Annotated in this window: 54 protein-coding genes and 1 tRNA gene (1 of these 55 cut by a window edge); 39 read left to right on the top strand and 16 right to left on the bottom strand. The window is 61.2% G+C overall.

Translation table 11 applies throughout. From position 1 onward, the window contains the following. Nucleotides 1–270, top strand: the end of a protein-coding gene (locus QP363_RS04110) for a sugar phosphate nucleotidyltransferase (RefSeq protein WP_070446197.1). 825 nt of this gene lie to the left of the window's left edge; 270 of the gene's 1095 nt are visible here — the last part of the coding sequence; the start codon falls outside the window, past its left edge; the stop codon is at nt 268–270. Nucleotides 271–803: 533 nt separating this feature from the next. Continuing rightward, nucleotides 804–1052, top strand: coding sequence for a WhiB family transcriptional regulator (locus QP363_RS04105; RefSeq protein ID WP_005528147.1), 249 nt, complete (start codon nt 804–806; stop codon nt 1050–1052). Nucleotides 1053–1135: 83 nt separating this feature from the next. Here QP363_RS04105 and QP363_RS04100 read toward each other — a convergent pair whose 3' ends face one another. Further along, nucleotides 1136–1606, bottom strand: coding sequence for a metallopeptidase family protein (locus tag QP363_RS04100; protein ID WP_070644146.1), 471 nt, complete (start codon nt 1604–1606; stop codon nt 1136–1138). A gap of 93 nt (nt 1607–1699) precedes the next feature. Here QP363_RS04100 and QP363_RS04095 point away from each other — a divergent pair, with 93 nt between their 5' ends. Beyond that, complete coding sequence (locus QP363_RS04095) at nt 1700–2143, top strand: DUF3499 domain-containing protein (protein ID WP_012714896.1); 444 nt, start codon at nt 1700–1702, stop codon at nt 2141–2143. 67 nt (nt 2144–2210) lie between these two features. Further along, on the top strand, nt 2211–3578 hold the full coding sequence (locus tag QP363_RS04090) for a phosphomannomutase/phosphoglucomutase (protein WP_070644141.1): 1368 nt from the start codon (nt 2211–2213) through the stop codon (nt 3576–3578). Nucleotides 3579–3717: 139 nt separating this feature from the next. On the opposite strand, the gene QP363_RS04085 is transcribed toward QP363_RS04090, so the two are convergent. Then, nucleotides 3718–5070, bottom strand: coding sequence for an FAD-dependent oxidoreductase (locus QP363_RS04085; RefSeq protein ID WP_070644138.1), 1353 nt, complete (start codon nt 5068–5070; stop codon nt 3718–3720). A 229-nt stretch (nt 5071–5299) separates the two neighbouring features. Between QP363_RS04085 and QP363_RS04080 the strand changes: the two genes are divergently transcribed. The 4 genes from QP363_RS04080 to QP363_RS04065 are packed head-to-tail and all read left to right on the top strand — an operon-like array spanning nt 5300 to nt 8913. Further along, nucleotides 5300–6970 (top strand): nitrite/sulfite reductase, encoded by a 1671-nt coding sequence (locus tag QP363_RS04080; RefSeq protein ID WP_070644137.1) that lies wholly within the window; start codon nt 5300–5302, stop codon nt 6968–6970. Then, on the top strand, nt 6967–7221 hold the full coding sequence (locus QP363_RS04075) for a hypothetical protein (protein ID WP_070644136.1): 255 nt from the start codon (nt 6967–6969) through the stop codon (nt 7219–7221). Before QP363_RS04080 ends, QP363_RS04075 begins: the two co-directional genes overlap by 4 nt. Before the next feature lie 11 nt (nt 7222–7232). Continuing rightward, on the top strand, nt 7233–7925 hold the full coding sequence (locus QP363_RS04070) for a sirohydrochlorin chelatase (protein ID WP_070711168.1): 693 nt from the start codon (nt 7233–7235) through the stop codon (nt 7923–7925). Then, nucleotides 7918–8913, top strand: coding sequence for a sulfite exporter TauE/SafE family protein (locus QP363_RS04065; RefSeq protein ID WP_070644132.1), 996 nt, complete (start codon nt 7918–7920; stop codon nt 8911–8913). Before QP363_RS04070 ends, QP363_RS04065 begins: the two co-directional genes overlap by 8 nt. 9 nt (nt 8914–8922) lie before the next feature. Here QP363_RS04065 and cobA read toward each other — a convergent pair whose 3' ends face one another. Beyond that, on the bottom strand, nt 8923–9651 hold the full coding sequence (cobA, locus tag QP363_RS04060) for a uroporphyrinogen-III C-methyltransferase (RefSeq protein WP_284762887.1): 729 nt from the start codon (nt 9649–9651) through the stop codon (nt 8923–8925). Between the two features lie 29 nt (nt 9652–9680). On the opposite strand from cobA, the gene QP363_RS04055 reads away from it, so the two are divergent. After that, on the top strand, nt 9681–10634 hold the full coding sequence (locus QP363_RS04055; protein WP_246822997.1) for an exopolyphosphatase: 954 nt from the start codon (nt 9681–9683) through the stop codon (nt 10632–10634). A gap of 9 nt (nt 10635–10643) precedes the next feature. Beyond that, entirely contained in the window at nt 10644–11873 is a 1230-nt protein-coding gene (gene manA, locus QP363_RS04050) for a mannose-6-phosphate isomerase, class I (RefSeq protein WP_070730647.1), read from the top strand. 92 nt (nt 11874–11965) lie between these two features. On the opposite strand, the gene QP363_RS04045 is transcribed toward manA, so the two are convergent. Further along, nucleotides 11966–12880, bottom strand: a complete 915-nt coding sequence (locus QP363_RS04045) for a DNA-directed RNA polymerase II (protein WP_070711164.1) — start codon at nt 12878–12880, stop codon at nt 11966–11968. A gap of 372 nt (nt 12881–13252) precedes the next feature. Between QP363_RS04045 and QP363_RS04040 the strand changes: the two genes are divergently transcribed. The 9 genes from QP363_RS04040 (at nt 13253) to QP363_RS04000 (ending at nt 23243) form a co-directional block, all read left to right on the top strand. Continuing rightward, nucleotides 13253–13606 carry a DUF4259 domain-containing protein gene (locus tag QP363_RS04040; protein WP_070446169.1) on the top strand — a complete coding sequence of 118 codons (354 nt, stop codon included), beginning with the start codon at nt 13253–13255 and terminating at the stop codon, nt 13604–13606. Nucleotides 13607–13650: 44 nt separating this feature from the next. Further along, the gene (locus tag QP363_RS04035) at nt 13651–14271 is read left to right on the top strand and encodes a dTMP kinase (protein WP_070730652.1); all 621 of its coding nucleotides are present in this window, start codon (nt 13651–13653) and stop codon (nt 14269–14271) included. Nucleotide 14272: 1 nt separating this feature from the next. Next, nucleotides 14273–14959 carry an MtrAB system response regulator MtrA gene (mtrA, locus tag QP363_RS04030; protein ID WP_070446165.1) on the top strand — a complete coding sequence of 229 codons (687 nt, stop codon included), beginning with the start codon at nt 14273–14275 and terminating at the stop codon, nt 14957–14959. Nucleotides 14960–15028: 69 nt separating this feature from the next. Next, nucleotides 15029–16702 carry an MtrAB system histidine kinase MtrB gene (gene mtrB / locus QP363_RS04025; RefSeq protein WP_284762979.1) on the top strand — a complete coding sequence of 558 codons (1674 nt, stop codon included), beginning with the start codon at nt 15029–15031 and terminating at the stop codon, nt 16700–16702. Beyond that, a complete protein-coding gene (lpqB, locus tag QP363_RS04020) occupies nt 16699–18408 on the top strand; it encodes an MtrAB system accessory lipoprotein LpqB (protein ID WP_070446161.1) in 1710 nt (569 codons plus the stop codon). The genes mtrB and lpqB overlap by 4 nt, the downstream gene beginning before the upstream one ends. Nucleotides 18409–18429: 21 nt before the next feature. Next, nucleotides 18430–19110: a ComF family protein gene (locus QP363_RS04015; protein WP_070446159.1), complete on the top strand. Its 681-nt coding sequence runs from the start codon at nt 18430–18432 to the stop codon at nt 19108–19110. Between the two features lie 170 nt (nt 19111–19280). Then, nucleotides 19281–19925 (top strand): ribosome-associated translation inhibitor RaiA, encoded by a 645-nt coding sequence (gene raiA / locus QP363_RS04010; protein ID WP_284762884.1) that lies wholly within the window; start codon nt 19281–19283, stop codon nt 19923–19925. Between the two features lie 272 nt (nt 19926–20197). Beyond that, entirely contained in the window at nt 20198–22750 is a 2553-nt protein-coding gene (secA, locus tag QP363_RS04005) for a preprotein translocase subunit SecA (RefSeq protein ID WP_070644121.1), read from the top strand. 133 nt (nt 22751–22883) lie between these two features. After that, complete coding sequence (locus QP363_RS04000; protein ID WP_070446156.1) at nt 22884–23243, top strand: hypothetical protein; 360 nt, start codon at nt 22884–22886, stop codon at nt 23241–23243. Between the two features lie 81 nt (nt 23244–23324). On the opposite strand, the gene QP363_RS03995 is transcribed toward QP363_RS04000, so the two are convergent. Beyond that, nucleotides 23325–23729, bottom strand: coding sequence for a hypothetical protein (locus QP363_RS03995; RefSeq protein WP_083276453.1), 405 nt, complete (start codon nt 23727–23729; stop codon nt 23325–23327). A 220-nt stretch (nt 23730–23949) separates the two neighbouring features. Between QP363_RS03995 and QP363_RS03990 the strand changes: the two genes are divergently transcribed. The 4 genes from QP363_RS03990 (at nt 23950) to QP363_RS03975 (ending at nt 25936) form a co-directional block, all read left to right on the top strand. Continuing rightward, nucleotides 23950–24360, top strand: coding sequence for an HAD-IA family hydrolase (locus tag QP363_RS03990; protein ID WP_010189184.1), 411 nt, complete (start codon nt 23950–23952; stop codon nt 24358–24360). Nucleotides 24361–24372: 12 nt separating this feature from the next. Beyond that, nucleotides 24373–24879 (top strand): hypothetical protein, encoded by a 507-nt coding sequence (locus QP363_RS03985; protein WP_201829629.1) that lies wholly within the window; start codon nt 24373–24375, stop codon nt 24877–24879. An 85-nt stretch (nt 24880–24964) separates the two neighbouring features. After that, a complete protein-coding gene (locus QP363_RS03980; RefSeq protein WP_070446152.1) occupies nt 24965–25276 on the top strand; it encodes a hypothetical protein in 312 nt (103 codons plus the stop codon). A gap of 54 nt (nt 25277–25330) precedes the next feature. Beyond that, nucleotides 25331–25936 (top strand): hypothetical protein, encoded by a 606-nt coding sequence (locus QP363_RS03975; protein ID WP_070644119.1) that lies wholly within the window; start codon nt 25331–25333, stop codon nt 25934–25936. A 60-nt stretch (nt 25937–25996) separates the two neighbouring features. On the opposite strand, the gene rsgA is transcribed toward QP363_RS03975, so the two are convergent. Both rsgA and aroA read right to left on the bottom strand, forming a co-directional pair. After that, complete coding sequence (rsgA, locus tag QP363_RS03970) at nt 25997–27019, bottom strand: ribosome small subunit-dependent GTPase A (protein ID WP_070711159.1); 1023 nt, start codon at nt 27017–27019, stop codon at nt 25997–25999. Next, nucleotides 27012–28316, bottom strand: coding sequence for a 3-phosphoshikimate 1-carboxyvinyltransferase (gene aroA, locus QP363_RS03965; RefSeq protein WP_284762882.1), 1305 nt, complete (start codon nt 28314–28316; stop codon nt 27012–27014). The genes rsgA and aroA overlap by 8 nt, the downstream gene beginning before the upstream one ends. On the opposite strand from aroA, the gene QP363_RS03960 reads away from it, so the two are divergent. Further along, nucleotides 28315–28977 carry an SOS response-associated peptidase gene (locus QP363_RS03960; RefSeq protein ID WP_284762881.1) on the top strand — a complete coding sequence of 221 codons (663 nt, stop codon included), beginning with the start codon at nt 28315–28317 and terminating at the stop codon, nt 28975–28977. The two genes, aroA and QP363_RS03960, sit on opposite strands and share 2 nt — an antisense overlap. Before the next feature lie 10 nt (nt 28978–28987). Here the strand turns inward: QP363_RS03960 and ybaK are convergent, their stop codons facing one another. Continuing rightward, nucleotides 28988–29491, bottom strand: coding sequence for a Cys-tRNA(Pro) deacylase (gene ybaK, locus QP363_RS03955; protein WP_070446140.1), 504 nt, complete (start codon nt 29489–29491; stop codon nt 28988–28990). Nucleotides 29492–29528: 37 nt separating this feature from the next. Between ybaK and QP363_RS03950 the strand changes: the two genes are divergently transcribed. Both QP363_RS03950 and rsrA read left to right on the top strand, forming a co-directional pair. Then, nucleotides 29529–30134, top strand: coding sequence for a sigma-70 family RNA polymerase sigma factor (locus QP363_RS03950; protein WP_070446138.1), 606 nt, complete (start codon nt 29529–29531; stop codon nt 30132–30134). Then, nucleotides 30134–30406 (top strand): mycothiol system anti-sigma-R factor, encoded by a 273-nt coding sequence (rsrA, locus tag QP363_RS03945; protein ID WP_070446136.1) that lies wholly within the window; start codon nt 30134–30136, stop codon nt 30404–30406. Before QP363_RS03950 ends, rsrA begins: the two co-directional genes overlap by 1 nt. 264 nt (nt 30407–30670) lie before the next feature. Here rsrA and QP363_RS03940 read toward each other — a convergent pair whose 3' ends face one another. Next, the gene (locus tag QP363_RS03940; protein ID WP_042529827.1) at nt 30671–30928 is read right to left on the bottom strand and encodes a WhiB family transcriptional regulator; all 258 of its coding nucleotides are present in this window, start codon (nt 30926–30928) and stop codon (nt 30671–30673) included. 573 nt (nt 30929–31501) lie between these two features. On the opposite strand from QP363_RS03940, the gene QP363_RS03935 reads away from it, so the two are divergent. Further along, nucleotides 31502–31960, top strand: a complete 459-nt coding sequence (locus QP363_RS03935; RefSeq protein WP_070644105.1) for a hypothetical protein — start codon at nt 31502–31504, stop codon at nt 31958–31960. Nucleotides 31961–31988: 28 nt separating this feature from the next. Here QP363_RS03935 and QP363_RS03930 read toward each other — a convergent pair whose 3' ends face one another. After that, complete coding sequence (locus QP363_RS03930; protein WP_284762876.1) at nt 31989–33275, bottom strand: hypothetical protein; 1287 nt, start codon at nt 33273–33275, stop codon at nt 31989–31991. Further along, the gene (locus QP363_RS03925; RefSeq protein ID WP_284762875.1) at nt 33272–34660 is read right to left on the bottom strand and encodes a DEAD/DEAH box helicase; all 1389 of its coding nucleotides are present in this window, start codon (nt 34658–34660) and stop codon (nt 33272–33274) included. The genes QP363_RS03930 and QP363_RS03925 overlap by 4 nt, the downstream gene beginning before the upstream one ends. A gap of 102 nt (nt 34661–34762) precedes the next feature. Here QP363_RS03925 and QP363_RS03920 point away from each other — a divergent pair, with 102 nt between their 5' ends. The 8 genes from QP363_RS03920 to QP363_RS03885 all read left to right on the top strand — a co-directional run bounded on the left by QP363_RS03920 (nt 34763) and on the right by QP363_RS03885 (nt 47058). Continuing rightward, a complete protein-coding gene (locus QP363_RS03920; RefSeq protein ID WP_012714903.1) occupies nt 34763–34984 on the top strand; it encodes a DUF3107 domain-containing protein in 222 nt (73 codons plus the stop codon). A 32-nt stretch (nt 34985–35016) separates the two neighbouring features. Beyond that, nucleotides 35017–35958 (top strand): DUF3152 domain-containing protein, encoded by a 942-nt coding sequence (locus tag QP363_RS03915; protein WP_284762874.1) that lies wholly within the window; start codon nt 35017–35019, stop codon nt 35956–35958. Between the two features lie 29 nt (nt 35959–35987). Beyond that, entirely contained in the window at nt 35988–36761 is a 774-nt protein-coding gene (locus tag QP363_RS03910) for a hypothetical protein (protein WP_070719625.1), read from the top strand. Between the two features lie 165 nt (nt 36762–36926). Beyond that, the gene (locus QP363_RS03905) at nt 36927–39941 is read left to right on the top strand and encodes an ATP-dependent DNA helicase (RefSeq protein ID WP_284762977.1); all 3015 of its coding nucleotides are present in this window, start codon (nt 36927–36929) and stop codon (nt 39939–39941) included. Further along, nucleotides 39934–43146, top strand: coding sequence for an ATP-dependent helicase (locus QP363_RS03900; RefSeq protein ID WP_070644089.1), 3213 nt, complete (start codon nt 39934–39936; stop codon nt 43144–43146). The genes QP363_RS03905 and QP363_RS03900 overlap by 8 nt, the downstream gene beginning before the upstream one ends. A gap of 42 nt (nt 43147–43188) precedes the next feature. Beyond that, nucleotides 43189–44301 (top strand): TrkA family potassium uptake protein, encoded by a 1113-nt coding sequence (locus QP363_RS03895; RefSeq protein ID WP_070446120.1) that lies wholly within the window; start codon nt 43189–43191, stop codon nt 44299–44301. Beyond that, the gene (locus QP363_RS03890) at nt 44301–45035 is read left to right on the top strand and encodes an NAD(+) diphosphatase (RefSeq protein ID WP_144655973.1); all 735 of its coding nucleotides are present in this window, start codon (nt 44301–44303) and stop codon (nt 45033–45035) included. Before QP363_RS03895 ends, QP363_RS03890 begins: the two co-directional genes overlap by 1 nt. Beyond that, nucleotides 45004–47058, top strand: a complete 2055-nt coding sequence (locus QP363_RS03885) for an ATP-dependent DNA helicase UvrD2 (protein ID WP_070446116.1) — start codon at nt 45004–45006, stop codon at nt 47056–47058. Before QP363_RS03890 ends, QP363_RS03885 begins: the two co-directional genes overlap by 32 nt. Nucleotides 47059–47064: 6 nt before the next feature. Here the strand turns inward: QP363_RS03885 and QP363_RS03880 are convergent, their stop codons facing one another. Next, complete coding sequence (locus tag QP363_RS03880; RefSeq protein WP_070446114.1) at nt 47065–47895, bottom strand: hypothetical protein; 831 nt, start codon at nt 47893–47895, stop codon at nt 47065–47067. Between the two features lie 72 nt (nt 47896–47967). Between QP363_RS03880 and QP363_RS03875 the strand changes: the two genes are divergently transcribed. Beyond that, nucleotides 47968–48465, top strand: a complete 498-nt coding sequence (locus QP363_RS03875; RefSeq protein WP_070711151.1) for a M48 family metallopeptidase — start codon at nt 47968–47970, stop codon at nt 48463–48465. On the opposite strand, the gene QP363_RS03870 is transcribed toward QP363_RS03875, so the two are convergent. Continuing rightward, nucleotides 48462–49889 (bottom strand): zinc-dependent metalloprotease, encoded by a 1428-nt coding sequence (locus QP363_RS03870; RefSeq protein ID WP_070711150.1) that lies wholly within the window; start codon nt 49887–49889, stop codon nt 48462–48464. The genes QP363_RS03875 and QP363_RS03870 overlap by 4 nt on opposite strands. 93 nt (nt 49890–49982) lie before the next feature. Between QP363_RS03870 and QP363_RS03865 the strand changes: the two genes are divergently transcribed. Next, a complete protein-coding gene (locus tag QP363_RS03865) occupies nt 49983–51059 on the top strand; it encodes a PDZ domain-containing protein (RefSeq protein WP_284762869.1) in 1077 nt (358 codons plus the stop codon). Nucleotides 51060–51063: 4 nt separating this feature from the next. Here QP363_RS03865 and QP363_RS03860 read toward each other — a convergent pair whose 3' ends face one another. Both QP363_RS03860 and QP363_RS03855 read right to left on the bottom strand, forming a co-directional pair. After that, entirely contained in the window at nt 51064–51744 is a 681-nt protein-coding gene (locus tag QP363_RS03860; RefSeq protein ID WP_284762867.1) for a beta-N-acetylglucosaminidase, read from the bottom strand. A 77-nt stretch (nt 51745–51821) separates the two neighbouring features. After that, nucleotides 51822–52412: a PPA1309 family protein gene (locus QP363_RS03855; protein WP_070446104.1), complete on the bottom strand. Its 591-nt coding sequence runs from the start codon at nt 52410–52412 to the stop codon at nt 51822–51824. 123 nt (nt 52413–52535) lie between these two features. Between QP363_RS03855 and QP363_RS03850 the strand changes: the two genes are divergently transcribed. Then, entirely contained in the window at nt 52536–55514 is a 2979-nt protein-coding gene (locus QP363_RS03850; RefSeq protein WP_070730664.1) for a UPF0182 family protein, read from the top strand. A 155-nt stretch (nt 55515–55669) separates the two neighbouring features. Beyond that, nucleotides 55670–55746, top strand: a tRNA-Met gene (locus QP363_RS03845). A gap of 202 nt (nt 55747–55948) precedes the next feature. Here QP363_RS03845 and QP363_RS03840 read toward each other — a convergent pair. Then, nucleotides 55949–57112: an IS1249 family transposase gene (locus QP363_RS03840; RefSeq protein ID WP_284762862.1), complete on the bottom strand. Its 1164-nt coding sequence runs from the start codon at nt 57110–57112 to the stop codon at nt 55949–55951. Between the last annotated feature and the right edge of the window lie 51 nt (nt 57113–57163).

The following is a 57163-nucleotide window of genomic DNA, read 5'->3' as shown; positions in this document are numbered from 1 at the left end:
ACGGCGGTGGGCCGCGGTTCCGTCATTGGGGCGGGTTCGCGTTTGGATGGCACGGTGGTCTTTGATGGCGTGACCATTGAGCCGGGTGCCATCATCAACAATTCCATCATTGCCTCGGGTGCGCACATTGGCGCCAACGCGCACATCGATGGCTGCGTTATCGGTGAAGGCGCCACTATTGGCGCGCGCTGCGAACTGCAGGGCGGCATGCGCGTCTTCCCTGGTGTGAGCATTCCGGACGCGGGCGTGCGTTTTAGTTCCGACGCCTAAGTGCTGCCGCGCAGTGGAATAAAGCGATAGGAAAGCGCGGAGAGCAGGGGGTGTCTCTCGGCGCTTTCCTTTTCTTGTGTTTAGTAACGGCGCCGAAGGCTAAGCGATACGCATGGCCGTGACTCGTGGTTTTCGTGGTGCGAATGGGATCCATGTGTTTTGCCGGACTGGGTGGCGACACGCCGAAGAAACCTTGGAATTGTTCACAGGATAGGGGGAGGGCACTACATGTAGTACCCCCGACGATTACCCCCCGACTAGGAGATCTGTGACTGATGTGAAAGTTGGGGACTCTGTACAGCGTTTTCGCTGGAGCTGCGCAAAAATCTTCCGCGACAGGTTGACGATATTTAGTGATTCGGTGTGAAATGACATCAGTGTAATAAACGGCACGGCGGGCGCGGCACCGAAAAATCTTTTCGGTGTAGGGTCGGTGCCACCGAATTAAGAGAGAAACGACCTCGGAGAAAGGAAGCAGCGTGGACAATACAACGAATAACGGCGCTATTCTCCGTGGCGGTGCTGCTGCAGAGATGTCGCTCGATGAACTCTTTGGTGCCGTCGAGCAGGAGTGGCAAGACCAGGCGCTGTGCGCCCAAACGGACCCGGAAGCATTCTTTCCTGAAAAGGGAGGATCTACCCGCGAGGCTAAGCGTATCTGCCAGGCCTGTGCGGTGCGTGATGAATGCCTCGAGTATGCCCTGGAGCATGATGAGCGCTTCGGAATCTGGGGTGGACTGTCAGACCGTGAGCGTCGCCGCCTCAAGCGTGAAATTGGTTAGAGCGTAGCGCAACCGCGAGCGAACAACCTTACTTCCCCTTTGTTGTTGGGCTTAGAGTTCAACAGTAAGGGGGAATAGTGGTTTTACCAGGTAAAGCGCGGATCAATATCTCCTGGATCGACATTGAGATAATGTGCCACCAGCGCGGTGAGCACTGTGGACAGTAGTTCTTCGCGCTCCTGGGCAGAATGCACACGCTCCTCCACGGGCATGCGGAAGATGACCAACCGTGCGCGTGTGGGCTGCCCATCGGAATCGACCCCTGCGGGGACAATGCGTCCGAGCGGAACCGGGCCATCGGCGATGATTTCATCCGGCATCACGGTCATATCCACGGATAGGCGCATTCGGGGCACGGTATCGACCGCGAGATCGAGCCCGGTGAGCTGTTCCGCGAAAGCATTGTGGATGGGTGCGTAGGCCTCCAGCACGGCCATGTCGAAGCGCTCAGCGCTGCTGCGATAGCGCGGTGTGTTGTGGGGGAGCAGGGGTCCGCGTGCACCGCGGCCATGGCGGTGGCGGGCCGGGCGAATATGCGGGCGGGGCGTGCTCATGCGGCTTAGTTTAAGCCGCCCGGAACAGGGCTTGCGGCGAGACGCGCCGCGCTGGACTATCTAAATCTCAAGTTAGGGTTTAGACTTGGGCCCGTGAATAGCTCTCGCCATTGCTCCCGCCCCGGCTGCGGCCGTCCCGCCGTGGCGACGTTGACCTATGCCTACGCGCAGCAAACCGCCGTCGTGGGCCCACTGTCTGAAGAAACCGATCCCCACGCCTGGGACCTGTGCGAAAAGCACAGCGCCCGCATCACCGCCCCGCAAGGTTGGGAGATGGTGCGCGTTGACCGCATCGAACTCGATGAGGATGATGACCTCACCGCGCTCGCCGAAGCGGTCCGCGAGGCCGGGCGCGTGACCACAGGCTTGGTGGATGATTCCACTGCTGGTTCCGGTGCCGATCCCATTGACTATTCCGCCACCTTCGACGGCGCCGATCCGCGTAACTCCAACCACCCTGTGTTCCGCACCCGCCGAGTGCACGATGCCCGCCAGCGCCGCCGCGCTCACCTGACTGTGGTGCCGGACGCAGAGTAGCCATTCGGGCGCTTTCTAGCCCGTCGGACGCAGATCACCGCGTCCGACGGGGGTATGCTTGTGGGCTATGCGAACTCGTGAACAGCTCAATGCAGTGATCAAGGCCTATGACGTCCGTGGTGTCGTGGGCGAGGACATCGATGAGAACCTCGTGCGTGATACTGGTGCGGCCTTTGCCGCGATTCTCCGTGGGGAAGGGGAGAGCACCGTGGCGGTGGGCCATGACATGCGTCCTTCCTCCCCGCAGCTGGCCGCTGCTTTCGCGGAGGGCGCTGCTGCGCAGGGCCTCGATGTTATCCATCTCGGTCTGACGTCTACCGATGAGCTGTACTTTGCCGCCGGCCACCTGAACTGCGCGGGCGCTATGTTTACCGCCTCCCACAACCCGGCGAAGTACAACGGCATCAAGCTGTGCCGCGCGGGTGCTGTTCCGGTGGGCCAGGAGACAGGTCTGGAGCAGATCAAGGACATGCTGATCGACGGCATCCCGGCCTTCGACGGCGAGCCGGGCACCGTCACTGAGCGTGAGGTTCTGCCGGACTACGCGGCATTCCTTCGCGGCTTGGTGCCGCTGGAGAACTCCCGCCCACTGGTCGTGGCTGTCGACGCAGCGAACGGCATGGGTGGACACACCGTCCCGGCGGTCTTTGAGGGGCTGCCTTTCGACGTGCGTGACCTCTACTTCGAGCTGGACGGCACCTTCCCCAACCACGAGGCGAACCCGCTAGATCCGAAGAACCTGGTGGACCTGCAGAAGTTCACCGTTGAGCAGAAGGCGGATATCGGCCTGGCTTTTGATGGCGATGCGGATCGCTGCTTCGTGGTGGATGAGAAGGGCCAGCCGGTGCCGCCGTCTGCTATTTGTGCACTGGTGGCGGAGCGCTACTTGGACAAGTTCCCAGGCTCCACGGTCATCCACAACCTGATTACGTCGAAGACGGTTCCGGAGCTCATCGCGGAGAAGGGCGGCAAGGCCGTGCGCACCCGCGTGGGCCACTCCTTCATTAAGGCCCAGATGGCCAAGGAGAAGGCGGTCTTTGGTGGTGAGCACTCCGCTCACTACTACTTCCAGGAATTCTGGAATGCGGACTCCGGCATGCTCGCGGCCATGCACGTGCTGGCAGCCCTGGGTGAGCAGGACAAGCCGCTGAGCGAGCTGATGGCCCAGTATTCGCGCTACGAAGCCTCGGGAGAGATTAACTCCACCGTGGAGGATCAGAAGGCAACGACCCAGCGCGTGCTGGATGAGCTGGCGGACAAGATTGAGTCCGTCGACGAGCTCGATGGCGTGACCGTACAGTTGAAGGGCACCGAGGCCTGGTTCAACGTCCGCGCCTCCAACACCGAGCCGCTGCTGCGCCTCAACGTTGAGGCTAAGACTGAAGACGAGGTGCAGGCCATCGTCGACGAGGTCCTCGGCATCATCCGCGCCTAGCGTGTGAAGGCACGTGCCTTCACACGAAGGCCTCGAGCCTTGAGACGAAAACTGCCCTATCTGACGATTTTCCCCGCGTTCATTGCGGCGGGAGCGATAACTTCGTCAGATAGGGCAGTTTTAATTGGGACGAGCCGGCTTAGTCGCGCGAGTGGTTGACCATCTCTTCCCACTCGACAAACTTCTTGCGCTCGCGGCCCTCGGCCTCACCCAGGGCGCGCTCGGCGGCGTCAAGCTTCTTCCAGCCCTCCCAGGTCAGGTGCTCCAGGCCCTTGGACTTGAAGAGCTCGACGATGTCCTCGTCACGGGAGTGGGAGAGGTTGCCTGCTTCGGCGTCGGCAAGCAGCATGCCGATGGTCTCCGTGGCATCGGACTTGGTGTTGCCGATGAGCCCCACCGGGCCGCGCTTGATCCAGCCGGTGGTGTAGAGGCCCGGGACGATATCGCCGTCGAGGTCAACCACGTGGCCGCCGTCGTTGTTGATGACGTTCTTCTGCTTATTGAAGGGAACGCCCTCGATGGCATCGGAGCGGTAGCCCACGGCCAGGTACACGGCCTGTACCGGCCACTCGGTGAACTTGCCGGTGCCGGAGACAGAACCATCGCCGTTGAGTGCGGTGCGCTCGGTCTTCACAGCGGTAACCTTGCCGTTTTCACCGATGAACTCCACCGGCTGCTCGAAGAGGTGGATCTGTAGGGTGTGCGGGGCATCCTTCGGCTCACGGATGGCGTAGCCTTCCAGAGTCTGGCACACCAGGTCGCAGGACTTGGCCTCTTCGCGGGCCTTGAGGGAGGCTTCGTCGTAGTCGATATCCTCCGGGTCCACCACCACGTTGATGGTCGGGGAGTGGTCGAGCTCCTTGAGCTCCAGCGGGGTGAACTTGGCCTGCGCCGGGCCGCGGCGGCCGAAGACGCGGACGGTGGTGGCCTGGTTCTTGGCCAGGGACTCATAGACGTTGTCGGGAATCTCGGTGGATTCCTTGAGCTCATCGCCGGTCTTGGCCAGGATGCGGGCGACGTCGAGGCCCACGTTGCCCACGCCGATCACGGCGACGTCGGTAGCGGAGAGATCCCAGGAGCGCTCGAAGCGTGGGTTGCCGTCGTAGAAGCCAACGAATTCGCCGGCGCCGTGGACGCCCTCGAGATCGGAGCCGGGGATCTGCATGCCCAAGTCGCCGACGGCGCCGGTGGCGAAGACGATGGCGTCGTAGTACTCCTCGAGTTCGGAGACGGTGACATCGCGGCCCACGTTGATGTTGGACAGAAGGCGGATCTGTTCGGTGTCGAGCACTCGGTGCAGGGAGTTAACGATTCCCTTAATGCGCGGGTGGTCCGGAGCCACGCCGTAGCGGATGAGCCCGAAGGGGGCGGGCATCTGCTCGATGAGATCGATCTGAACGTTGCCGCCGGTTTTCTTCACCAGGATGTCGGAGGCGTAGATGCCGGCTGGGCCGGCGCCGATGACGGCTACTTTCAGGGGCTGCTGGGTCATGATGGCCTTTCGGAATGTTGTAGTAACTAACGAAAGCTTAGGTCTAAACAAGCGTGGGTTTCATTGAACCGGCTTGTCTGCTGTAGGGCAACTGGGCCTAATTACATTCGGAGAACATTGTGGCATAAACCCAGCGTGCTTTGCATATTCGGGAGAAAATAAAAAAGACCGCTTTGTCTGTTATTGCTAGACCGGTAGGTTTTCACTAACCGACGAAAGGCAGCAAATTATGACCACCGCCACACAGCGAAAGCCACGTGCGAAGAAACCGGAAGGCCAGTGGAAGATTGACGGCACCGCGCCGCTGAACTCCGACGAGGAAATCAAGCAGGCCGACGACGCCCTAGCAGTGCGTCAGCGCGTTATCGATATCTACTCCAAGCAAGGATTTTCCTCGATTCCCGCAGAGGACCTTGCCCCACGTTTCAAGTGGTTGGGTCTATATACCCAGCGCAACCAGAACCTAGGCGGGGAGATGACATCCAAGCTCAGCAACGCCGAGCTACAGGACGAGTACTTCATGATGCGCGTGCGCTTCGACGGCGGCCGCGCGGATCCCGCCAAGCTGCGGGCGGTGGGAGAGATTTCGCGCGATTATGCGCGCTCCACCGCGGACTTTACGGACCGCCAGAACATCCAGCTGCATTGGATTCAGATTGAAGATGTCCCCGCCATCTGGGAGAAACTGCGCTCTGTGGGGCTGGATACCTTGTTGGGCTGCGGCGACGTGCCCCGCGTCATTCTTGGCTCACCGGTAGCGGGGGTGGCTGCCGACGAAATTATCGACGCCACCCCAGCCATCGAGGAGATTAAGAATGACTACCTCCTGCGCGATGAATTCCATAACCTTCCGCGTAAATTCAAGTCCGCCATCTCCGGCAACGTTCGTCAGGACGTGACCCACGAGATCCAGGACGTTGCCTTTGTGGGTACGCAGCATCCGGAGTACGGCCCGGGCTTCGATTGCTTCGTGGGCGGAGGACTGTCCACGAACCCGATGCTCTCGCAATCCCTCGGCGCGTGGATTCCGCTCGAGCGCGTGCCGGAGGTGTGGGCCGGTGTGGCGCGCATCTTCCGCGACTATGGCTTCCGTCGCAACCGCAACCGCGCGCGTCTGAAGTTCCTGGTGGCGCAGTGGGGCATTGAGAAGTTCCGCAAGGTACTGGAGGAGGAATACCTCGACGCGCCGCTTCTCGATGGCCTCCCGCTCCCCGTCGCCCCCGGCAACCGCGATCACGTGGGCGTGCACCGCCAGCAGGACGGCAAGTTCTACGTCGGCGTGAAACCCACCGTGGGGCATGCCACTGGCGAGCAGCTCATTGCCATCGCCGACGTGGCCGAGAAATTCGGCATCAGCCGCATTCGCACGACACCGATGAAGGAGCTGCTTTTCCTCGACGTGGAAGAAGAGGACATTCCCGCGCTGTCACGCGCCTTGGATGAGACGGGCCTATACTCCCAGCCCTCGGAGTTCCGCCGCGGCGTCATCTCCTGCACCGGTCTGGAGTTTTGTAAGCTCGCGCACGTGACCACCAAGGCCCGCGCCATCGAGCTCGTCGACATCTTGGAAGATGCCCTCGGTGACCTCGACGTCCCGCTGTCTGTTGCCCTCAACGGCTGCCCCAACGCCTGTGCGCGTTCGCAGGTAGCGGATATCGGGCTCAAGGGACAGATCGTGACGGATGCCGATGGCAACCGCGTTGAAGGTTTCCAGGTCCACCTTGGCGGCGCCCTCGGGCTATCTCCGGACTGGGGCAGAAAGCTGCGTGGGCACAAGGTGGTGGCGGATGAGGTTCCGGACTATGTCATTCGCTTGGTCAACAAGTACAAGGAACAGCGCGAAGACGGCGAACAGTTCCGCCACTGGGTCTTGCGCGCGGACGAGGAGGACCTGCAGTGAATTTTCGCCGTCAACCTAACCCCAACCGCAATCACCCAGCCTTTTGCCCTTATTGCGCTGGGACAAACCTTTTCCCAGATGAGGAAGATGATTTTGCCTGGAAGTGCGAAGAGTGCCTCCGCATCTTTTCTGTACGCTTCCACGGCCAAGACGATGCCCCCGTAGCGCCCGCGCCGGCGGTCTCCTCCGCGGAGGCGCTGCAGCGCTCTCTCGCTCGCCGCGGCCATTCCACCGCGAAAACTCAGAATTAAGGAAACCCACCATGACCGCCCCGACCGCTACCACGGCATTACTAACCTTGTCACACGGCTCACGCCACCCTGAGGCTGCAGCGAACGTTATGGCCCTGACCCACGCCGCTGGCGAATTGGCCGGTGTGCCGGCCACCGCCGCACACTTAGAATTCAATAACCCGCCACTTGATGAGGCGGCGCGCTGCCTAGCAGCGCAAGGAATACGCGAGGCGGTCGTTGTGCCATTGCTCTTTACCGAGGGCTACCACCAGCGCATCGACGTTCCTGAAGCTGTGGCCCAGGCTTCTGCGGCATCTGGAGTGCGCCTTCACCAAGCCCGTGGACTCGGTACCGGTGAGGACATGGCGCGTCTGCTGGCAGAGCGAGTTCCAGAGGGAACAGATACCGTTGTGCTCTATTCTGTCGGCTCCTCCGATGAGCGTGCCAACGCCGCCGTTGCTGGTCTAGCGCGTCGTGTCGGTGAGCTTGCCGGTTGCACAGCGAAGGTTGCCTATGCCACGCGCGGTGCGCGCCAGCCCGTTGACTCGGGCGGAGAACAGGAGGTCGTCGTGCCACTCTTTGTGAGCCCTGGCCTGCTTTTAGATCGCCTCGACGAGGATGCAGGGCGCAGCGATGGGGAGACTCGGCAGATTCTCCCTCCGCTGGGTGAGGCACTCGCCGGCATTGTTTCCCACCGTTATGCGGAGGTGGCCCATGCGTAGCCTCATTCTCATCGCGGTTGCGGGTGCCGCCGCGCAGCTTGTCGACGGTGGCATCGGCATGGGCTTCGGCGTCACCTCCACCACCATCCTGCTGCTAGCTGGCTTGGGGCCCGCGACAGCCTCCGCCGTGGTGCACGCCTCGGAGCTGGGTACCACCTTGGTCTCCGGAATTAGCCACTGGCGTTTTGGCAACGTGCATTGGCCTACGGTGCTCAAGCTCGGTGTGCCGGGAGGCCTGTCAGCCTTCATCGGAGCGACGGTTCTGTCTAACCTTTCTCTCGAAGCTGCCGCGCCCGTAACGTCTGCGATTCTCGTGGTCCTAGGCATCAACCTCGTCTGGCGCTTCTCGCGCCCACGGAGCCGCACATCGCAGGAAACTCGACAGCACTCCACTCCTCTTCTCGCGGGGCTCGGCGTGGTGGGAGGCTTTGTCGATGCTTCAGGCGGCGGTGGCTGGGGCCCGATTTCCACCTCGACGCTCATGACGGTCGGCCGGGAGCAGCCGCGGCGCATCGTCGGCACGGTCAACACCGCAGAATTCCTCGTTACTTTTGGTGCCACGGCGGGCTTCATCGTTGGCCTCTGGGAGGAGATTGTGGCTAACGCTGCCGCGGTTGTAGCGTTGCTTATCGGCGGGGTGATTACCGCACCGATTGCAGCCTGGCTCATCTCGCGCATCAACCCCACGCTCCTTGGGGGCTTCGTGGGCACGGCTATCGTGACGCTCAACATTCCTAGAGCACTAGGGTGGGCGCTGGCGCATCAGCAGATCCTTCTTTTGCAGGTCGCTGCGCTGGTCCTCGGAGTTGCTCTCACGGTCTGGGCGAATCAACGCCGGGCTCGTTCCGCGCAGGGCGCGGAGGGGGATAGCGCTTCGCAGCAGCGCACCGGCAGCCGCGTCATTGAAACAGCGGAGCCGACCGGCCGCGAGGGCGCCCATGCAGGAAGCTCCGCGGATTCGGAGGACGAGCGCGTCGGAGTTGAGTAGAACTTGGCGCTAGAGCCCGGCAACCTCACCGATGACGATGACCGCCGGAGGAGCCACCGAGTTCTCTTCCATCGTGGCCCCTAGCTCAGCCAACTCGCACTGGAATGCTCGCTCGCCATCGAGGGAGCCTTCCTGAATGATGCGCACGGGGGTGTGGGGCGACAGGGAGGCGTCGATCAGCGCAGCAGCGATAGCGGCCGCGTTTTTGACACCCATGATGACGGACAACGTAGCCCCAGATTGTGCCAGTGCTGCCCAATCCACCAAAGACTTGGGATGGCCTGGCGGCAGGTGCCCGGAGACCACCGTGAAGGCATGAACGACGCCACGGTGCGTCACCGGCGTTCCCGCCAGTGCGGGCACCGCGACCGCCGAGGTCACCCCGGGGATCACTTCCGCCGGGATGCCCGCTTCCGTAAGCACAGTGAGTTCTTCGAAACCACGTCCAAACACATAAGGATCCCCACCCTTGAGGCGGACCACGCGGCGCCCCTGGCGGGCGTTGTCAACCAGAATCTCGTTGATGCGCTCCTGGGCCACCTGGGCGCGGTAGGGGATCTTGGAGACGTCGATAAGCTCCTTGGTGCCTATATCGCACAGCTTATCCAGCTGGGCGGTAGGGCCGAGGTGATCTGCCACGATGACCTCGGCCTCCTGCAGCGCCCGCATGCCACGCACGGTGATGAGATCCCACGCGCCAGGGCCGCCGCCGACAAGGACTACCGGATGAATGCTCATGGCCACTAATCCTAGCTATGCTCGGGCCTATGACTTCCTATGACCCCGAAACCGTGGGCTTCTTTGACATTGCCCACGAAGGCGCCCAGGCGCGCGTGGTGGCTGCATCCGTGCCGGAGCTTGCTCGCGTGCTGGGCGGACTCCGCCCGCGCAGCGTCGTCATCCTTGCCGCCGACCAAGTTTCCCGCGCTGCCGCTCACGTTGCTGTGGGCCTAGCTGAGCCCGCTGAAGTCCCCATCATGGTCAGCGAGTCACTACCGCGCTTTACCGGTGCCCTCGATGTCGTGGTGGTGGCGGGGGATAGCCCGTGGGCGGAGCGCGCGCTGCATACTGCTGCGCGCCGGGGTGCTACGACAGTCCTTCTCAATGAGATCGACGACGCCCCCGAGGACACCATCGTCATTGCCAACCTACCCACCGCCGAAGGGATCTCCCCGGTGCGCGTGATTACAGCTGTGCACGCGGTGTACGCGGTGCTGAGCGAAGACCCAGTTCTCGTTTCCCGCCGTGTGGAGGACGTCGCCGATGCAGTGGACCGTGAGCTGGAAGCACTATCCCCGCAACGTGACTCCACGACGAACCCTGGGCGCGCGTTGCGTGAATTCGTAGAGGGCGGGCGAGTCATCCACAGCTGTGGGCCCGATCCTTATGCGCTGTCGGAGGAGCGTACGCGCGTGCACCTTGACGCGCTTGTTGCCCGTATGGCTGGTGCGCTGTGGGCAGCCCACGGGCTGGGAGGGACCGTTGTTGATGCGGAAGGCTTAGGGCCGATTCTGCAGACAGACCCGACTGATATTTTCTATGACCCGTTTGAAGCGGAAGAGCCTTTGGTACCCTTGAGAGTTGTTTTATGGGGACAGGAAGAGGCGAACCTTCCCCACTCTTTCGCAGCAGCGAGCGCCGACACCTCCTGTGGGGAATTGGCCCGCGCGCTGCAGCTGATTACGCGCAGTTATGCCGCGACCGCCTACGACGTGAAATAGAGGATTTCAATGAAGTTGCTCACCAGCGCTGCCCGCAATTATTCGTGGGGTTCGCGCACGCTTATCCCGACGCTGCTCGGCGAGCCGGAAGCCCACAGCCCGGTAGCAGAGCTGTGGTTCGGTGCGCATCCGGCTGACCCTTCAACGATTGGGGAGGAGAAGCTGGATGAGATCATCGCGGCCGACCCCGAAGGACAGCTGGGACAGCGGGTGGCTGACAAGTATGGTGCCGGCCTGCCCTTCTTGCTGAAGATTCTGGCAGCCGCCGAACCGCTATCGCTGCAGGCGCATCCTTCGAAACAGCAGGCCGAAGAAGGCTTTGCCCGCGAGAACGCGGCGGGAATCGATCTCGCGGCAGCTAATCGCAACTACAAGGATGACAACCACAAGCCGGAACTCATCGTGGCGCTCACCGAGTTTTACGCCATGGCGGGATTCCGCCCCCTTGCGCAGACCCGCAGCCTCTTCGCGGCTTTGGAATGCGAAGAACTAGCGCACTATGAAGGCATGCTTGATGCGGATCCAGCCGCCGAAGGCGATAGTCTCCGCGCGCTGTTTACCACCTGGATTACTATCCCTGGCCCCAAGCGCAAGGAACTGATCAATGCGGTGGTGGCTGCTGGTGAGCGACTGTGCAGCACCCAGGCAAGTGAGCCGTGGATGACCACCGTGATGGGTACCGTGGCCAAGCTCAATGAACAGTACCCAGGTGATATCGGCGTTCTGGGAGCGCTTCTGCTCAACCACATTGTCCTGCAGCCGGGGGAGGCGATTTACCTCGACGCCGGGCAGCTGCATGCCTATGTCTCCGGCTTAGGCGTAGAGATCATGGCCAACTCCGATAACGTGCTACGCGGCGGATTGACCCCGAAGTTCGTTGACGTTCCTGAACTGGTCAAGGTCCTCACCTACGAGGCGGCTGAAGACCCGCGAGTGGAGTTAGTGGATGCCTCCGAAACCGGAAACGTGAAGGGCGCGAAGGCATGGTCCTATCCGGTACCGATTGAGGAATTCCTGCTGGACCGTGTAGAGCTTTCCGGCGAGGAGAGCGTCGATGTCGACAGCGATGGCCCGATGATTCTGCTGTGTACCTCCGGCGCAGCTGCGTTGAGCAACGCGGAGGCAGAGAGCCTCAACTTAAGCGCGGGCCACGCTGCGTGGCTCCCTGCCAACGACCCTGTTGCTACCGTCCGCGCTGCCGGCGCCGAGGGTGCTGAGGTATTCATCGCCCGCGTCTAAGCCCATGGCGTGCGGCCAGCCTTAAAACTGCGCAGCTGCCCAGGCTTTGTGTGCGCCTGGGCAGCTGTGAGGGGATTTAAGTGTGAGAGAATTTAAGCCGACTCTGTGATCGCCGGTCCGGGAGTTGGCTCGGGGGAGCTTTCAGCTGGAGCAGTGGCGGTGGGGGTTGCTGCAGAAGGTTCCTCGGCGACGGGGGTATCATCCGTCGGTGCCGCTGGGGTGGGAGCCTCGTTGCTTCGATGAGTCTCGGCGTCACGCCCCGGAGCTTTCGCGCCATCGCCGACTAGTGGGGCGGTTCCTTCCCACGGTTTCTTGCCTGCTTCGCGGGGTTCTGCGGGGGTCTCAGCATCAGGTGCGGGAGCTTCGTGGGTGAACCCAGCTGGCCGCGGATTGAAGGACTCAGGGGAGTCAGAAGGTTCTTCAGGCTGTGGCTGCCCGGAGGACTGCGGGCCAGCGTGGTGGTCCTCCGTTGGGCTCTCTTGTGGAACGATCGTCGGTGACTCCGGTGTGGTCGGCGGCTGCGTCGGTTCTGAGCTCGGCTGAGGAGAGCCCGGTACTGGCGACCCAGGGGCCGTCGTAGCGGAACCTTCAGATGGCGGCGCAGTGGGCGCCGTGCTGAGCGGCGCCTGCGGGTACTGCGTGTTCGGCGTTACCTGCGGCTGCTGGTTCTGCAGCGAGGAGACATTATCAGGGCGGTAGACAGCCGTGGGCGCAGCCGGTTCCGTGCGGTTCACCACGGCATTCGGTGCCAAGTACGGATCCTCCGCGGGTGCGGCAACCTGAGTCTGGGACTGCTTGGAGCGCGTCGAGGTCGGGGAGGCCGTGGTGGTGTAGGAGTGCGTTGCCGAAGATGACGTGGCCGGAGCGCTTGAGGCAGCGGTGGCGGCGGAGGGCTTGGATACCACGGAATCCGGCGCGCTCATGCGCCAAACTGCGATGCCAACGGCGACGGCGCACAGGAGGCCTGCCACGACGAAAGCCACAATGCGGCGAGGGGTGCTCGTCATGCGGGGCGCTCTCCTTCCTACTCAAATTGCTGCGCAAAAGCCTGCTCAAATGTCACAAGACGGTAACAACGATAACACGAAACTGAGGATAGTAAATGGGCTGGGCAATAATCCCCACGCGCTTCTTATGCGAGCCGGTCTTCGGTGCGCTGTAGAAGGAGAGAGAAATGTGAAAGAGGAAGGAAAGGTAGATAGCTAGTGCCGTAATAAAACGGGCCCGCAGGAGCAAGCCTTGCATACGTGCGCCTAAAGAATGGTAGAACTTGGATTAGATAGCGGCTGCGCGGCGTGCCCCGCCTGCGAATCCGCACCGGCCCACCGTGGATATAAGAACACAGACCCCTAATTCACCAGAGCATAAAGGAGAAAACAATGAGCTCATGGGATGAAGACATCTTCGCTGACGAGGCCAACGTCGACTTCTTGGATGAACTGGCTGATCTAGAGGATGAAGAGATCGTTGCTGCGGTCGATGATGCCTGCGCGCTTGCGGCTTCAGGTGAGGCGCAGACTGAAGAGGAGCAGCGCAACGCCCTAGCGGCGGCCACGATTGCTGCCATCTGGGCAGGTGCTCCGTTCAGCGCCGGGGAGGTCGTTGAGGACTACCCCTTCATCCGGGATCTCGCCGGCTCCGGCAGCGAGAACCTGAACGAAAACGCCCTCGAGCTGATCGAAGGTGTGGAAGAGGACTATGACCTTGAGCCCTTCATTGAGGCTCTGTCGTAGAGCCAGCTTTCCTAGAAACAGCTCGAGCACCAGATACACCAAGCATGCTGATCAGTATTGAAGGAATTGACGGCGCGGGTAAGAACACCATCACCCAGCGCTTGCGGGAAGAACTAGCCTGCGATGTCGAAGTCTTAAGCTTCCCGCGCTACGAAGACTCCATCCATGCCCAGCTCGCGCAGGAGGCGCTCTACGGGCGTATGGGTGACCTCACCGATTCGATCTACGGGATGGCCACGCTCTTTGCACTGGATCGGCGCGGCGCCAAGGAACAGCTCCTCACCGCCGCTGCGTCCTCGGACTCTCTGCTCATTCTGGACCGTTATGTTGCCTCCAACGCCGCGTACTCTTCCGCGCGGGTGGGAGGGGAGCTCATTGTCGATTGGATTTATGAGCTCGAATTCGAGCGCTTCGGCCTGCCGGTGCCGCAACTGCAGATCTTTTTGGATACCGACGTAGCCATTGCCGGCCAGCGTGCCGTGGCCCGTGCAGCAGAGGATGAGGGACGCAACCGCGACCGCTATGAACGCGATGCCGCGCTGCAGTCACGCACGGCGGCTGCCTACCGTCGGTTGGCGGAGCAGCAGTGGGCAGGGCGGTGGATCGCCACCGCGGATGCCGATATGATTATCCAAGCTGTCAAGGAGCTTGTAGGAGAACAATAACGTGGCACCGAAAATCTTGGTCGTGGATGATGATCCGGCGATTGCCGAAATGCTTACCATCGTGCTCGAGGCGGAAGGGCTGGAACCTATTGCCGTCAACGATGGTAATGAGGCCATCCCGGCCTTCCGCGAGCATGACCCCGATCTGATCCTGTTGGATCTCATGCTTCCGGGCATGAACGGCGTTGATATCTGCCGTGCCATCCGTACCGAGTCCTCGGTGCCTATCGTGATGCTCACCGCAAAGACCGATACCGTCGATGTGGTCCTTGGCCTCGAATCGGGCGCGGATGACTACATCACCAAACCCTTCAAGCCGAAAGAGCTCATCGCCCGTATCCGTGCGCGCCTGCGCCGGATTGACGGGGGTACGAGCGAAATAATTGAGGTAGGGGACCTGCTTATCGACGTCCCCGAGCACACCGTCACCCGTAAGGGCGGCGAGGAGATCTCGCTGACCCCGCTAGAGTTCGACCTCCTGCTGGAGATGGCTCGAAAGCCCGGACAGGTGCACACCCGCGAGGCGTTGCTCGAATCCGTCTGGGGTTACCGCCACGCTTCCGATACTCGCTTGGTCAACGTGCATGTTCAGCGCCTGCGCGCAAAGATCGAGCACGACCCAGAAGATCCACACATCGTGCTCACGGTGCGCGGTGTGGGATACAAAACTGGAAAAATCGCCGAGTAAAGGACTACCGCTATTTTTGGTTGGTTAAGGCGAGCCCGGGATGGCGTCGTCGAGCGCTGGCGCACGTCCCTGCAGACACGTGTCTTGGGCATGATGCTGGTCGCCTCCACGGTGGTCATGATCATCCTGGCGTATGCACTGGTGTCGGTGTTGACACAACAGCTCGTGAGCCAGAAGGAAGACACCGCACTGCAGGAGCTCGACCGCGCCCGTGTGGCCGTGGAGCAGCAGATCGATGCCACCGGCACAGCAAATTCAACGCAGGTGCGCATCAACTCTGCGCGCGCCGCCTTGGGCCAAATGTCGGCGCAACAGCCCGATGCCCAAGCCGTGTATGAGCCGGTCATCGTCGTGGAAAACTCAGACGGCACGGCCACGACCTCGCCGGAGGGCTACCGTATTCCCGATGGGATGCGCGAGCTCGTCGGCCGCGGTCAGGTTGTCCAGCAATATGCCACGGTGGACCAGCAGTCGGGGGCGACCTATAACGCGTTGATGGTGGGCACACCCATCGAAAGTGATATCCCGAATACCCAGGTCTACCTCGTATTGTCCATGGAGTCCGAGGAGTCCACGATGGCGCTTATGCGTGGTCTGCTCTCGGCTGCCGGAGTGGTGGTCGTGGTCCTCCTCGTGGGTATTGCCTGGCTGGCTACCCAGCAGGTGATCGTCCCGATTCGCTCCGCATCCCGCATTGCACAACGATTTGCCGCCGGCCACCTGCGCGAGCGCATGGTGGTCAACTCGGATGATGAGATGGGCCGCCTTGCTTCCTCTTTCAATGACATGGCAGACAAGCTGTCAAAGCAGATTACCCAGCTGGAGGAATATGGCGACCTCCAGCGGCAGTTTACTTCCGATGTCTCTCACGAGTTGCGCACGCCGCTGACGACGGTGCGCATGGCGGCGGATGTCATCGCGGAAGACGCAGAAGAGTTCAACCCCTACACCAAACGTTCGGCGGAGTTGCTCATCAAGGAGCTGGACCGTTTCGAGGACTTGCTCGCGGACCTTTTGGAGATCTCTCGCCACGATGCAGGCGTGGCTGATTTGTCCACAGCCTCCCTTGACATTCGCTCCTGCCTGGACTCCGCACTGAGCCAGGTGGAACACCTCGCCGCCGAGTTGGGGGTGGAGGTTATCGTTCATGCCCCAGAGGAACCCGTGGCTGTGGAATGCGATTCGCGCCGCGTCGAGCGCATCTTGCGTAACCTGCTCGCGAACGCCATTGATCACTCTGAAGGCAACCCCGTCACCGTGGATATCGGCGCGACTGAGGATGCCGTTGGCATCGCCGTCACCGATTCTGGCGTGGGACTCAAGGAAGGTCAGGAGGAGCTGGTTTTCAACCGCTTCTGGCGCGCGGATTCCTCGCGCAAGCGCCACTCAGGCGGAACCGGCTTAGGCTTGGCCATCGCTCGCGAGGATGCCGTGCTCCATGGAGGCACTCTGGATGCCATCGGCTACTTCGGCACCGGCTCGCGCTTCCGTCTAATCCTGCCACGCACCCCGGGGGAAGCGGTGGAATCTGAGCCCATTGCCCTCGAGGTCCCGGGCGCTCCGAAGCCCGTCGAAGCGGAGGAACAGTCCGCGCTCGACGTGAGCACTGAACTAGGAGCCCCTGCAGTAAAGGCAGAGCCGGATAACGGGATAGTGTGGCCCTCGGAGCGCGAAGCGCGTGGCGCGGAAGCGCCGTTCAATCAAGACATCGTCCCCGATTTCGACGAGGAGGCCCAGCGATGATTCCGGCCCGCCGCTCACTCGCAGTGCTCAGCTGCGTCGCGCTTACTACCCTCGTCGGGTGCTCGACTTTGCCGCATAACACTGATCCCCAGGTGATCGGCACCTTTGAACCTCATGAGCGGGCAGACGATGCCGTCGTGGAGCCCCGCACCGATAGCGAACCGGACCTCTTAGTCCGTGACTTCTATTCGGCCGTGGCGATTCCCACTGGCAACTACGCTGCTGCCCGCACCTTCCTTGCCTCCGAAATCGCTAATTCCTGGGATCCCACGGATACCGTGCTCGTCGTGGATTCCATCGACCTTGTGACCTCAAACATGGAAGACGGTGCCCTCGAGTATTCGGTGCGCGGCAACATCATCGGCCGTCTGGCGAATGGTGGGGCCTATGTCCCGGATAACTCGCGTCTTGAGGCGACTGTCCGCCTGCGCCAGTTCAATGGGCAATGGCGCATTACCGACCTGCCTACTGGCGCGGTGATCGAGCGCACGGAACTGCGCAACCGCTACCGCCCGCAGTCGCTGTACTTCTTCGGTACAACCCAGCGCCTACTGGTGGCGGACCGTCGGTGGCTCTACTCGGGAAAGGACTCGATCGCTTCAGAGTTGGTCACCCTCCTGCTACAAGGGCCGTCTTCCGATATCGCTCCGGCGACCTCCACCTTGATCCCGAAGGATGCCACTTTCTTAGGCATCAACGATGGTGTGTATGAATTCAGTGGGATGTCAGCAATGAGCCAGGAGGAGCGCCTTAAATTTGCCTCCCAGTTGGTCTGGACTCTCAACAATGCGGAGATCACTAATTCAGTTCGCGCCACCATCGATGGCAGCCCCTTGGTTGACAACATGGAGGAGATGACCATCGATGATTTCGCCGAGTTTAACCCAGAGGTAGCTGCCCAATCCGTGCCCAAGCTCTACGCCGTCAACGACGGCTCCCTGCTGGAAGTCAAGGGCGAAGGTAGCACCGAGGTACAGGGCATGGCTGGCCAGATCCATGACATCCAGTCCGCCGATATCTCGGATGAGGGGATGGTGGCCGCGGTGCGTAAGCGTTCTGAGAAGGAATCGCAGCTGGCGATGGGCGAGCTCGGCCACGGACTCAAGGGCTCGGTCAAGGGCGAAACCCTAGCCCGCCCCACCTTTGAGGTGGGCGGCCAGGTGGCGTGGACCGTTGTTGACGGCAAACATGTAGTCCGTGTGACGCGTTCGCCGGCGACTGGCGAACTGAGCACCGCAGAGGTGGACACCTCTGCACTGGAGAACATGGAGGGAGAGATCTCGGTCATTCGACTGTCCCTCACGGGAGCCCGTATCGCCATGATCATCGACGGCAGCATTTACACCGGCGTGGTGGCCCGCGCGACCTCGGGCGAGCGGCGTATCGTCAACATCCACCAAGTTGGTCCTGAGCTGACCGGCTCGGCCTTGTCCGTGGAGTGGCAGACGGATGGTTCTTTGCTCGTGGGTACCTCGGCGTCGAATTCGCCCGTGTGGCGTATTGAGCAAGACGGTTCCTCTGCTACCACCTTACCTACCGGAAATATCACCGCGCCGGTGGTGGCGGTGGCTTCCTCACCGTCGACGCACTACGTCACCGATGCGCATGCTCTACTGCAGCTTCCCGCAGGCGGATCTGAACGCTCGTATTGGCGTGAAGTCGAAGGCCTGCAGGGAGTGCGATCCTCACCCATCATCGCGCGCTAGAGTCGCGCTAAAGTGGGGCGCATGCCGAAGAATCGGGGGATAGGGGAGGTCACGGCCGCTCTCGTGGAGCTTTTCTTGCCACGCCCCTGCGCTGGGTGCGGGGGAGAAACAGCTGCGGGCGGGGTGTTGTGCGCTTCCTGCCAGGAACACTTGCGGCAGGTTCCACGCCGGGTGGAACGGCCGCGGCCCCTGGGGTTTCCGGCATGGGCTCTTGGTCCCTATTCCGATACTCGCCGTGGTGTCATCATCGCCATGAAGGAACACGGGCACCACGCAGTGCGTGCTCACCTCGGGGCGGTGTTCGCTGCCGGCATCGATTACTTGCGCGCCCGCGGTGATATCCCGGAGACTGGGTTGCTCGTGCCGGCGCCGACGCGCGTGTCCTCGGCTCGTCGCCGCGGTGGCGATCCTGTTGCCGCGCTGTGCCAGGCAGCGGCTGCCAGGCTTCCAGGCTGGGCTGTGGTTAATGCCCTGAGCACGGCTGAAAGCAGTGCGGATCAATCAGAGCTCAGCGCCGTGGAGCGCGCCGATAACATGCGGACAGCCGTGCTGTTGCGTCCCGCCGCCCGCGAACTAGTGGGGAAGAACGTGATGCTTGTCGACGACGTCATCACCACCGGCGCAACTCTGCGTGCTAGCGCCGCGCGTGTATGGGCTATCGGGGGTGACGTCGCGGGCGCAATTGTGCTGGCAGATGCGTAGGGCGGGCCATCATCATGCATGAGTGTAGGGGCCAGTCATCGTGTAGGTTATGACCAGTGGTAACATGAGGGGTGTCACAGGGAAGCGGGCTTCCGGCTCCTTATCACAGGCTTGTAGAAGTCCGCAGAATGTGCAGTCATTCAGTCCCCACGAGTATAGGGAGGCATTTCATGTCCCAGCAGACCAACGCTCAGGTCACCATCACCGGCCGTAACGTGGAGGTTCCGGAGCACTTCCAGGAACGTGTCACTGAAAAACTAGCCAAGATCGAGCGCCTTGATCCGACCCTGACCTTCTTCCACGTGGAGCTGCAGCACGAGCCGAACCCGCGCCGCGAGTCCGAGGCAGAGCGTCTGCAGATCACCGCTACCGGTAAGAGGCACATCGCTCGCGCCGAGGCGAAGGAAGATTCTTTCTATGCGGCACTCGAGACCGCCCTGGGCAAGATGGAACGCTCCCTGCGCAAGGTTAAGGTGCGCCGTGAGAACGTGAAGTCCGGCCACCGCGCCCAGAAGGGTACTGGTCAGATCGCCGCTGAGCTGGTCGCTGAAGCTGAGGCAGCTAAGCCCGCTAAGGAAGAGCGCTACATCGATCCCTACGCCGAGACTGTCGAGGATGTTCGCCCGGGCCAGGTTGTCCGCTTCAAGGAGCACCCAGCAACCCCGATGTCTGTTGATGATGCGCTCAGCGAGATGGAGCTGGTCGGCCACGACTTCTACCTCTTTATCAACGAGGAGAACAACAAGCCTTCTGTGGTTTACCGCCGCCACGCATTCGACTACGGTCTTATTTCCCTGACGGATGCTGATGCTTAAGGCCTGAGCCTTAAAGGCCGTAGGGCCTAACACACAGGCTCCCTGCCCCGCAGCGCACACGCGCAGCGAGACAGGGAGCCTTCTTATGTCCCTATTAGGCATTGTTAATCTTCGATCATCTTTTTTCGTGACGGCCGAGGGGAGCGTCCTGCAAACGTCGGGGTGGGGACAGAATTGCGCTTTGGGTTGGGTGGCGAATCGTGAGAGAAAAGCTAGTGAGTACAATGGCGACGAGTTAACTTATTTGTCGCGACAAGAAGGACTATCTAGACGTGTTTGGACTTTCCAAGCTGCTCCGTGCCGGTGAGGGGCGCACCGTCAAGCGCCTGGCCAAAATTGCAGATGATGTTATTGCCTTAGAAGATAAATTCGCGGCGCTGTCGGACGACGAGCTCAAGGCTAAGACTGACGAGTTTAAGAAGCGTCTGGCGGATGGCGAAAAGATGAATGACATCCTTCTCGAAGCCTTCGCCACCGTGCGTGAGGCTGCCTGGCGCGTGCTTGACCAGAAGCACTACAAGGTGCAGGTTATGGGCGGTGCCGCCCTGCACTTCGGCAACGTCGCTGAGATGCGCACCGGTGAGGGCAAGACCCTGACCTCGCTGCTGCCGGCCTACCTCAATGCGCTGGAGGGCAAGGGCGTACACATCGTGACGGTCAACGATTACTTGGCCAAGCGTGACGCCGAGATGATGGGCCGTGTCCACCGCTGGCTGGGCCTCACCGTTGGCGTCATCCTCTCCGAAATGCGCCCTGCGGAGCGCAAGGAAGCGTATGCTTGCGACATCACGTACGGCACCAACAATGAGCTGGGCTTTGACTACCTGCGCGACAACATGGTCCGCTCGCTCAATGACACGGTCCAGCGTGGCCACAATTACTGCATCGTGGATGAGGTTGACTCCATCCTGATCGACGAGGCCCGTACCCCGCTCATTATTTCCGGACCGGTCGACGGCTCCTCCCAGTTCTACGGCGTTTTCTCCAAGCTAGCGCCGAAGATGCGCGAGGGCATCCACTACGAGGTGGACCACAAGAAGCGCACCATTGGTGTGCTGGAGGAGGGCGTCGAATTCGTCGAGGATCAGCTGGGCATTGAAAACCTCTACGCCCCAGAGCACTCCCAGTTGGTGTCCTACCTCAACAATGCCTTGAAGGCGAAGGAGCTCTTCACCCGCGATAAGGACTACATTGTCCGCAATGGCGAAGTGCTGATCGTGGATAGCTTCACCGGCCGTGTTCTGGCTGGCCGCCGCTACAACGAAGGTATGCACCAGGCTATTGAGGCAAAGGAAGAGGTGGAGATCAAGAACGAGAACCAGACTCTCGCCACCGTTACGCTCCAGAACTATTTCCGCCTCTACGACAAGATTTCCGGCATGACCGGTACCGCAGAAACCGAGGCTGCTGAGTTGCACTCCATCTATGGGCTAGATGTGGTGCCGATTCCGACGAATAAGCCGAACCAGCGTACCGATCACTCCGACCGCATCTACAAGACCCAGGAAGCCAAGTTCGCTGCGGTGGTGGATGACATCGAGGAACACGTTGCCGACCGCCAGCCGGTGTTGGTGGGTACCACCTCCGTGGAGCGCTCCGAGTACCTCTCGCAACTGTTGAGCAAGCGCGGAATCAAGCACTCGGTACTCAATGCGAAGCACCATGAGGAAGAGGGACAGATCGTCGCCCGTGCCGGCCGCCCGGGCGCCGTAACCGTCGCCACCAACATGGCCGGCCGCGGTACCGATATCGTGCTCGGCGGTAACCCCGAGGTCATCCTGGATGAGAAGCTGCGCGAGCGCGGCCTCGATCCCTTTGAGGATGAAGAGAAGTACCAGGAGGCCTGGGACGCCGAAATCGATCAGGAGAGGGAACGCTCCAAGCGCCTGGGCGACGAGGTCCGCGAGGCCGGCGGCCTGTACGTATTGGGCACCGAGCGCCACGAGTCGCGCCGTATTGACAACCAGCTGCGCGGCCGTTCCGGCCGTCAGGGTGACCCGGGTGAGACCCGTTTCTACCTGTCCATGCGTGATGAGCTCATGGTGCGCTTCGTGGGCCAGTCCATGGAGAATATGATGAACCGCCTCAACGTGCCAGATGATGTGCCGATCGAGGCCAAGATGGTCTCTAACTCCATCAAGGGTGCACAGGCACAGGTGGAAAACCAGAACTTTGAGATGCGTAAGAACGTGCTCAAGTACGATGAGGTACTCAATGAGCAGCGCAAGGTGGTATACGCCACCCGCCACGACATCCTCGAGGCCAGTGACATCAAGGACAACATCCGCGAGATGATCAACGACACCGTGTCTGCCTACGTGGCGGGTGCGACGGCTACCGGCTACGTGGAGGACTGGAACCTAGACGAGCTGTGGAATGCGCTGGAATCCCTCTACGGGCCGACCATGACGCACGAGGAGCTTGTCGCCGGTACCGAGTACGGCTCCGCCGGCGAGATTTCTGCGGAGCAGCTGCGCGATGCACTGTTGGCTGATGCGAATTCCGAGTATGACCAACTCGAAGAAGCTGTGAGCGCTATCGGTGGTGAGAGCCAGATGCGCAATACCGAGCGCATGATCATCCTGCCGGTTATTGACCAGAAGTGGCGCGAGCACCTCTATGAGATGGATTACCTCAAGGAAGGCATCGGTCTGCGTGCCATGGCGCAGCGAGATCCTCTGGTGGAGTACCAGAAGGAAGGCGGCGACATGTTCAATGCCATGAACGACGCGGTCAAGGAAGAAACCGTGCGCCAGCTGTTTATGCTGCGCAAGCAGTTCAAGGCGCAGGAAGAGGCAAACGCAGTGGATGAAGCGGAAGCCTAGGGCAACCTTGATGCGCCAGCGCTAGTCAACGCAGGACGCCGTGGGAATCATTCCCCACGGCGTCTTTTTATTGGAAGTAGTTAGGTATATACTGTCAGAACATTAATTATTGTTCTTCGGAGGTTGAGTCAGTATGCGCCGCTTGTCTCTGCGAGTAGGTCTATCCGTGTTCGCATCTGCCACCCTGCTGGGTGGCGGCGCAGCTGCTTCGGCTGTGGAACTAGCCCCAGAAGAGCAGTGCCAGCTGGCCTCCGTATTGGGCTCTCAAAGCGATGACTCCCTGAAGGGCGCTGCACTCAGCTCGCAGGATGTTGTCTCCACTCAGTGTGGCGCGGTGTCTGAACCGGAAAGTCTTGATGAAGCTACTGCGAAGCTTCCCGTGGTGGGGGCCACCATGTTTGGCGGCATCAGCCTAGCTTTGGTGAGCGCTTCTGCAGCCTTCGCCGGAATCGATTGGACACCCATCCTGATCAAGCTGGGATCGATGTTTTAAGACCAGCGCTAAGTCATAGGCGTGATTTCTAGGGCTCCTCAAGGCCGCAAACTCATCTTTTCAGAACCTCTGTCTCTTGTGTCAGTGGGTTTGCAGGCCGCCCGAAAGTAAGCGGAAAGACCGCAGGTGTCGGCCGGTTGCAGCGCCGGTAAAAGCGCGCCGTGTTGAGCCTAAGAGCACCGAACCGAAGAACTCACCATTTGAGCGCGCGTGCAAGCTGCGCAGCGTCATTCCTCCGTGCGATTCTGCAGCTGCCTGGGCTTTCCTCCAGGCGCGCACATGCTTAGTGATTTCTGGGGCGAAGCGTGGGTTATTGAGATGACTCAAAGGCCGCAAGGCGGCGGCGACTTCGAGAACTATGACAACGAGACCACGGATCTCTTCCCGCGTGGCCAGGTCGCGAGCTGTGGGCTCGCGCTCATAGCGGATACGTTGCGGGGCAACATACAGTTGTAGGTGGCTCATGCCGGGGATGGGGGTGTACATGTGAATAGCGTCCTCTTCCGCAGTGCGCGGTACGGAGGAAAGCGCTGAAGCAAGGATCGGGGGATGGCACAGAGAAGGAAGCTGGATGTACGTTCATTGTGCCATGGCAGCCCCGTCTGCGGCTAGAGCTTTGCAGCGCATTGGCCGGTGAGAGCAGGCGGGCGGTATGTTCGCTATACTTTCGGACGATAAACACAGTTCAATGCGAAGGGTAGATAATATGCGTGGACTCATCGTCGATTTTGTAGGCGTGCTTGACGGCACCGAAGAGGACGTCAAGCGCTGGCGGGAACTATTCGCCGCCGCGAAATCCAACGGAGTTGCCACCGCTATCCTTTCCAACGATCCGGGCGGCCCAGGTGCGGAGCACATTCGAGAGTGGGAATACCGCGGCATCGTGGATGCCGTGGTGCTTTCTGGCGAGGTTGGCGCTGAGAAGCCGGACCGTGCTGCCTTCCAAGCCGCGGCAGATGCTATTGACCTGCCGATTAATGATTGCGTCATGGTGGATGATTCCATCGTTAACGTGCGCGCTGCTGTGGAGAACGGCATGGTGGGCATGCTCTACACGGTCTTCGACCGCACGAGCGTTGAGGTTCAGGCAGTCTTCGACATTGAAGGTGAGTTCTAAGTGTCGAAGGATGTGCGCGTCTTCCTGCCGGCTACCTTCGGCATGCTGGCTGAGCTTGAGGAGACCGGCCAGCTCGCCGCACGCAGTGGTTGGGGTTTTGCGCTAACACCCGCGTTGCGTGAGTTCTATACCGAAGGCGACGAGGAAGAAATTGAGTACTCTGCCTTCCTTGAAGCTTCCATGGCTTCATTGCGCCTGCTGGCTATCGGGGACGAAGAAAAGTTTCCCCACCGACGCGTGGTCATCTCCGTCGACGTGGATGAGTCCGTGGTGACTCCGAAGCCAGACATGGGTGAGCCCGTCGTGGCCCTCAACCCTGCCACGATCACGAAGGCTAACCTGCAGGCTATCCACGTGGATATCGAGGAATCCGAAGCCGCTACGGCCAAGGCTATAGACGCTATCGACAACGCTGACCTCGGAGATGAGGACGCTGAGCTCGCAGTGGGTGATGCTTTGGACAATTTCATGGCATTTTATGACCCCACCGAACTACCCATCCTCGTGGAGCTTCTCTAAGGATCTACTGGGAAATAATCACCGGTGCCTCACGCGTGGTGCTAGTCTAAGCCTCTAACGCCATCGCTTTAGAAGGAGCACCACCATGAAGAGATCCCGTCTTGCTAGCCTTGTCACCGCCGCTGCCCTGAGCACCGCTGCGCTTGTCGCCGCACCAGTTGCCGGCGCAGAGGAGCCTGCAGCACCGATCGCGCAGGTGCACGCGGATCGCAGCAAGCCGGAACCTGGGAACCCAGACCCTGATATGGCCGTGAAGCCCACGACCCCGTGGCTGCGCATCCTGGAAGGTTCATCCCAGGGTCCAGCGGCCGTCATTATCTCCGTCCTCTTCGGCATCATCAGCATTGGCTTCGCCGCCTACAAGGAGTTTGGTGATTACCTGCCCAAGTTGGGCTAATTATTGATAATCTGCGGGGGTAAAACTTTAGCTCGATCGAAAGGTTTCCTCAGTATGTCTTCCTCTCGCCTTCGCCGCGTAGTTGCTGCTTCCAGCTTGTCGGTTGCGGTTCTTGCCGGTGGTGTCGCAGCCCCCACCGCGGGCGCGGTAAGCACCACCATCAAGGATGAGAAGTGCACCATCACCTTGAGCGAGGAGGAAGCCAGCGACCTGAAGAATGCGGAGTCGAAGGCCAATGATGTCGACAGCAGCTTGCTAAAGAATGGCCTTAAGATTTCGCCCAAGGACGCGGAGAAGCGTGCTCGCGCCGTAGAGGACCAGTCGGAAGAGCTCTTCCGTGCACTGGCAGGTTACGAGGCGGAGGTCGAGTTCGGTGATGAGAACGCCGTCAAGCGCGCCAAGAACAACATTGCAGTGGTAGACACCTTCCGTGTCATCGCACCGGAGTACATCAAGGCGCTCAACGCCTGTGCGAAGAAGGAAGAGTTCAATAAGAGGGAGGCGAGCGGTGCCAACACTTCCTCCAATATCGATACCGGCGGAGCCGTTATCCTCGGTGTTACCGGCGGCTTAGCCGTGATCCTGATGGTCCTCCGCGCGGCTGGCCCCTTCCTTAAGACTGTTCTGCCGCCGCAGCTGGCAGCAATGCTTCCGCTTTAAAACTAGGCCCCGTTAGGGCGCCTAAGGCCTTTCCTGCGCTAGGAGTAAGGCCCTTAGGCCTTAGGCCCAATCGACGTTGGTGCGCAGGGAAGCCAGCAGGTTGCGAACCGCATCACGGCGGCGTGCAGAAGCTGTCCCTTCCTCTATGCTGAGGTCCAACCCGCATTCGGGGTCCGCGGGTGGCCCGGCATGCGTGCAGCCACGCGGGCAATCCTCAATCGCTTCGGCAAGATCATCGAAGACCTCAATGACGTTTTCCGCATCAATGTGGGCTAGGCCGAAGGAGCGGATGCCTGGGGTATCAATGATCCACCCGCCATGCGGGGTGCTTCCTTCCGCCGGCAGTCGCAGCGCCACCGACTGCGTCGATGTATGGCGGCCTTTGCCCACGGCGGAGACTTCGCCGGTTTCGCGGTTGGCATCCGGGACGAGCCGGTTGACCAAGGTTGATTTACCCACACCGGAGTGGCCGATGAGGGCCGTGACATGTCCATCAATTGCGGCACAGACCTGCTCCAGTCCATCGTCCACGCCAGCTTCCACCACGGTGACATCCAAGTCCGCAAACTCTTGGGCGAACGGAGTGGGGTCGGTGAGGTCGGTCTTCGTCAGGCACAGGACCGGCTGGATATTGCCGGCGAAGGCCGCGATGAGAGCACGCTCCACGAATCCGGAGCGCGGCGGTGGATCCGCCACAGCACTCACGATCAGCAGGCGGTCTGCATTCGCCACCACGATGCGCTCATAAGGGTCTGTGTCATCCGCGGTGCGCCGAAGGACGGAAGTGCGCTCCTCTAGCTTCACGATGCGCGCGAGGGTGTCCTTCTTACCAGAAGTATCGCCCACGACGCCGACCCGATCACCGACCTCGACGGGCGTGCGGCCCATCTCGCGGGCGCGCATAGCGGTGACGACTGGGCCATCATTATCAAGGGCAACTCCCCAGCGCCCGCGGTCCTTGGTGATGACCATGCCGAACTTGGCATCCTTGTGCTTCGGACGGTCCTTCGTGCGGGGGCGCGACCCTTTGCCCGGCCGGATACGGACATCAGATTCGTCGTAGCTGCTCGCGCGCCTAGCCATGGATCATGGCCTCCCACATCTTGGCGAAGCCGGGCAGAGTCTTGGACGTGGTATCGATGTCCTCGACCTCGACACCGTCGACTGCCAGGCCAATGATGGCGCCAGCGGTGGCCATGCGGTGGTCGGCGTAGGAGTGCCACTGGCCGCCGTGGAGTGGGGCAGGGGTGATGCGGAGGCCGTCGTCAAGCTCAGTGACGTTGCCGCCCAAGCCGTTAATCTCTGTAGCGAGGGCCGCCAGACGGTCCGTCTCATGGCCGCGCAGGTGCGCGATGCCGGTCAGGGTTGACGGCGTTGAGGCCAGAGCACACAGCGCGGCTACGGTCGGGGTGAGCTCGCCGATATCTCCCATATCGAGATCGATGCCGCGCAGGCATGCTAGACCCTCCTGTGGGCCAGTGACCTGCAGGTAGGGATCTTGGCGAGGGGCCTGCGGGACGTACTCAACCTGTGCCCCCATCTGTTCCAGGATGCCGCGGAAAGCATCACCCGGCTGGTCCGTTTCCTCCGGCCAGTTCGGAATACTCACGCTGCCGCCGGCGACGGCCGCGGCAGCCAAAAACGGTGTGGCGTTGGACAGGTCCGGTTCGATGTACCACTCGCGGCCGTCAATCTTTCCAGGACGCACGACCCAATTATCCTCGCCCGCGACCACATGCACGCCGGCATCACGCAACATGCCGATGGTCATCAGGATGTGGGGCTGGGAAGGGACCGTGCCGCCTTCGTGGCGCACGCTGATGCCGTTGCGGTAGCGCGCCCCGGCCAGGAGCAAGCCGGAGACGAACTGGGAAGAAGCGGAGGCATCAATGGTGACTTCGGCGCCCTCCGGAATGCCATGGGGCGTGATGCTAAGTGGCAGGCTATCGCCTTCGATGTCGACGCCCAACTCACGCAAGGCCATGGTCATCGTGGACATGGGGCGCTTGCGGGCATAAGGGTCACCGTCGATGACAACGGGCCCATCGGCCAGCGCTGCCACCGGAGGCAAGAAGCGCATGATCGTGCCAGCCAGGCCACAATCGACGGTCGCGCCGTGGAGCTGGCCCGGCGTCACGCGCAGGTGCGGTCCCCACTCGGAGATACCTACGCCCATGGCCTTCAAAGCTTCTTTCATCAGGTCAGTATCGCGGGAGACCAGCGGGTTGTAGATGATAGAAGGTGAGTCGGCCAACGCAGCGAGGATGAGGGCGCGGTTGGTCATCGACTTTGACCCGGGAACTTCCTGAGTCCAGGACAACGGGCCGGCGGGTTGGGGAGCACACCAGAAAGCAGACATGTAGTCCATAATAAAGGGCATGTGCGGAAGATTTGTTCTGTTCACCGAGTCCCTACTGGAGGAAGTCGGAGCGTGGGAATCCATTACGGAAGTTCATGCGCCGGAAGGCCTGCCGCCGGCACGCTATAACATTGCTCCAACCCAGCCCATTGCCATCGTGCGGGTTGCGGAGGAGACCGCCCGCGTGGAGCCAGCGCGCTGGGGGCTTATCCCGCACTGGAAGAAGGACCTCGACGGCCCGCCGCTGTTTAATGCCCGCGCGGAGACTGTGGCGCAGAAACCTTCGTTCCGGGATGCCTTCAAAGCACAGCGCTGCGTTATCCCGCTGGATGGTTACTACGAGTGGAAAGCCGGTGAGGATAAGAAGGCCAAGAAGCATCCCTATTATGTGACCGGGCCCGATGGCCTGCTGTGGGCGGCTGGTTTGTGGGCCACGGGGTTGGAGAGGCTCTCGGCCACGATGGTGACCACGGATGCCACGGAGGAGATGGCGTGGCTGCACCACCGCTTGCCCAAGTTTCTTACTGCTGATGAAATCGCGCCCTGGCTGGCGGGGGAGGCGCTGCTGGAGCCGAGCTCTGTGCGCGGCTTTCAGGCACGCCCGGCCGACCCCGCGGTGGGCAACGTGCGCAACGACTACGCAGAGCTTATCGACGAACCACCGGCCACCACCTTGTTCTAGTGCACGAGAGCTAGTCGGCGAGCACGTCGGCGAAGGAGAGCTCCAGCACGCGGGGGAGATCTTTCGGATTCATCTCAATGTCGAGGCCACGCTTGCCGCCGGAGAAGAAGATGGTATCGAAGAGCAGCGCGGTCGCGTCAACGACAGTGGGCAGGACGTGTTTGTGCCCTAACGGGGAGATGCCGCCGGGGATGTAGCCGGAGGACTTGGAGGCGTCGGCAGGCGCGGCCATTGTGGCCTTGGACGCACCGAAAGCTGCGGCGGCCTTCTTGAGACTGAGCTGGTGTGTGACCGGAAGGACGCAGACGGCGAGTTGGCGTTTGGGGCCTTTGCCGGCGCTCAGATCAATGACGAGGGTTTTGAAGATACGCTCAGGAGTAACGTCGAGGGCCGCAGCGGCTGCCTCGCCGAAGTTTTCGCGACCGCCATCAAAGGTGGAGACGTGGTGGTCAATACCTGCCTCTTCGAGGAGTTTGAGAGCGGGGGTAGCGGCACGCGGGGTCTTCTTGGACATATAAACCACCCTAGTCCTGAGCGCTAGGATGGTCGGTATGGCCACAGAAACGACGAGCGAGACGCTTCAGAAACAGCGGTTGTTTGAGGAGCAAGCCTTGCCCTTGCTGGACCAGCTTTACGGCGGAGCGATGCGTCTGACGCGCAACCCGCAAGACGCGGAGGATTTGATCCAAGAGACCTACCTCAAGGCCTTTAGCAACTTCGATTCCTTCAAACAGGGGACGAACTTGAAGGCGTGGCTGTACCGCATCATGACGAATACCTACATCAACTCCTACCGGAAGGCCAAGCGCCGCCCAGTGGAATCCTCAGCGGACGAGCTTAGTGACTTTCAGCTGTATACCACGTCCGGACATGACTCCACGGGCCTGGAATCAGCGGAGGTCGAAGCGCTCAAGCAGATGCCGGATTCGGAGATTTCCGAGGCCATGAATGACCTGCCGGAGGATTACCGCATGGTGGTGTACTACTCGGATGTGGTGGGTTTGGCCTATAAGGAAATCGCGGAAGTGATGGGCACTCCGTTGGGGACGGTCATGAGCCGCCTTCACCGCGGAAGAAAATTGCTTCGTGCGGCGTTGAAGGACGTAGCACGAGACAAAGGCATTGGTCGCAACCACCCAGAGATGGAGGAGAAGTAATGGAACGCGCAACAGGACGCAATTGCGGTGCGTGTAACTCTCCCGAGGTTGAAGCGCTCTTTCGGGAGCTATTCGATGAATCAACGAGCTATGCGCGAGCACTGGAAATCCGCGAGCACCTCGCGCAGTGCGATACCTGCCAGCAGCGCGTCGAGAGCGAAGAAGTAGTCCGCGCACTCGTGCGCAAATGCTGTGGGGGACAGGTCGCACCTCAGTCACTGCGCCAGCGCATTAGCGTGCAGATTACGCGGACTGAGATTACCTGGGGATAGGGCCTCGAGCGCCTAAAACCGGCTCAGGATATGCAAAAGGGCTCGTCCCTCCCTCGATTCGTGAGGGGAAGAAACGAGCCCTAAATTACTGACGTTATGCGCCAGGACGCTTGCCGTGGTTAGCGGGCTTCTTACGGCGATCCTTGCGCTTGCGGCCACGCTTGCTCATCGTATGCTCCTTCTGTTAAAGGGAAATGAACTCATTCAACTGTAGCGGCAGGGTATGCCGAGGTGTTAATCGGGGGTGCGCCTACTGTGGGTTTCTTAAGCGGAAACGCGGGCGCGAGCGCGGCTGCGGTTACGGCGCTTGATAGCGCGGCGCTCCTCCTCAGAGAGGCCGCCCCACACGCCGGCATCCTGGCCGGACTCGAGGGCCCACTTGAGGCAAGAGGAAGCGACCGGGCAGCGGTTGCAGACCAGCTTGGCCTTAGCGATCTGGGTGAGTGCAGGGCCGGAATTACCGACAGGGAAGAAGAGCTCCGGGTCTTCGTCGCGGCAAACAGCTTCGTGGCGCCAATCCATGATTGAAATCTCCTAACAAATTTTTGACAGCAATAGATGAAAGCAGGCGCACCAAGGGCAGTTCACGGCAGTGAACTGTTCCGAGTGCTACGGGGTTTAAGTGAACTGGTCTGCGGTCAGTGGGGCCCTGTCTCGAGTTGGGGCCAGCGTCGCCGCCGCCATGGTTCACTTTTGGTTAACTTGGAGTTTTCTCCGAGTTAAGAACTGATTTAACAGCTCGTTGTTTTTGCTACCTGAGAATAATGACACGTTTACTCATTCCCCGCTAGGGGTAGAGGCCGAAAAGTGTCCAAAGTCACTAAATAAATTCCGTCAATTCATATGATTGTTATGGGTTGGCCCCTGTAAGAACCCTGTCAGAAATGCTTCCACCTGCGGTGATGAGGGTAAGGTAGTGAGTGTGGTGACCTGGATCGCGTCAAATCCGGGTTCATCCCTCTGCCCCCGAAATTACGGATGGAGGAAGCCGAGGAACACCGCGGCGGAGGAGGATTAGGCTGAAGCATGTGGGTGCGCGCGGGTTATGGCGTGGAGTCGTCCTAAGTACAGGGCTGAGAAGTAAACTAAATCTCCGTGAATAAGAAGCAGAAACAGTCCTCGACCACGCCTGCCCAAACTGAGGGAGGCCGTCCCCCGGGAACGGTGGTAGCGGCTGCCGGCATCGCCGTGCTCCAGTCCATCGCGGTGATTATCTTCGGAATCTTCCTCATCGTCCGTGAGCTAACCGGTGCTGAGAACGACTCCATGGTGTCCGATTCTGGGGCGACGGGCTTCGTCGGCCTAGGGACGGCCATCTTCATTTTTATCGTCTTCGGCTTTGTCATCGTCGCCTCGTGGGCCTTTGTTAAGGGCAAGCGCTGGGGCCGCGGAGCTATCGTGCTCGTGGAGTTTATTTTGGGTGCCATCGCCTTCCAGATGTTCAGCGGAGGCTCAGCAGCGCTCGGCGCCGTGACGCTGGCCAGCGCAGCGTTGGTGCTCTACCTGCTCATGGTGCGCCCTGAGGCAGCGCAATGGGCTGAAAGCCACTTCTAGGCAAGCTGTTTCTTAAACAACTAAGAAGTTAAGAGGCAGTGAGCGCCACGGCGGTGTTTCCACGCTGCTCGATGATGACAGTGCCCGCAAGAGTCAGCGAAATTGGACCGTTATAGCCGTCACGGTCGACGGGAATGCTGTGCTCGGTCTTTCCGGTAGCCCAGTCCACCACGTCGATCCCTTCCTCCGTGGGCACCAGTAACCGCTCGCCGACGGCGATGCCGGTGCCAACTGCCTGCTCCAGAACATGGTCCACTTTGAGCTCGGTTGGGGTAAAGAGATAAAGACGTTCGCCGTCGAACCACGTCATGTGGTGGGGCAGATCAGCGACCGCAGGGGCGAAGGGGGAAGCGGAATTCGTGATGGCCTTTGATGGCTCCACGTCCGTGGAGGAGAGCGTTTCGCCCTCAAAGTTATAGGAGACGATACGTGGCGCATCGCCCGGCAGAAAGACCGCAGCGGCCTCCTGACCGTAGGCAATGAGACGCGCGCCTGGGTTATCAATCTCGATATCCTTGGAGATTTCAGGCGAACGCGCATCCTCTGGTGTGGCGTTTTGGATGCGCAGCCACGTGGAGTCTGGAGAATCCGGACAGGATTCGGTGACGGCCATCGTTTCGGTGCGGGTCAGTGCTGAGGAGATGGCGCAGTCTTCGTGGGGCTGGAGGTTCGGTTCTTGCTTGGCTTCGACATCGCCATATTCAACAGTGCGCACCAGGTCAGAGCGCCATAGTTCTACGCGCTCGGCGGAAACGGTCCCCACGCGGTCATTCGACATAATGGGGACCACCTGCTCGGAATTACGGGCGCTGCGGGTATCTGAGTACTGGCCGGACACCGCATCGATGGCTACCACATCGCCGCAGCCATTTCCCACGTCATAGGTGGCAACGACTTTGTTCCACGCCGTGCCGAGCGAACAGAGGTCGGCATCGCGGCGCTGGTAAGTCCAGACCGTATCGCCGGAGGTATCCGAAGCGCGGAGGGTATCGCCGTCATGGGTTATCAGCATCCCCTTCGTGGATATCGCGCGGGACTGTCCCGGCACCACAGTATTGGGGAGGCTGAAGGTTTCAGTGAGGGAGTTGGGGACGGTATCGAGAGTCTGAGTCTTGGCATCAGACGCGGCATCGACAGCGGGAGTGAGCTCCGATTTGTGGATCGGTGCCGTAATCACCGCGCCGCCAATAGCAATGGCACAGACCGCGCTGATCGCGCCCACTGCAAGCCAGTCTGCCTTGGTGGAACGCAAGATGGGAGCCTTCTTCGCAGAGCTTGGCTTCTTCGCGGACTCCGAGCCCTGCTCGGTGCTCATCGGCGTCCTCCTTGGCGGGGCTTGCGCGTGCGGGAACGGGTGCGGCGGGAGGCACGGGCAGATGCCGTGGAGGAACGTGGTGAGCCTCCACGCGGCGACTCCCCACGTGAGTGAGAGCGCCGCGGTGCACCCAGCACTTTCGTGGGTGGGCCGACGGTGTCAGCAATCGTCTTTGGGATATCGAGGGCTTCCGCAAGCTCCGGGGAGGTGCTGAACCACTGCGGTGGCTCTGGCTGGCCCAAATCGAGCTCATCGTTGATGACTTGCCATTTGCCCAGCTCGTCGTAGCCGACGAGAGTGATGGCCGTGCCCGTGTGCCCCGCGCGACCAGTGCGTCCGATGCGGTGGACAAATGTCATCGGGTCATCGGGCACCTGGTAGTTGATGACGTGGGTGACATCGTCAATGTCGATGCCGCGAGCGGCGACGTCCGTGGCCACGAGAATCTCCACGGTGCCTTTCCGGAAGGCATCGAGCGAGCGTTCGCGTGCTTTTTGATCCAAATCGCCGTGGACCGCGCCCACGCGAAAGCCGCGCTGCGCCAGCTCGTCCGCGACGGCGGCGGCCGAGCGTTTCGTACGCGTGAAGATGATGGTGCGTCCGCGGCCTTCTGCCTGCAGGACCTTTCCCAAGACCGCGATCTTATCCATACGGTGTGCCTGGAAGGTGACCTTGCGCGTGGAGGCATGCGTCTGCTGGGCGTCACCAGACTCGGCGCGGATATGGACCGGCTTTTCCAGGAAGGTACGTGCCAAGGTCACGATGGGCCCAGGCATGGTGGCGGAAAAGAGCATGGTCTGGTGTGGGTTGCCGTGCAGGAGCGAGAGGATCTTCTCGATATCCGGCAAGAAGCCCAAGTCCAGCATCTCGTCGGCTTCATCCAGAACTAAAACGCTGATGTGGTCGAAAGAGAGATGCTTCTTCTGGCAGAGATCGAGCAGACGGCCTGGGGTGCCGACGACGACGTCCGCACCAGACTCAATCTCCTTGATCTGTTCTTCATAGGGGCGCCCGCCACACAGAGTGACCACTCTGAGCGGAAGGTTTGCGGCGGCGAGCTCCAGATCCCCGCTGACCTGGATGGCCAGCTCGCGCGTCGGTGCAATGACCAGTGCGCGGGGAGTGCCGTCGAGTTCCGGGATGTCGGCGTCATCGAACACGCGATCCAGCAGCGGGACACCGAAGCCATAGGTCTTACCCATGCCGGTGCGCGCTTGGCCGATGAGGTCCTGGCCATTCAAAGCGATGGGCAGGGTGAGCTCCTGGATGGCAAAGGTGTGCGTAATCCCGTTGTCAGCGAGGGCATCGCAGATCTCTACAGCGACGCCGAGTTCGGCAAAGGTAGGGGATTCGCGGGATTCGCGGGATGATTTCGGGGCAAGCACACCTTGATAGTAGAGGACGTGGCTATAGTGGGGCCATTAGAGCGCCGGGGCGCAGTTCTCACGGCACCGATTAAAGAACACGATTTAAGGGAGACACACCACATGGATATCAAGTTTGGTTTTGCTGATACCGCCCGTGAGCTGGTTATTCACGCGGAAGGTGAGCGCGAAGAACTGACCCAGACCATCAACAACGCCTTGGCAGACAACTCCACCCTCGAATTGAAGGACACCAAGGGCCGCTCCTACATCGTGCGCACTGAGCGAGTTGTTTACGTAGAGATCGGCACTGCGCGCGCGCACACCGTCGGATTTGCGGGCTAAGTACGCGCGCGCTGGCTCAGCGGGTAGCCTAAATGGCCATGGAGAATCCCGCGGATTTTAAGCAGCACCCACAGCGCCTTTCAGCGGTGGAGCGCTTCGCGCGCGAGTACGGCTGGTGGCGCGTGGTGGCGATCCCCGTCATGGTCGTCATCACTGTGTGGGTGCTGGTTGATGTTTTCCGCTCGCCCGCCCAGGAGGCGGAGGTGACGGCGGCAGGGGAGACGTCGGCAAGCAGCACAGCCGCATCCGCCTCCTCGCGTAAGGGGCCGGATCCCGCCAATGCCAGCGCGGTGGCCGCCGCCAAGGATGGTTTGCCCGCCGGCGGTGACTTCACCGAGCAAGGTGAGGAAACCTACCGCGATGCAGGGCCGTCTACTATGCACGCGGGCAAGGGCGGGAAGCAAACCATCCGCTTTTCCGTTGAGATTGAAAACGGCATCGACACCTCCGTATATGGTGGGGACGGTGCTGTCGTTGCGCTTGTTGACGCCACTCTGGCCGACCCTCGCGGGTGGACGGCCAACGGTGACTTTGAATTCATCCACGTCAAAGCCGATGACAACCCTGATACGCACATCCGTCTGACGTCATTGGGAACCACGGCGAAGTTGTGCGGCGCGCAGTTGGAATCAGAAACCTCCTGTCACACGACCATTACGGGGGAGTCCGCGGTCAACCTCAACGAGTCTCGGTGGGTGCGTGGCGCGACGCCCTTTGAAGGAGATTTGGGCAACTACCGTCAGTACCTGATCAACCATGAGTTTGGCCATGCTATCGGTTTTGCAGCCCATCAACCCTGCGGCGGTGACGGTAAACTCGCGCCGGTCATGATGCAGCAAACGCTGAGCTTGAACAACGCCAAGCTTTTTGAGAAGGAACCCAACGAGGTTTATCCGGACGAGGATGTCACGTGCGAGCCGAACCCGTGGCCCTACCCGAACCCGGCTAATTCTGATCACGCTAAGCCCGAGTAGGTCGCCCCAAACCTAAGGATTGTTTTCCCATGCCATTGCCACCTGAGCCCGTTCTTGCCGCTTTCAACGCCGAGTTTCACCCGCGCCGAACACAGGGTGAGCTTGTGGGCCCTGCGTGGGATAACGGGATCCGCGTGGGCGATATTGTCTTCGCCGAGGCTCGGCCGTGGACTGGCTGGTCCGCCAAGGTCCGCGAGAAGCTCAGCCTGCCGGGAGCACGTATTGCCCGGCCGGTGCTGACGGCGGATGGGCGCTACACTGCTGCCGGGTGGAAAGCCACGCAGTTCGTGGAGGGGCAGTTGCGGGGGCGCATCGATGAGACTGCGCAGATGGCACTGCGCCTTGATGAAGCGCTCGAGTTGGCGCCGTTGCCGACGGTGGACCGGCGCGATGATGTGTTCGCACGGGCAGAACGGGCAGCGTGGGAGGAGAGCGGCGAGGCCTATTCCGATGCTGAGCTTGCGCAGCTCCCACTTGTCACCGCCCACATGGACGTGCTGGGTACCACGGTTTTCTCTGGGGCGAACCCGCCAGCGCTGACCGATATCGTACCTTCCGCGGCACCGCGCCCGGTTGGCTGGTCCGCCGCGCTGGTCATAGTGGATGGCCTCATCGCAGGCGCAGTGGATGATGATATTTCTGCCCGCTTTGCGTCGGTTCCCGGCATACAGCAGCTGCTCTTGCGCGCAGTGGCGTATCGCCGTTACGTCAATAGCCTGCACCCGCGCTCCAAAGCGACCGTGCGTTCGAATATTGAAAGGGTCGAAGAGGCCCTCGTGTCCGCAGCATCTGACACACTATAGGGCGTGAAGTACAGCAGCGAATCCCCCACACGTACCGGCGTCACGCTTCCTCCCTCGCCGGAAGTCCGCCTCATTCCCCGAAGCCGCCGCGCCACGTCGCGCGAGTGGGATGTTCCTTTGCCACAGCAAGGTACCTGGCGGGTGCTGGGTGCGGCAGGGTCAGGGGTGTCGAGCCTGCTGATCGACGTTGTCTTGGCCCAACTCAATGCTGGAGCCGATGCCTCCGGCATCCTCGTCGTCGCCCCATCCAAGGAATCCGGCTCGTTGCTGCGCCGGGAGTTAGCAGAAAACCTCGATGACTACGCCGCACAGACTTCGATGGTGCGCTCGGTGCACTCATTGGCTTTTGCGCTTCTGCGCCACAGTAGCGAGGAGGAGCTGCGTCTCATCACTGGTGCGGAACAGGATGCAGTGATCCGTGAGCTGCTGCAGGGCCATGCGGCCGATCGCCGGGGCGCGTGGCCAGAGGAGATGCGCCCGGCCCTGGAGTATGTGGGCTTTGCGCGCCAATTGCGTGATTTGTTGCTGCGCGCCATCGAACGGGGGCTGGGCCCGACGGACTTGGAGGAGTTGGGACAACGCTACGGCCGGCCCATGTGGGTTGCTGCCGGAGACTTCCTGCGCGAGTATGAGCGCACTCAGGCGCTGGCGGGTTCGCATTCCTATTCCGCTGCGGAGCTGGTCAGCCAAGTGCTTTTGCGCCCAGAGCTGTTGCGCGAGCACCCGTGGCACACCATCGTGGTCGATGACGCGCAGTTGCTGGACCCGACCTCCGGCCAGCTGATCGCGGAGCTGGCGAAAACTGCACGCCTCACCGTGATCGGCGGTGACCCCGACCAAGCGGTCTTTGCCTTCCGTGGTGCTAATTCGGAATTCCTCACCACCTGGAAGGCAGAGAACGAACTTCGCCTGAGCTCTACGTACCGCAGGCCGTCCCCGGCGTGCGTGAGCGTCGTGGATTCCCGCGGCACCTTGCGTGATGTCCTGGCCAATACGGTTCGCCGCCGGCACTTAGAAGACGGCGTGGACTGGCGTGATATCGCAGTGATCGTGCGCTCTACCGGGGATATTGGATCGGCCCGTCGCACGCTGCTTTCTGCTGGCGTGCCGGTGCACATCAACCCCACGGACGTGGTGCTCGCTGAGCAGCGCTTGGTCAAAGCAGTACTTCTGGCTTTGCGTGCTCTGGAAAATGAGCTTGAGCCCGTGGAGCTCGAGGACCTGATTACAGGTCCCGTGGGCGGCGCTGATCCGGTGACTCTGCGGAGGCTCATCCGCGGCCTGCGCCGTTGGAAGCCGGAGCAGCGCGGAATGAATACACTGCGGGAGTTGCTGGACGGTGAGTTGCCGGACTTCAATAACCTCCTCACCGAGCGCGAGGAAGCGATTTTGGCGCGTATTCGCGGGGTGCTGTCTGCCGGGCGCGTGGCCTTGCAGCAAGGCGCTGCCGTTGAGGAAGTCCTGTGGGAAGTGTGGCAAGCCACCGGTTTGGATACGCGCCTGCAGGCAGCAGCCCTGCGCGGCGGTGCCGCGGGTTCGCAGGCGGACCGTGACTTGGACGCGATGATGGCCTTGTTCGACGCCGCCGGCGATTACGCCGAGCGTCGTCCGGCGGCGTCGTTGGAGTCCTTCATTCTGCACATCACGGAGCAAGAACTGCCCACCGGCGTGCGGGATCGCCGCTCGGCCTTGCCCAATGCAGTAGAAATCCTCACCGCGCACGGCGCAGTGGGGCGCGAGTGGGACACCGTCATCGTGGCGGGCGTTCAGGAAGGAACATGGCCCTCGGTAGGGGAGACCGGCTCTCTTTTTGGGCAAGAAGATCTCATCGATGTGCTGGATCGCGGCATCACTCCCGGCACCCCAGTCAGCCACGTGTCGGGGCGCTTGGCGGAGGAGCGCCGTCTCTTCCACGTGGCCACTACCCGTCACCGGCAACGGCTGCTCATCGTGGCGGTGGACTCACCGGAGAGCGATGTCGTGGAAGAACCCTCGCGTTTCATCGACGAGTTCCTTTCCGCTCGCGGCGTTGATGTTCCCGGCGCACAAGCGCGCCGGGAGGCGGGCAAGCGCCTCGCACGCCAGGCCTGGCCACGTGAGTTGGGCCTCGAGGTGCCGGAGCCGAATCCGGTGACGCTGCCCAGTGCTGCTAGTGGGGAGGAAGAGCTCGATCCTCTCGATGTCTCCGTACTCTCGGTGCCCGCGTTTGTGGCGCAACTGCGCCGTTGTGCAACTGATCCGGAGACCAATGAGGCGGAACGTTCCCAGGCGGTCCGGCAGTTGGCCCGTTTGGCGGAGGCTGGGGTCCCTGGGGCGCATCCGGATCAGTGGTGGGCCGCGCGCGGCGTGGCTTCGGAATTGCCGCTGCGTGGTTCGAGCACGGTGTCGCCATCCCGGGTCGATGCCTTGCTCACGTGTCCGCTCAACGCGGTGCTCGGGCAGCTCGTGGAGGATGATTCTGCGAACATCAACCTGCTACGTGGTAATTTGGCGCATGCTTTTTTGGAAGCGCTGGGGCGCGGTGCTGCCGCCGAGCCTGCGAAGCGGCTTGTGCTCGATGCCTTCGATGCGCTTGTGGAGGGGCCAGCGTGGCATCGCGAGGCTGAGCATGCGGACTTCGAGCGCCTTATCGACCGCACTCATAGTTGGGTGCTCTCGAGCGCGACATCACTTGAACCCGTTGGTGTTGAGGTTCCCGTCAGCGTGGACATCGGCTCCGATGTCACCATTCGCGGGTTCATTGACCGGTTGGCGAAGGCCGGGGAAGACTATGTCGTGGTGGATCTCAAGACGGGGACAAAAGTCCCGTCGGCGGCCCGCGCCCAAGACAATACCCAGCTCATGACATATCAGTTGGCGCTAGCACACGGCGCGCTTGTTACAGCACCCGCGGAACCTGGCGGCGAGTCGCAGGCTGTGTCTATCCGGACCGGTGATGGCCTGCCGCGTGGCGGAGGTGTTCTGGTGTATCCGCGCTCCAGTACTGCCGCCGTGTCCACCCGGGAGCAAGCCACCAAGCCTCCTGAAGAGCTCGAAGAATTTGCGCAGTCGCTGCCCGCACTCGTGGCTGAGCTGCGTGGTCCGGACCTGACCGCACGTGAAAACGCTGATTGTGATCGCTGCCGGATCCGCTCTATCTGCCCTGTGATGAATGAAGGAGGTCTGGTGACCGATGCCTAAGAATCCCGCTCAACACTTCAGCCCTGAGGAGCTGGCTGCCGCGCTGGGCAAGCCCTTTCCGCCCACCCCGGAACAGGCCGCCGTTATTGATGGCCCGCTTGGACCGAAGCTCGTCGTGGCCGGCGCAGGCGCTGGTAAGACGGAGACGATGGCCTCGCGTGTTGTATCGCTCGTGGCCAATGGGCTCGTGCGGCCTGAGCAAGTCCTTGGCCTAACCTTTACCCGCAAGGCAGCCCAGCAACTAGAGCAGCGCATCCGCCGTCAGCTGCTAACCCTGCGTTCCTCTGGAATCCTTGCCCCGGGCAGCCCAGCGGCAGAAGCAGTGGAAAATATCGCGCCAAACGTGTCCACCTATGACTCTTATGCGGGTGATCTTGTCCGCGAGTACGGCCTGCTCATGCCGGTCGAGCCGAATGCCCGCATCATCACCGAGGCGGAACGCTATGCCATCGCCCACGAGGTAGTCAGCAATTACTCGGGTTCGCTCAGCACAGATAATGCGGTGTCCACGGTCACCGCTACCTTGCTCAAGCTCGCGGAAACGATGGACGGAGAGCTTAAGAATCCGCAGGATCTCTATGAGCACGAGGACATCTTCCGCAAGACCGCTGAGGACCTAGAAAAGAGCAAGAGGACCAAAGGCGAGTTCGGCAAGGACTTGCAGAAATACCTGGATACCCAACGCCTGCGCCTGGAGTACCTGCCCTTGGTGGAAGCTCTCAAGAAGGAACAAGCGGAGCGCGGGGTCATCACCTTCGGTGAGCAGATGTCCATCGCCGCCACGCTGGCCAAGAACTTCCCGCTCTTAGGCGAGCAACAAAGCGCGCGCTACCGCGTCATCATGCTGGATGAGTACCAAGACACCTCCCATGCGCAGCGCATCTTGCTGCGCTCGCTCTTCGGTGGCGAGCGTGAGGGTCTATCAGTTACTGCGGTGGGTGACCCCATGCAGTCCATCTATGGCTGGCGTGGCGCGACGGCGGAAAACCTGGAAGCTTTTGTCACGGACTTTCCGCAGCCGGACGGCACCCCGGCCCCGAAGGACCAACTCACCACCTCCTGGCGTAATCCCTCGACGGTACTTAGCTTGGCTAATGACGTGGCGTCGAAGCTCTTCTCCTCAAGCCCCGGCGAGCGCCCAGTAGATGAGCTGTCGCCCAAGCCCACGGCGCCGGCCGGCAAGGTAGAGCTGGGCTATTTCGCTTCTGAGGACGAGGAGCGCGCTTTCATCGCTGAGCATCTCCGCCAGCTTTATGAGTCCACGCCGGAAGGCGAGGATTTCAATGCCGCCGTACTCGTGCGCACCAATAAGCAATCGCCGTTGATCGCCGCTGCTTTGGATGAGGTCGGCGTGCCCAACGAGATCTTCGGCCTCGGTGGACTTCTCTGGCAGCCGGAGATCCAAGATCTTGTGGCGGTAGCCACGCTTTTGGTGCGTCCACAAGACACCGCCGCGGCGCTGCGTGTGCTGACCGGACCGATGTGCGGTCTGGGCATCGCCGATATCCAGGCGCTGCATTCGCGTCAGCGTAATCTCGCCGGCGCCACCGAAGGCCGCACGCGGTGGGAAGGCGGTGATCCCCTGGCGCACCTAGCCGCCCAGGTTGAGGAGATTACCGCGGAGGGGCCGGACCAGGTGCTGGGGCTTGCCGACGCCCTCGCAGACCTCGGCGAACGCGATCGCTACAGCACCGAAGGCTTGGAGCGCATGGAGGAGGTCTCCTCTAAGCTGCGCTACCTCCGTACCTATTCTTTGGGCAAGACTCTCAACGACATCGTGGCCGATATTGAGCTTCTCTTCGGCTTGCGCACCGAAGTCCTCGCCTCAGGTAAGCCGGGCGGGGCAACGCACCTCGACGCCTTCGCCGACTTTGTCGCGGGCTTCCACGGTGATGGCTTGGCTGGCCTTTTGGACTATCTTGAGTTGGCTAAGGAGAAGGAAGACGGGCTCGAGCTGGGAGAGGTCCCGCTTGTGCGCAACCGCGTGCAGATCATGACGGTGCACAAGGCCAAGGGCTTGGAATGGGAACACGTCTGCGTGGCGCATGCGGATTCCTCGAGCTATAAGGCGCAGGCGGAGACCTTCCTGACCAAGATCGAAAAGGCCCCAGGTGACGAGGACGTCATCGATGTGCCCGAGGATGCGGTGACGCGCTCTGACTTTGATAAGGCGTGCACGGCTTTCAAAGAACAGAACCGCGAGTTCCAAGCAGAGGAAGCGGCACGTCTTTTCTACGTGGCCATGACCCGCACCGAGTCCACGCTGACGGTGACTGGTTCCGGCACGAATAGACTCAAGGGAAAGAGCAAGAAGGGCCCCTATTCCTACCTGCAGTTATTAGCAGATAAGCATCCGGAGCTGATTGTCCATTGGGATATCCCCGACATCCCTGTGGAAGAGGAGGAAGGAGGTGCAGTTGAGGCCTCTTTCCCTTCTTTGAACCCGCAGTCGGAAGCGCTGCAGGCAGCAGAGGCGGTACGCGCGGCAATGGAGAACCTCCCTCCGCTGCGCGATGGCGAAGTCTTCGGTCTCTGGGAACAAGAGGCGAGCGCGCTCATTGAAGAGCACAAAGCGCTGCAGGCCCCGGTGGTCGATGTAGAACTACCCGGCGAGCTGACGGCTTCTGACATGGTGGCCATGTCGGCAGACCCCACCCAATTCGCACGCCGCCAGCGCCGCCCCATCCCCTTCAAACCTAATTCCTACGCCAAGCGCGGCACTGCTTTCCACGCGTGGCTGGAGGATCGTTTCGGCGCGCCTGCCTTGCTGGGGGAGGATGAGCTGCCCGGTTCTCACGATGAACCGGACCACGACTTGGAGTCTCTCAAGGAGTCCTTCCTAGCCTCGGAGTGGGCACAGCGCACGCCGGCTTTCGTAGAGGCCCCTTTCGAGATCACCATTGGGGATTCCGTCGTCCGCGGCCGCATGGATGCGGTATTCCAACAGCCGGATGGCTCGTGGCTCATCGTGGACTGGAAGACTGGCCGCCGCCCCCAGGGTGCTGCTCTGTACTCGGCGCAGATTCAGCTCGCCGTCTATGCGGAGGCATGGCGGCGCATCCATGGCGTGGAGACTGTCCGCGCGGCTTTCTACTACGTGCATGAGAACTATCTTTTGGAGCCGGAGGACTTGCCCACCGGGCCACGGTTGGCTGAGCTTTTAAGCTCTGCAGTTTCCACGTCACCAGGGTTGAGTCTAAGGTAGTCTCACGAGGAAATCCGCATCATCTAGGGAGGTTGGCGCTTCGTGCCCAAGCACTTAGGCAAACGCATTACGTCGCGTTTCTTGTCGCAGGTAGAGCTGACCTCGCAGCCTGACCATGCGCTGCTTGACGTCATCACGATTCCGCGTACCGCGAGCACCAGCCCGTGGAAGCAACTGGCGCGCCGAGTTATCTGGGCTATGGGGCTGATGGTCTTTGTCACCATCATCGTCTTTTTCGACGGTGATGGCTACAGCGAAGACCTGTCCTTCCTCGATGCCGCCTACTATTCAGCGGTGTCGTTGACCACTGTGGGCTATGGCGATATCGTTCCCGTCACCCCCACCGCGCGCTTCATCAACCTCATTATCGTTACCCCGGCCCGCCTGCTCTTCCTTGTTTTGTTGGTCGGTGCTACCTTGTCGGTTCTGACGGATCGAGCCCGCCGCACCTTTGAAATCCAGAATTGGAGAAAGCAATTGCGTAACCACACCGTTGTCATCGGCTATGGCACTAAGGGCGCTGGTGCGGTCGCCGCCCTCATCGCCGATGACGTTCCCGCCTCCCAAATCGTGGTTGTTGACAACAACCGCGCGGCCCTAGCCAGCGCCGAGCACCACGGCCTCGTCACCATTTACGGCTCCGGAACCAAGCAAGACGTGCTGCGCATCGCCGGCGCGCAGCACGCCTCGTCGGTGGTGGTGACTCCGTCCACGGACGATACCGCGGTGCTGTGTACCTTGTCCGTGCGCGAGCTCAACCCCAAGGCCAAGGTGGTCGCTTCCGTGCGTGAATCCGAGAACCGCCACCTACTCCTCCAATCCGGTGCCGATTCGGTGGTCACCTCCGCAGAGACCGCCGGACGTCTCCTGGGCCTAGCCACCGTGACACCGACGGTGGTGGAGATGATGGAGGACCTCCTCTCGCCGAACGAGGGCTTTTCCGTGGCCGAGCGTGCGGTGCGCGAATTCGAAGTGGGCTCCAATCCACGTCACCTCGCCGACATTGTTCTGGCGGTTCTGCGCAACAACGAGCTACACCGTGTCGATACGGCAGACGCGTATGCACTCAAGCCTGGTGACCGCCTGCTCTATATCAAGCATGAGATGCAGCAGGCTGCGGAAGATACCGATGAAGACGAGGATGAAGGCAACTAATGTTCCTGCCCGTCACCGAGACTGGCCTTGTCCCGGTATCGCCACAAGGCCAGCCGGTCTTTCTGGCTAAGCCGGCGGGGGAGATCGTGGTTGCGGCCGGGGATATTCACGCTTTCCTGGTGGAGTCCGAGGCCGCCGAGCGGCTCGGTACACTGCGCGATGCCACCTTCTTTAACGGTCAGCGCGACATTCTCAAAGCCCTGCATCTGATCCGTAACCGTCGGGAAGCGCGCTTTGATCCACGCACTGGGCGGGAGCTGTCTTACCCTGCGCCCGGGGCCGTGGGACACGATGGCGAACGCCTCGTCTTTCCCCGCTTGGATCCCGCCGTCATCGGCATCATTCACCACGCGGAGTCGGACCGTATCCTGCTGGCTCGCAACCGTCACCGTCCAGGATTCTTTTCACTCATCGCCGGCTATGTCGATCCCGGCGAGACCCTTGAAGAAGCGATGATCCGCGAGGCACTGGAGGAAACCGGTCGTCGCGTTGAGTCAGTTTCCTATTGGGGCTCACAGCCCTGGCCGCCTAGTGGCTCCTTGATGGTGGGCTTTTCCGCGGTCACGGAGGATGTCCAGCCCGTGTGCGATACTGACGAAGAGCTCGCAGAAGTGCGGTGGGTGTCCCGCGCTGAGCTGCCAGAACTGACCATTGCCCGCAAGGGTTCAATTGCACACACGATGATTATGGAGTGGTTCCACGGTGATGAGACCGGATCTGTCCCTGCTCGATGAAGACCAGCGAGCCGCAGCCACGGCACCGCGCGGCCCAGTCTGCATCCTGGCGGGTGCCGGAACGGGTAAGACCCGCACGATTACCTATCGCATCGCTCACATGGTGGACCAGGGTTTCGTCAACCCGCAGCGCGTTCTGGCCGTCACCTTCACCTCTCGCGCCGCGAGTGAAATGCGCGAGCGGCTCAACCAGATGGGCGTTGGGGGAGTACAAGCCCAAACCTTTCACGCCGCAGCGCGCCGCCAGTTGAAGTACTTTTGGCCGCAGGTTGCTGGGGATCTGCCCTGGCAGCTCATTGACAACAAGTTCAGCCTGGTCGGCCGCGCGGTCCGCTCGCTTGGCCTGGACAACAACAAGGACACCATTCGTGATTTCCTGGGGGAAATCGAATGGGCAAAGTCTTCACTGATTAGCCCCGAGGGCTATCCCGGTGTCATCGAATCCACGGACCGCGAGGCGCCGGGGGATCCGGCCAAGGTGGCGGAGGTCTTCCGCCGCTATGAGGACATGAAGGCCACCCCGGATCTCATGTACCTCGATTTTGATGACTTGCTCATGCACATCGCCGGCGCCATCGAGAACGTTCCTGCGGTGGCGGAGGTATTTCGTGAGCAGTACCGAACCTTCGTGGTGGATGAGTACCAAGACGTCACCCCCTTGCAGCAGCGAGTGCTTGAGGCCTGGCTGGGGGAGCGTGATGATTTAACGGTCGTGGGCGATGCCAACCAGACCATCTATTCCTTCAACGGGGCTTCCCCGGAGTATCTGCTGAATTTTTCCCGCACCTACCCGCAGGCCACCGTGGTCAAGCTGCAGCGAGACTACCGCTCCACCCCGCAAGTGACGGACCTGGCTAACGAGGTCATCTCGAAGGCCACGGGCCGCGCGGCGGGGACCCGTTTGGAGTTGCAGGGCATGCGCGAGCCTGGACCCGAGCCCACGTTTAAGGCCTATGAGTCTGAGGAGATTGAGGCCAAGGAGGTCGCGGGCCAGGTTCTGACCCTGCTGAACCAGGGAGTGAAGGCTTCCGAAATCGCAATTCTTTACCGCATCAACGCGCAATCAGAGCAGTTTGAGCAGGCGCTTGCTGACGCTGGAGTGGTTTACCAAGTCCGCGGTGGCGAAGGCTTCTTCCGCCGCCCAGAGATTTTAGAGGCCATCCGCGTGCTCATCGCTGCCACGCGCCGCGATGATTTGCCGAATGATCCGGTGGCTGTGGCACGTGCGGCCTTCGTGGAGCTGGGGCTGTCCGCCACGGAACCGCAGGGCGCGCAGGCCCGCGAGCGCTGGCAGTCGCTCACGGCCTTGGTGGACCTCATCGCGCAGATCGTGGAGGACCACGAGGGGATAGACCTGCCTGGCGTGCTAGGAGAGCTGCACCGCCGCTCCGAAAACAAGCACAACCCCACGATGGAGGGCGTGACCCTCGCTACCATTCACGCTGCCAAGGGCCTGGAGTGGGATGCGGTGTTCCTCGTAGGTCTCACCGAAAAACTCCTGCCCATTAACCACGCCATCAAAGCCGGCGATGAACACGTGGAGGAGGAGCGCCGCCTCTTTTACGTGGGTATTACCCGTGCACGCGAGCACCTAGCCTTGTCGTGGGCGCTGGCTAAGACCACTGGTTCGCGGGCCTCACGTGAGCGAACCCGCTTCCTGGACGGCGTGGTCCCGGGAATCGAGGAAAGCCAGTCCTCGAACCGTCGCTATCGCCCGCGCCGTTGCCGAGTGTGCTCGGGGCAGCTCAGCAGCCCGGCAGAGAAGGTCCTCGGCCGCCACGAGTGGTGCGAGTATGAGGGTGATGAGGATGTCTTCAACGCGCTGCGCGCGTGGCGGGCGTCGGTGGCGAAGGACTCTCAGGTTCCTGCCTACGTCGTCTTTTCTGATGCCACCCTGCAAGCGATTTCGGAGGCTCTTCCAGCCAACGAGGCGGAGCTGCTGGATATCTCCGGGGTGGGCCCCTCCAAGCTGGAGCGCTATGGCGCGGAGGTTCTGCAGATCATTGCTTCTTCCCGCGGCTAAGAGGAACTAAGAAGCAGCGCAGTACGTGCAGCGAGGATGTTCCATGAGAAGCCTCCGTTGCTCTAGGCCGTAGAGGTCTATCTCCGTGAGTTCGCCGGCGAGCGGCTTGCCACCGGGCGCTCCTGGCGGGGCCGGCCTTCCCAAGAGCCGGCGAATAATCACCACTGCATGCATCACTATCGCAGTGCGCACGATGGGGTCGCCCGGCGCTTCCACTGTCGCGGCGCGGTGGGCCACCTCGTGCCATAGCTCGTCTGATTCGATGCGGTGCAGATGCGCGCACAGCGGGCAGGGGCCAGCCCCGTCGATGCGAACTGGTCCGATGATGCCGCGGGCATCGATCATAGATACCGGCAACCAGGTGGCTGGGGAATTGCGCAGGGCCTGTGCCCATTCCGTGGCGCCATCCAGCATGTCGACAGCCACGATAGGCAGGTGCCCGGCCACGTTTGCGATGTACTCGGCGGGGGTTTCGCTGTGGAGAGGAGAGCGTGGTTGGAAGGAATCACCAAGCAGGACGTCGCGCAGCTCATTGGCCAGGGCGGAGGTCCCGAGCACAGCCACACGCTGCGGCCGGGGCGCCGGCCACAAAACACGGTAGCTAATCAGATCCTCCACCAAGCTGCGGGCAGCTGAGGGGCTCATGCCCGTATTCTCAATGGATTTTTCAATAGTTTGTCGGGTCAGCGGCGTGCGCAGCCTGTTGAGCAAGCCCGCCAGCTGCGGGTGGGCTTCAAACACGCCGACGCGCGTGGCATCCATCCCGCACTGGAGCATTCCGGGTTCGCGCTTAAGAATCGTGGTTTCCGGCGCCAGCATGTACGTCTGTGCACTCAAGACTGTCCTCCCCGTTGTGCCCCACCCCAGGTGTGTGTAGACACCATTGCACCACAGGTAGAATGCCCTGTCATGTCGAGCAATCCCGAGGTACGTGTCATCCGTTCGGCACGGCGCCGTCGCACCGTCCAAGCCCGCGTGGTCGACGGTGTTCTGGAGGTGCGCATCCCCGCGTGGATGTCAGCGGCGGAAGAGCGCGAAGCGGTGGATGGCATCGTGGCGAAGGTGCGCAAAAAGCACACCTCTTCGCAGCTTTCCGACGATTCCCTGGCCGACCGCGCCCGCACACTGAATGCCCGCTTTTTGGCGGGCCGCGCCACGGTGGGTTCCATCCGGTGGGTGAGTAACCAAAAATCCCGCTGGGGCAGCTGCACTACCTCAACGGGCGATATTCGGATTTCTGACCGGCTGCAGGACGTCCCCGACTATGTGCTCGACGCGGTCATCATCCACGAGTTAACGCACACCTTCATCCCGGGTCATGGTCCGGACTTCTGGGAGTGGGCTGACCGCGCGCCCAAAGCCGAGCGCGCGAAAGGATATCTTGAGGCTTACCAGCGTTTCCGCTAGTTCTCTTCGCCCGGCTTGTCCTCTTTATTGTCGTCGCCGTCGGCGTCTGTGTCCTCGCCAGCGCTGTCGCCGGTGTTATCGCTGGCATCGCCCCCGGCATCCTGCTGGCGGAGCATCTCCTCCAGCTTGGAGAACTCCGCTTCAAAGCCCTCATCAGGGGTGTCATCGAGCAAACCGTCGATGAAGGACGCAGGGTTCTCCAGGTGCTCGGCCGTGGGCAGAAGATCCGGGTGGTCCCAGGCGGAGTCACGTTTGTCGGCGCCCACCGCGACGGTGGCGCGGCGCCAGAGTTCAGCGGCGGCCTCCACCTTCGGGGCATTGAGCTCGATGCCGACGACCTGGGAGAAGGCCTTCTCTGCGGAGCCGCCAGTGGAGCGGCGGTGCGCCCACGCCTCGGTCATTGCCTTCGTGGACGGGATGCGCTCTCCCAGGGCCTCGGTCACCACGTGTTCAACCCAGCCCTCAACGAGTGCTAAGAGGGTTTCCAGACGAGAAGCCGCGACTGCGTTGCGGGAGGTGATCCGCGGGGACAGGTCCATGCCCTGTAGCTTGCTCATCGCGTCCTGGATGGCCTCAGGGTCACCGGATTCCAGGTTGAGCTCGCGGGTAGCCTCCTCGATATGGGAGGTATCGATAACCAAGCCCATGGCGTATTCCTCAACGGAGGAGACGAGGCGCTCGACCAACCACGGCACATGCTTGAACAGGCGCTGGCGGGCGGCTTCACGGGCGCCGATGTAGACGAGCACTTCCTGGCCCGGAACGTTGAGATCGCGCGCAATGGCCTGGATATTGTGCGGCAGGAGTGCAGTGGTGCCTGCGGGGGAGACAGGCAAGCCGAAGTCAGAACCGGTCAATGCCTGCGCAGCCAGATCACCCAGCGCGTGGCCCAGCTTCATGCCGAAGTTCATGCCGGACATCGAGTTCATCATCGAGGTCATCGGGCCCATCATCTCGCGGGCTTCCTCCGGCAGGGATTCCAGCTGCGCGGAGTTCATGTGCTCCGCAACCGGGGTGACCATGCGCTGCCACATCGGCAGCGTCTCATCCAGCCACTGCGCGGAATTCCACGCGGTGACGGTGCCGGATGCGGTGGGCAGGATCGTGGCATCATCTAGCCACAGTTCCGCTAGCCTCACGGCTTCTTGCACAGCGGTGCGGTCTTGCTCGCTGACCTCTTTATCGCGGGAGATCTGCTGGTGCGCGATGCGCTTGGCCAAGTCATAGTTGACCGGGCCGGAACCCTCCGGGGAGTTCATGGAGGAACCCATGCCGGACAGCATCTGGCCGAACTGATTCAACAGGTCTCCTAGGCCACCGTTGCCCGCGCTGAAGCCGAAGGCGCCGAACGGGTTCTGGTCGCGACGATCGTTATCATCGTCATCGTCGTTATTGGGGAAGGAAAAACCGAATCCGTTGCTCATGGACCCCAATCTACTAGGTTTCCTAGCGCGGATTCTAGGACCACGGCAACGCTGAGAGCGAACAAGCTCCACAAGGCTGTAGGCTGATCCTCCGTGAAAACTCCGCAGAACCCCCGAACCCGCCGCTTGTCCACTTTGACGTGGGGAGCCATCCCGGTGGTGCTGACGGGAGCCCTGCTCAGCATCGACCACATTCCCGGCACCGATATCACCTTGTCGGTGCCTTATGCCGCCGAGGGGCCAGGTCCTACCGTGGATACCCTGGGCGAGGTGGATGGGGAACCCGTCGTCAACGTCGAAGCCCCAGAGACGTTCCAGCCGGAGGGGCAGCTCAACATGACAACGGTCTCCGTGCGCACCAACATGACGCTGGCCCAGGCCCTGGGGCGGTGGTTATTTACGGATGACACCATCGTCCCCATCGAGAATGTTATCCCGCAGGGCAAGACAGATAAGGAGGTCCAGGAGGCCAATCAGCAGGCCTTTACCCAGTCCGAGTCGGCGGCCACGGTCGCCGCCATGGACTATCTGGACAAACCGGTGAGAATCGAGGTGGCACAAGTACTCGATGACGGCCCCGCAGCAGGCGCGCTTGACGACGCCGACATTATCACCACCGTCAACGGTGACAAGGTCACGGAGCCTGGCCAAGTGCAAGAGAAGATTCGCGCTCTTCAGCCTGGCGATGAGGTGGAGCTAGGCATTGTTCGCAAGGGCAAGGAAAAGACTGTCGGGGTCACCCTCGGCTCCCACCCCGAGCAGGAGGACGTGGCCCTGCTAGGCATCCTTATGACCTCGGTTCCCACCGAGGACATCACGGTGGATTACAACCTGCAGGACGTCGGCGGCCCCTCGGCCGGCATGATGTTTACCTTGGCGGTGATTGACAAGCTCTCTAGCGAAGATCTCACCGGCGGCCGGTTTGTCGCCGGCACCGGCACTATAGGTGAGGACGGCGAGGTCGGCCCCATCGGCGGTATCGTCCACAAGGTTCACGCGGCTCAGGAAGCGGGCGCTGAGCTTTTCCTCGCCCCAGCCGACAACTGCGCGGAGGCAGTCAGCCGCGATACCGGAGACATGGTGGTGGCTAAGGTCCACACGCTGGATGATGCCATCGAGGCCATGCAGGATTTTGCGGAGGGCAGGCCCGTCGAGACCTGCGAAGGCTAGCCCGCTAAACCAGGCCTAGCTCCTTGAGGCGCTCTTCCGGATCGTCCTGGTCCGTGGAGATCATCTGCTGCATGATAAGGCCCTCATCGTTGTCAACGACGGTGAGGATGGCCGTGTTGCCCAGCATGGACCAGCCCACGACGCGGTTGCCGCTGTCCTCGATGACGCGGGAGCTGCGCAGCTCGGTGAGCACCTGGGTGGTTTGGGAAGCCTTGGTCTTGGACTTGAAGAACTGGAACTGGCCTACCTCCGAGCCAGAGCAGTTGAAAGAATCCGTCACGCCATTGGGATCGCAGCGGTCGAATTGCGCGAAGATCCCCTCCGGTACGAGCCCGCCGAAGATCTCATAAGCTTGCTCCACGGAAGCATTAAACGCCCCGCTGGGCTCCGCGGACTCGCTGGCGTCCTTGTCTTTGTCTTTGCGGTCGGCGGAGCTGCGGGCTGAGGATTCATCCTTCGCGTCTGAGCTGGTCTCAGACTCAGAGGCGGCAGGAGAGGTCGTCTCGGATTCCTCGGCGGACGTGGCTGGGGCCGGCGCGCTGGTCTTCTCCGCGGCGGCGGTGGTTGCTTCGCTCGCAGGCGCTGGGTCAGGGGAGGGGGCATCGTCCTTCCCACATGCGGAGAGCAGGCAGCCGGTGGCAAGCACGGCCGAAGCTGCGGCGGTGAAGCGGGATGTCAAGCGCACGAGAGACTCCTCTATCAATTGCGTGCCCAGCCCCGAGAGCTGAGCACTAATGGCCACTGCATTCTGAGTTTAGTCGATTAGAGCATTTCCTCCGGATCTTGCTCCAACCCGTAGCGCAGCGCAGCGATGACCCCCGGTGCCACATTCGGTCCGCCACGCAATTGGATATCGTCTTCTGCGAAGGGGCCGGCCTCCGCTAGTTCCTCCTCGGTCGGACGCAATTGCAGCAGGGTGAGCTCCGCGCCATCGTTGTCGACACTCTCTGCATCGGCTGTGGAGCTTCCGTCCAGGGCGGTAGCCCGCAGGACTCCGGAGAAGAGGCGGGCGGGGCGGGCGTCGCCAAGCGCGGCGTCCGAGGTGTCCTTAAACATGATCTCCTGGGCCAGGATGACGCCGGCGATCTCCCGCGGCCATGCTAGCCGCGAGACGTAGTCCGCGAGGTGCTCCGATCCCGGTTCGATGCCTTCCGGCAACTCTTGCACCACGAGGGTGAGGGGAGAGGAGTCATCGACGTCCCCAAGCTGGGCGGCCACCAGCTCAGTAGGGACGAGAGCAAAAAGGGTAGGAGGCGCATCCCAGCCTTCGGCGTGGATGAAATCCACGGCTTCGCGCATCGCCTTGTTGAGCGCGCGGTGTACAGCGGGCTGGGAGGAAGGTTGGGAACTCATAAGCGTCCTTGTTCGTTGACGGTCATAGTGCTTCTCTAGACTAGAAGCTTGATACCTCTATATTCGCACGACACTTGATTGGAGCTGGAGTTGGCTTCCGGACTCAACCGACCCGCCGCCCCGATGAAACGTCCGCCCAAATTTCTCTCGTGGGTTGTCGCCATCATCGCGGTCCTCTTGTTCATTGGCCCCATGTTGGTGGGCTTCTACACGGATTGGAAGTGGTTCGGCGCGATTGAGTACCGTGGGGTCTTCACCAAGACCCTGGTGACGCGCATCGTCCTCTTCATCCTCTTCGGCCTCGTAGCAGCGGCTGTGACGTACGTTGCGGGCCTGATTGTGTGGCGGGGACGCGGTGACTCGATGGACATGGCGGACTTCAATTCCCCCGTTTATCAGTACCGCAAATCCATTGAGAGCACGATGAGTGTCTTCCTCAAGGTCATCCCAGTCCTCGTCGGCGTAGTCTCTGGCCTTCTGGGACAGGCAAATTGGCGGACCGTCATGCTCTTCCTCAATTCTCATGACTTTGGGGTGGCCGACCCGCAGTTCAACCACGACCTTGGCTTCTACGCCTTCCGTTTGCCGGTGTGGTCAATGCTGGTCAGCGCTGCTTCCATGCTGGTCGCAGTGTGCTTCCTCATCGCACTTGTGGGGCACTACATTCTTGGCGGCATTCGCTTGGGCAATCGCGCCGCCGGCGTGCGTGGTTCGCTGTCGAAAGCAGCGCGCACGCAGCTCGCCGTCACCGGTGGCATTTGGATGCTGCTCCAGGTGGCTGGCTACTGGCTGGGGCGCTACGAGTTGCTGTACAACCAGCACTCGCTGTTTACGGGTGGTTCCTACACGGACATCAATGCCTACCTGCCGGCAAAGATCATCCTCATGATCATCGGCGTGTTCGTGGCCGTGGCGATCTTTTCTGCAGTGGTCATTAAGGACCTGCGCATCCCCGGCTTGGCCGTGGTGCTCATGGTGCTGTCCTCCTTGGTCATTGGCCAAGGCTGGCCGCTCATCATGGAACGCTTCTCCGTGAACCCGAACCGCCAGGCTAAAGAGGCGGAGTCGATCTCCCGCAACATCGAGTCCACTCGCTTTGCCTATGGCCTCACAGACGACAAGGTGACCTACGAGGAGAACTGGGGCGCGGAGGACGTCACCGATGACAAGGTTGCCTCGGATGACTCCACCATCTCCAACCTGCGCCTGCTGGACCCGGACATTCTGGCGCCGACGTTTACTCAGATGCAGCAGCTGAAGAACTTCTACGGCTTCCCAGAGACGCTGGCGATGGATCGCTATGAAATCGATGGCGAACTCCGTGACTTCGTGGTCGCAGCCCGCGAGCTGGACCCGAACGAGCTGCAGGAGAACCAGCAGAACTGGATTAACCGTCACACCGTGTATACCCACGGCAATGGTTTCATTGCGGCGCAGGCCAACACAGTCGATGAGGTAGCTCGTGACGCCGGTTCGGCCCGTGGTGGTTTCCCCATCTTCACGGTGGCGGACCTGCAGACCCAGGCGGGCAAGGACGCCGAGGGTGAGGGCGAAACCCAGAATGCTGAAGAATCCCTCGGTATCAAGGTGGACCAGCCGCGAACCTACTTCGGCCCGGTGATCGCTAGCGCCCAGGATGGGATGGACTACGCCATCGTGGGCAAGACGGGTGATGAGTCCGTCGAATACGACACCGATACCTCCACCTACACCTATGACGGCAAGGGTGGCGTCGACATCGGCAACATTGTTGACCGCACTGCCTTTGCGCTGAAGTACCAGGAACTCAACTTCCTGCTCTCGGACCGCGTGGGGCCGGAGTCCAAGCTGCTCTATGACCGCGACCCGCGCGAGCGCGTGGAGAAGGTTGCTCCCTGGCTGACGACGGATTCCTCCACCTACCCGGCGGTCATCGACGGCCGCATCAAGTGGATTGTCGATGGCTACACCACCTTGGATTCCCTGCCGTATTCGCAGCGCACCTCCCTGACGGAGACCACCCAGGACGCACAGAACCCGACGGGCACGACGCAGCGCTTGGTCAACGATCAGGTGGGCTATATCCGTAACTCGGTGAAGGCGACTGTCGACGCTTACGATGGCACCGTCGACCTCTATGAGTTCGACACCGAAGACCCCGTGCTTAAGGCCTGGGAGGGTGTCTTCCCGGGCGTCGTCAAGCCCGAGTCGGAGATCTCCGACGAGCTTCGTCAGCACATGCGTTACCCGGAGGACATGTTCAAGGTGCAGCGCAACCTGCTGGCCAAGTACCACGTAGATGACCCGGGCGTCTTCTTCAACAACGACGCCTTCTGGTCCGTGCCGGAGGATCCGACTGCCGGTGAATCCCAGGGGCTGAACCAGCCGCCGTACTACGTGCTGGCTTCCGACCCGGAGACCAACAAGCCGAGCTTCCAACTCATCACCTCCTACCGCGGTCTGAACCGTCAGTTCCTCTCTGCACACATGGCGGTGTCGTCTGATCCGGAGACCTACGGTGATATCACCGTGCGCGTGCTGCCGACGAATACCCAGACCCAAGGCCCTAAGCAGGCGCAGGACGCCATGATGTCTTCTGATCAGGTGGCTCGTGACCGCACACTGTGGCAGGGCTCGAATGACCTGAAGAACGGTAACCTGCTGGCTCTGCCAGTGGGTGGGGGAGAGATCCTCTACTTGGAGCCGATCTACTCGCAGCGCAAGGGCCAGGAGTCTGCGTTCCCGAAGCTGCTGCGCGTGCTGGTGTCCTACAAGGGGCGGGTGGGCTATGCGCCGACGATTGGTGAGGCCCTAGAGCAGGTCGGCATCGACCCGAAGGCCGCCCAGGACATCACCGAAATTGAGGGTGACTCCGGCAAGCAGACGGAGAAGGATGACGAGGAGGCCAATGCCGCCGATAAGAAGGACGAAGAGAAGGACTCTGAGTCTTCCGCACCGGCCTCCGCTCCGAAGGCATCTGACGAGGGCGAGGCTATCGACGCCATCAACAAGGCTCTCGATGGTGTAGACAAGGCCAAGAACGGCTCCTTTGAGGAGTACGGCAAGGCCCTGGACGAGCTCGATAAGGCAGTGGAGGACTACCGCTCCCTGCAGTCTCAGTAAGTCCGGATAGGTGCCGGCGAAAACTCGGCGCCTCACCTATGAAATGGCGCCTGCCCAGGGGATTTGGGTAGGCGCCAAGGTGTCTGTATAGTTACATCCGTCGCCAGCACACGGGACAGTGTGCAGAGCGCTTGATGTTTGGAAGTACATCTCGACGCGGGGTGGAGCAGCTCGGTAGCTCGCTGGGCTCATAACCCAGAGGTCGTAGGTTCGAATCCTGCCCCCGCTACCAACTTCCGACCCCTACCAGGGAATATCCTGGTAGGGGTCTTCTTCATTTTGTACTGAAATCGCCACTTGGTGCACTAGATGGTGCACTGGGCTCAAAATCGGGTTAAGTAGGGTTAAGTAAAGAAAAGTGGCCTAAACGACAAAACGTGTTGTTTTCCGGCGTGTCGAGTTAAACGACAGATTGTGTTGGTGGGGGTTGGGGTTTAGCGTATGTGACCTTTGCGTATTCCCATAGAGTGGTTGTAGGCAGTGTCGATGGCGCTGTCGTAGGTTGCTGGTCGGCCGTCTTCGTGGCCGCTGGTGGCTTGTGTTTCCTGGTTGGCTAGGGTTTGTGCTTTGGCGAGTGCGTCCTGGCCCCAGTTTTGCTGCCTGGCGATTTCTACGGGGTCGCCAGGCAGCTGCGTGTGTAGGTACAGCCACCAGTCACAGGCGATGCGTTGTTGCTCGTCGCGTAGTCCTCGGTGGGCGTGCATCAGTTTCTTGATTTGCGAGTTCACTCCGCCTTCCAGGCTGTTGGTTGTGCGCTCTAAGCGTTGGCCTTCTTTAGCTTGGGTGAGGTAGGCAAAGAGGTGTCCGTGTTGACTCATTTTCTTCAGCTGTAGGTAGATTCCGCGGTGAACATCGTGGGTGTACCACCATTTTTTGTTGCCGCGTTTGGATTTAGGAATCTGCTCGAAAGGGACGTCTTTGACGTAAGTTTTGGCTTTGAGCTGGGCGCTAAATACAGTGCCGAATTGGTGTAGCTTGGCAGTCCATTCGGCTGCTTCATCCAGGTTGTCAACGGCTAGCAGTTCGAAGGAAAGCCGTCGCAGTGCTTTGCCCATCGGCGAGGTGGGGTGCAGGCCTGTGGCGCGTTGAATGTTGCGTTTGACGTGGACAATGCAGCGTTGAACTGGAGTATCAGGCCACAAGTGGCGTAGTGCTTTAAGTCCTCCGGAATCCCCATCACAGGTCACCAGTTGTGGTGGGGCTATCTCGTCTAGCAGGCGCATGTAAGACCAAGAGGATTCCTTAGTGCACCAGAACCAGTTGATGACATGGCAGGAGTCAGCAGCTACGACAAGGCACTTGGTGTTGAAGTAGGTGCCGTCGATGAAGATTTGGTCGTAGATTCGCTGCTTATCAACGCTTCGGGGAGGTTGGATAAGCCAAAACGTTTTGAACCGGCGTTGCAGAGTTCGTGATGAAACTCCGCAGGTCTTAGCTGTCTCTGCCAGGCTGTGGCCTGACATGAGCCAAGAGATGAAAAGGCGAAACCATTTTGCTTGAACTGCGTCGTCATTGGTGCGGGTGAAAGTGGCCTTGCAAGTGCGGCATCGCCATCGTTGGCGACCGGTATTTGGACCTGCCCCCTGTTTGGTAGACACCTCCGATTCCGACCGTGTTGGGTCGGGGAAAGGTAATCTACCTCCATGCCT

The organism is Corynebacterium sp. UMB6689, assembly GCF_030215295.1.
Classification (GTDB): Bacteria; Actinomycetota; Actinomycetes; order Mycobacteriales; family Mycobacteriaceae; genus Corynebacterium; species Corynebacterium aurimucosum.
This window is presented reverse-complemented; position numbering and strand designations above follow the sequence as displayed.

Bases quoted from the DNA above. Each gene is read 5' to 3' on its own strand.
- QP363_RS04105 (WP_005528147.1), top strand. From the start codon at position 804: ATGTCGCTCGATGAACTCTTTGGTGCCGTCGAGCAGGAGTGGCAAGAC.
- QP363_RS04100 (WP_070644146.1), bottom strand. From the start codon at position 1,606: ATGAGCACGCCCCGCCCGCATATTCGCCCGGCCCGCCACCGCCATGGC.
- QP363_RS04090 (WP_070644141.1), top strand. From the start codon at position 2,211: ATGCGAACTCGTGAACAGCTCAATGCAGTGATCAAGGCCTATGACGTC.
- QP363_RS04085 (WP_070644138.1), bottom strand. From the start codon at position 5,070: ATGACCCAGCAGCCCCTGAAAGTAGCCGTCATCGGCGCCGGCCCAGCC.
- QP363_RS04080 (WP_070644137.1), top strand. From the start codon at position 5,300: ATGACCACCGCCACACAGCGAAAGCCACGTGCGAAGAAACCGGAAGGC.
- QP363_RS04070 (WP_070711168.1), top strand. From the start codon at position 7,233: ATGACCGCCCCGACCGCTACCACGGCATTACTAACCTTGTCACACGGC.
- QP363_RS04065 (WP_070644132.1), top strand. From the start codon at position 7,918: ATGCGTAGCCTCATTCTCATCGCGGTTGCGGGTGCCGCCGCGCAGCTT.
- cobA (WP_284762887.1), bottom strand. From the start codon at position 9,651: ATGAGCATTCATCCGGTAGTCCTTGTCGGCGGCGGCCCTGGCGCGTGG.
- QP363_RS04055 (WP_246822997.1), top strand. From the start codon at position 9,681: ATGACTTCCTATGACCCCGAAACCGTGGGCTTCTTTGACATTGCCCAC.
- manA (WP_070730647.1), top strand. From the start codon at position 10,644: ATGAAGTTGCTCACCAGCGCTGCCCGCAATTATTCGTGGGGTTCGCGC.
- QP363_RS04045 (WP_070711164.1), bottom strand. From the start codon at position 12,880: ATGACGAGCACCCCTCGCCGCATTGTGGCTTTCGTCGTGGCAGGCCTC.
- QP363_RS04040 (WP_070446169.1), top strand. From the start codon at position 13,253: ATGAGCTCATGGGATGAAGACATCTTCGCTGACGAGGCCAACGTCGAC.
- QP363_RS04035 (WP_070730652.1), top strand. From the start codon at position 13,651: ATGCTGATCAGTATTGAAGGAATTGACGGCGCGGGTAAGAACACCATC.
- lpqB (WP_070446161.1), top strand. From the start codon at position 16,699: ATGATTCCGGCCCGCCGCTCACTCGCAGTGCTCAGCTGCGTCGCGCTT.
- QP363_RS04015 (WP_070446159.1), top strand. From the start codon at position 18,430: ATGCCGAAGAATCGGGGGATAGGGGAGGTCACGGCCGCTCTCGTGGAG.
- raiA (WP_284762884.1), top strand. From the start codon at position 19,281: ATGTCCCAGCAGACCAACGCTCAGGTCACCATCACCGGCCGTAACGTG.
- QP363_RS04000 (WP_070446156.1), top strand. From the start codon at position 22,884: ATGCGCCGCTTGTCTCTGCGAGTAGGTCTATCCGTGTTCGCATCTGCC.
- QP363_RS03995 (WP_083276453.1), bottom strand. From the start codon at position 23,729: ATGTACACCCCCATCCCCGGCATGAGCCACCTACAACTGTATGTTGCC.
- QP363_RS03990 (WP_010189184.1), top strand. From the start codon at position 23,950: ATGCGTGGACTCATCGTCGATTTTGTAGGCGTGCTTGACGGCACCGAA.
- QP363_RS03980 (WP_070446152.1), top strand. From the start codon at position 24,965: ATGAAGAGATCCCGTCTTGCTAGCCTTGTCACCGCCGCTGCCCTGAGC.
- QP363_RS03975 (WP_070644119.1), top strand. From the start codon at position 25,331: ATGTCTTCCTCTCGCCTTCGCCGCGTAGTTGCTGCTTCCAGCTTGTCG.
- rsgA (WP_070711159.1), bottom strand. From the start codon at position 27,019: ATGGCTAGGCGCGCGAGCAGCTACGACGAATCTGATGTCCGTATCCGG.
- QP363_RS03960 (WP_284762881.1), top strand. From the start codon at position 28,315: ATGTGCGGAAGATTTGTTCTGTTCACCGAGTCCCTACTGGAGGAAGTC.
- aroA (WP_284762882.1), bottom strand. From the start codon at position 28,316: ATGCCCTTTATTATGGACTACATGTCTGCTTTCTGGTGTGCTCCCCAA.
- ybaK (WP_070446140.1), bottom strand. From the start codon at position 29,491: ATGTCCAAGAAGACCCCGCGTGCCGCTACCCCCGCTCTCAAACTCCTC.
- QP363_RS03950 (WP_070446138.1), top strand. From the start codon at position 29,529: ATGGCCACAGAAACGACGAGCGAGACGCTTCAGAAACAGCGGTTGTTT.
- rsrA (WP_070446136.1), top strand. From the start codon at position 30,134: ATGGAACGCGCAACAGGACGCAATTGCGGTGCGTGTAACTCTCCCGAG.
- QP363_RS03940 (WP_042529827.1), bottom strand. From the start codon at position 30,928: ATGGATTGGCGCCACGAAGCTGTTTGCCGCGACGAAGACCCGGAGCTC.
- QP363_RS03930 (WP_284762876.1), bottom strand. From the start codon at position 33,275: ATGAGCACCGAGCAGGGCTCGGAGTCCGCGAAGAAGCCAAGCTCTGCG.
- QP363_RS03920 (WP_012714903.1), top strand. From the start codon at position 34,763: ATGGATATCAAGTTTGGTTTTGCTGATACCGCCCGTGAGCTGGTTATT.
- QP363_RS03915 (WP_284762874.1), top strand. From the start codon at position 35,017: ATGGCCATGGAGAATCCCGCGGATTTTAAGCAGCACCCACAGCGCCTT.
- QP363_RS03910 (WP_070719625.1), top strand. From the start codon at position 35,988: ATGCCATTGCCACCTGAGCCCGTTCTTGCCGCTTTCAACGCCGAGTTT.
- QP363_RS03900 (WP_070644089.1), top strand. From the start codon at position 39,934: ATGCCTAAGAATCCCGCTCAACACTTCAGCCCTGAGGAGCTGGCTGCC.
- QP363_RS03890 (WP_144655973.1), top strand. From the start codon at position 44,301: ATGTTCCTGCCCGTCACCGAGACTGGCCTTGTCCCGGTATCGCCACAA.
- QP363_RS03875 (WP_070711151.1), top strand. From the start codon at position 47,968: ATGTCGAGCAATCCCGAGGTACGTGTCATCCGTTCGGCACGGCGCCGT.
- QP363_RS03870 (WP_070711150.1), bottom strand. From the start codon at position 49,889: ATGAGCAACGGATTCGGTTTTTCCTTCCCCAATAACGACGATGACGAT.
- QP363_RS03855 (WP_070446104.1), bottom strand. From the start codon at position 52,412: ATGAGTTCCCAACCTTCCTCCCAGCCCGCTGTACACCGCGCGCTCAAC.
- QP363_RS03850 (WP_070730664.1), top strand. From the start codon at position 52,536: ATGAAACGTCCGCCCAAATTTCTCTCGTGGGTTGTCGCCATCATCGCG.